Annotated in this window: 57 protein-coding genes (1 of these 57 running past the window's edge); 27 read left to right on the forward strand and 30 right to left on the reverse strand. The window is 54.9% G+C overall.

What is annotated here, in order from left to right:
• Positions 1 to 67: 67 nt before the first annotated feature.
• Both rpmA and rplU read right to left on the reverse strand, forming a co-directional pair.
• Positions 68 to 325: a 50S ribosomal protein L27 gene (gene rpmA / locus LJA86_RS14510; protein WP_004385076.1), complete on the reverse strand. Its 258-nt coding sequence runs from the start codon at positions 323 to 325 to the stop codon at positions 68 to 70.
• A 19-nt stretch (positions 326 to 344) separates the two neighbouring features.
• Complete coding sequence (rplU, locus tag LJA86_RS14515; RefSeq protein WP_003025032.1) at positions 345 to 656, reverse strand: 50S ribosomal protein L21; 312 nt, start codon at positions 654 to 656, stop codon at positions 345 to 347.
• A gap of 257 nt (positions 657 to 913) precedes the next feature.
• Here rplU and ispB point away from each other — a divergent pair, with 257 nt between their 5' ends.
• Together ispB and sfsB are read left to right on the forward strand one after the other, a co-directional pair.
• Entirely contained in the window at positions 914 to 1885 is a 972-nt protein-coding gene (gene ispB / locus LJA86_RS14520) for an octaprenyl diphosphate synthase (RefSeq protein WP_229226346.1), read from the forward strand.
• 229 nt (positions 1886 to 2114) lie between these two features.
• Entirely contained in the window at positions 2115 to 2402 is a 288-nt protein-coding gene (gene sfsB / locus LJA86_RS14525) for a DNA-binding transcriptional regulator SfsB (RefSeq protein WP_048028843.1), read from the forward strand.
• Positions 2403 to 2463: 61 nt separating this feature from the next.
• Here the strand turns inward: sfsB and murA are convergent, their stop codons facing one another.
• The 7 genes from murA to mlaF all read right to left on the reverse strand — a co-directional run bounded on the left by murA (position 2464) and on the right by mlaF (position 7257).
• Complete coding sequence (gene murA / locus LJA86_RS14530; protein WP_045910105.1) at positions 2464 to 3723, reverse strand: UDP-N-acetylglucosamine 1-carboxyvinyltransferase; 1260 nt, start codon at positions 3721 to 3723, stop codon at positions 2464 to 2466.
• Positions 3724 to 3773: 50 nt separating this feature from the next.
• Positions 3774 to 4028, reverse strand: a complete 255-nt coding sequence (ibaG, locus tag LJA86_RS14535) for a BolA family iron metabolism protein IbaG (RefSeq protein ID WP_008501458.1) — start codon at positions 4026 to 4028, stop codon at positions 3774 to 3776.
• Between the two features lie 126 nt (positions 4029 to 4154).
• A complete protein-coding gene (mlaB, locus tag LJA86_RS14540; protein WP_048028841.1) occupies positions 4155 to 4448 on the reverse strand; it encodes a lipid asymmetry maintenance protein MlaB in 294 nt (97 codons plus the stop codon).
• The gene (gene mlaC, locus LJA86_RS14545; RefSeq protein ID WP_045910107.1) at positions 4448 to 5083 is read right to left on the reverse strand and encodes a phospholipid-binding protein MlaC; all 636 of its coding nucleotides are present in this window, start codon (positions 5081 to 5083) and stop codon (positions 4448 to 4450) included. The genes mlaB and mlaC overlap by 1 nt, the downstream gene beginning before the upstream one ends.
• Positions 5084 to 5101: 18 nt before the next feature.
• Positions 5102 to 5650 carry an outer membrane lipid asymmetry maintenance protein MlaD gene (gene mlaD / locus LJA86_RS14550; RefSeq protein ID WP_008501455.1) on the reverse strand — a complete coding sequence of 183 codons (549 nt, stop codon included), beginning with the start codon at positions 5648 to 5650 and terminating at the stop codon, positions 5102 to 5104.
• 4 nt (positions 5651 to 5654) lie between these two features.
• Positions 5655 to 6437, reverse strand: coding sequence for a lipid asymmetry maintenance ABC transporter permease subunit MlaE (gene mlaE / locus LJA86_RS14555; protein ID WP_010436044.1), 783 nt, complete (start codon positions 6435 to 6437; stop codon positions 5655 to 5657).
• Between the two features lie 7 nt (positions 6438 to 6444).
• Complete coding sequence (gene mlaF, locus LJA86_RS14560; protein WP_008501452.1) at positions 6445 to 7257, reverse strand: phospholipid ABC transporter ATP-binding protein MlaF; 813 nt, start codon at positions 7255 to 7257, stop codon at positions 6445 to 6447.
• 227 nt (positions 7258 to 7484) lie between these two features.
• Between mlaF and LJA86_RS14565 the strand changes: the two genes are divergently transcribed.
• The 11 genes from LJA86_RS14565 to npr all read left to right on the forward strand — a co-directional run bounded on the left by LJA86_RS14565 (position 7485) and on the right by npr (position 15404).
• Positions 7485 to 8462: a calcium/sodium antiporter gene (locus LJA86_RS14565; RefSeq protein ID WP_045334591.1), complete on the forward strand. Its 978-nt coding sequence runs from the start codon at positions 7485 to 7487 to the stop codon at positions 8460 to 8462.
• A gap of 13 nt (positions 8463 to 8475) precedes the next feature.
• Positions 8476 to 9462, forward strand: coding sequence for an arabinose-5-phosphate isomerase KdsD (kdsD, locus tag LJA86_RS14570; RefSeq protein WP_008501450.1), 987 nt, complete (start codon positions 8476 to 8478; stop codon positions 9460 to 9462).
• Between the two features lie 14 nt (positions 9463 to 9476).
• Complete coding sequence (gene kdsC, locus LJA86_RS14575; RefSeq protein ID WP_008501449.1) at positions 9477 to 10043, forward strand: 3-deoxy-manno-octulosonate-8-phosphatase KdsC; 567 nt, start codon at positions 9477 to 9479, stop codon at positions 10041 to 10043.
• Positions 10040 to 10615 (forward strand): LPS export ABC transporter periplasmic protein LptC, encoded by a 576-nt coding sequence (gene lptC / locus LJA86_RS14580; protein ID WP_024906353.1) that lies wholly within the window; start codon positions 10040 to 10042, stop codon positions 10613 to 10615. The genes kdsC and lptC overlap by 4 nt, the downstream gene beginning before the upstream one ends.
• Positions 10584 to 11138, forward strand: a complete 555-nt coding sequence (gene lptA, locus LJA86_RS14585; protein ID WP_020883526.1) for a lipopolysaccharide ABC transporter substrate-binding protein LptA — start codon at positions 10584 to 10586, stop codon at positions 11136 to 11138. Before lptC ends, lptA begins: the two co-directional genes overlap by 32 nt.
• A gap of 6 nt (positions 11139 to 11144) precedes the next feature.
• On the forward strand, positions 11145 to 11870 hold the full coding sequence (lptB, locus tag LJA86_RS14590) for an LPS export ABC transporter ATP-binding protein (protein WP_008501446.1): 726 nt from the start codon (positions 11145 to 11147) through the stop codon (positions 11868 to 11870).
• 47 nt (positions 11871 to 11917) lie between these two features.
• Positions 11918 to 13351 (forward strand): RNA polymerase factor sigma-54, encoded by a 1434-nt coding sequence (gene rpoN, locus LJA86_RS14595; protein ID WP_048225120.1) that lies wholly within the window; start codon positions 11918 to 11920, stop codon positions 13349 to 13351.
• 22 nt (positions 13352 to 13373) lie between these two features.
• Complete coding sequence (hpf, locus tag LJA86_RS14600) at positions 13374 to 13661, forward strand: ribosome hibernation promoting factor (protein WP_013098943.1); 288 nt, start codon at positions 13374 to 13376, stop codon at positions 13659 to 13661.
• 82 nt (positions 13662 to 13743) lie between these two features.
• Positions 13744 to 14235, forward strand: coding sequence for a PTS IIA-like nitrogen regulatory protein PtsN (gene ptsN, locus LJA86_RS14605; protein ID WP_008501443.1), 492 nt, complete (start codon positions 13744 to 13746; stop codon positions 14233 to 14235).
• Positions 14236 to 14280: 45 nt separating this feature from the next.
• The gene (rapZ, locus tag LJA86_RS14610) at positions 14281 to 15135 is read left to right on the forward strand and encodes an RNase adapter RapZ (protein WP_045910110.1); all 855 of its coding nucleotides are present in this window, start codon (positions 14281 to 14283) and stop codon (positions 15133 to 15135) included.
• Positions 15132 to 15404 carry a PTS phosphocarrier protein NPr gene (npr, locus tag LJA86_RS14615; RefSeq protein ID WP_003861872.1) on the forward strand — a complete coding sequence of 91 codons (273 nt, stop codon included), beginning with the start codon at positions 15132 to 15134 and terminating at the stop codon, positions 15402 to 15404. Before rapZ ends, npr begins: the two co-directional genes overlap by 4 nt.
• Before the next feature lie 41 nt (positions 15405 to 15445).
• On the opposite strand, the gene mtgA is transcribed toward npr, so the two are convergent.
• The 5 genes from mtgA to lptF form a co-directional block, all read right to left on the reverse strand.
• Complete coding sequence (gene mtgA / locus LJA86_RS14620; RefSeq protein WP_063622540.1) at positions 15446 to 16171, reverse strand: monofunctional biosynthetic peptidoglycan transglycosylase; 726 nt, start codon at positions 16169 to 16171, stop codon at positions 15446 to 15448.
• A complete protein-coding gene (elbB, locus tag LJA86_RS14625) occupies positions 16168 to 16821 on the reverse strand; it encodes an isoprenoid biosynthesis glyoxalase ElbB (RefSeq protein WP_048029292.1) in 654 nt (217 codons plus the stop codon). The genes mtgA and elbB overlap by 4 nt, the downstream gene beginning before the upstream one ends.
• A gap of 232 nt (positions 16822 to 17053) precedes the next feature.
• The gene (gene arcB / locus LJA86_RS14630) at positions 17054 to 19387 is read right to left on the reverse strand and encodes an aerobic respiration two-component sensor histidine kinase ArcB (protein ID WP_229226347.1); all 2334 of its coding nucleotides are present in this window, start codon (positions 19385 to 19387) and stop codon (positions 17054 to 17056) included.
• A gap of 135 nt (positions 19388 to 19522) precedes the next feature.
• Positions 19523 to 20605, reverse strand: coding sequence for an LPS export ABC transporter permease LptG (gene lptG / locus LJA86_RS14635; RefSeq protein WP_045910114.1), 1083 nt, complete (start codon positions 20603 to 20605; stop codon positions 19523 to 19525).
• Positions 20605 to 21705: an LPS export ABC transporter permease LptF gene (gene lptF / locus LJA86_RS14640; protein ID WP_048028830.1), complete on the reverse strand. Its 1101-nt coding sequence runs from the start codon at positions 21703 to 21705 to the stop codon at positions 20605 to 20607. The genes lptG and lptF overlap by 1 nt, the downstream gene beginning before the upstream one ends.
• A gap of 266 nt (positions 21706 to 21971) precedes the next feature.
• On the opposite strand from lptF, the gene pepA reads away from it, so the two are divergent.
• The 5 genes from pepA to ahr all read left to right on the forward strand — a co-directional run bounded on the left by pepA (position 21972) and on the right by ahr (position 28631).
• Entirely contained in the window at positions 21972 to 23483 is a 1512-nt protein-coding gene (gene pepA, locus LJA86_RS14645) for a leucyl aminopeptidase (protein ID WP_024906344.1), read from the forward strand.
• A gap of 119 nt (positions 23484 to 23602) precedes the next feature.
• Entirely contained in the window at positions 23603 to 24046 is a 444-nt protein-coding gene (holC, locus tag LJA86_RS14650; protein WP_008502815.1) for a DNA polymerase III subunit chi, read from the forward strand.
• Positions 24046 to 26901: a valine--tRNA ligase gene (locus LJA86_RS14655; protein ID WP_045910116.1), complete on the forward strand. Its 2856-nt coding sequence runs from the start codon at positions 24046 to 24048 to the stop codon at positions 26899 to 26901. Before holC ends, LJA86_RS14655 begins: the two co-directional genes overlap by 1 nt.
• Positions 26902 to 27024: 123 nt before the next feature.
• Positions 27025 to 27528: a GNAT family N-acetyltransferase gene (locus tag LJA86_RS14660; protein WP_111967955.1), complete on the forward strand. Its 504-nt coding sequence runs from the start codon at positions 27025 to 27027 to the stop codon at positions 27526 to 27528.
• 83 nt (positions 27529 to 27611) lie between these two features.
• Entirely contained in the window at positions 27612 to 28631 is a 1020-nt protein-coding gene (gene ahr, locus LJA86_RS14665; RefSeq protein ID WP_229226348.1) for an NADPH-dependent aldehyde reductase Ahr, read from the forward strand.
• Between the two features lie 43 nt (positions 28632 to 28674).
• On the opposite strand, the gene LJA86_RS14670 is transcribed toward ahr, so the two are convergent.
• A complete protein-coding gene (locus LJA86_RS14670) occupies positions 28675 to 30315 on the reverse strand; it encodes a dihydroxyacetone kinase subunit DhaK (protein WP_229226349.1) in 1641 nt (546 codons plus the stop codon).
• 137 nt (positions 30316 to 30452) lie between these two features.
• On the opposite strand from LJA86_RS14670, the gene LJA86_RS14675 reads away from it, so the two are divergent.
• Entirely contained in the window at positions 30453 to 31955 is a 1503-nt protein-coding gene (locus LJA86_RS14675) for a helicase HerA-like C-terminal domain-containing protein (protein ID WP_008502820.1), read from the forward strand.
• On the opposite strand, the gene LJA86_RS14680 is transcribed toward LJA86_RS14675, so the two are convergent.
• A complete protein-coding gene (locus LJA86_RS14680) occupies positions 31935 to 32876 on the reverse strand; it encodes a TIGR01212 family radical SAM protein (RefSeq protein WP_229226361.1) in 942 nt (313 codons plus the stop codon). The two genes, LJA86_RS14675 and LJA86_RS14680, sit on opposite strands and share 21 nt — an antisense overlap.
• Before the next feature lie 687 nt (positions 32877 to 33563).
• Here LJA86_RS14680 and gltB point away from each other — a divergent pair.
• Positions 33564 to 38024 (forward strand): glutamate synthase large subunit, encoded by a 4461-nt coding sequence (gene gltB / locus LJA86_RS14685; RefSeq protein WP_048225139.1) that lies wholly within the window; start codon positions 33564 to 33566, stop codon positions 38022 to 38024.
• A 9-nt stretch (positions 38025 to 38033) separates the two neighbouring features.
• A complete protein-coding gene (gene gltD / locus LJA86_RS14690; protein ID WP_014833470.1) occupies positions 38034 to 39452 on the forward strand; it encodes a glutamate synthase subunit GltD in 1419 nt (472 codons plus the stop codon).
• Between the two features lie 65 nt (positions 39453 to 39517).
• Here gltD and LJA86_RS14695 read toward each other — a convergent pair whose 3' ends face one another.
• From LJA86_RS14695 to zapE, 10 genes are all read right to left on the reverse strand, one after another.
• On the reverse strand, positions 39518 to 40192 hold the full coding sequence (locus LJA86_RS14695; RefSeq protein WP_229226350.1) for a DUF1120 domain-containing protein: 675 nt from the start codon (positions 40190 to 40192) through the stop codon (positions 39518 to 39520).
• A 185-nt stretch (positions 40193 to 40377) separates the two neighbouring features.
• Complete coding sequence (locus LJA86_RS14700; protein WP_048028813.1) at positions 40378 to 40938, reverse strand: hypothetical protein; 561 nt, start codon at positions 40936 to 40938, stop codon at positions 40378 to 40380.
• Positions 40935 to 43349, reverse strand: coding sequence for a fimbrial biogenesis outer membrane usher protein (locus LJA86_RS14705; RefSeq protein WP_229226351.1), 2415 nt, complete (start codon positions 43347 to 43349; stop codon positions 40935 to 40937). The genes LJA86_RS14700 and LJA86_RS14705 overlap by 4 nt, the downstream gene beginning before the upstream one ends.
• A 15-nt stretch (positions 43350 to 43364) precedes the next feature.
• Positions 43365 to 44069: a fimbria/pilus chaperone family protein gene (locus LJA86_RS14710; protein WP_045910125.1), complete on the reverse strand. Its 705-nt coding sequence runs from the start codon at positions 44067 to 44069 to the stop codon at positions 43365 to 43367.
• A 120-nt stretch (positions 44070 to 44189) separates the two neighbouring features.
• Positions 44190 to 44870: a DUF1120 domain-containing protein gene (locus LJA86_RS14715; protein ID WP_045910126.1), complete on the reverse strand. Its 681-nt coding sequence runs from the start codon at positions 44868 to 44870 to the stop codon at positions 44190 to 44192.
• Between the two features lie 447 nt (positions 44871 to 45317).
• Positions 45318 to 45815 carry a ClpXP protease specificity-enhancing factor gene (gene sspB, locus LJA86_RS14720; protein ID WP_045355426.1) on the reverse strand — a complete coding sequence of 166 codons (498 nt, stop codon included), beginning with the start codon at positions 45813 to 45815 and terminating at the stop codon, positions 45318 to 45320.
• Between the two features lie 5 nt (positions 45816 to 45820).
• Positions 45821 to 46459, reverse strand: a complete 639-nt coding sequence (gene sspA, locus LJA86_RS14725; RefSeq protein ID WP_025756674.1) for a stringent starvation protein SspA — start codon at positions 46457 to 46459, stop codon at positions 45821 to 45823.
• 308 nt (positions 46460 to 46767) lie between these two features.
• Entirely contained in the window at positions 46768 to 47160 is a 393-nt protein-coding gene (gene rpsI / locus LJA86_RS14730) for a 30S ribosomal protein S9 (RefSeq protein WP_003860436.1), read from the reverse strand.
• 15 nt (positions 47161 to 47175) lie between these two features.
• Complete coding sequence (gene rplM, locus LJA86_RS14735; protein ID WP_003860434.1) at positions 47176 to 47604, reverse strand: 50S ribosomal protein L13; 429 nt, start codon at positions 47602 to 47604, stop codon at positions 47176 to 47178.
• A gap of 302 nt (positions 47605 to 47906) precedes the next feature.
• Complete coding sequence (zapE, locus tag LJA86_RS14740) at positions 47907 to 49031, reverse strand: cell division protein ZapE (RefSeq protein WP_229226352.1); 1125 nt, start codon at positions 49029 to 49031, stop codon at positions 47907 to 47909.
• A 189-nt stretch (positions 49032 to 49220) separates the two neighbouring features.
• Here zapE and zapG point away from each other — a divergent pair, with 189 nt between their 5' ends.
• From zapG to degS, 3 genes are all read left to right on the forward strand, one after another.
• Entirely contained in the window at positions 49221 to 49619 is a 399-nt protein-coding gene (gene zapG / locus LJA86_RS14745) for a Z-ring associated protein ZapG (protein ID WP_008502832.1), read from the forward strand.
• 171 nt (positions 49620 to 49790) lie between these two features.
• Positions 49791 to 51158 carry a serine endoprotease DegQ gene (gene degQ, locus LJA86_RS14750; RefSeq protein ID WP_045910128.1) on the forward strand — a complete coding sequence of 456 codons (1368 nt, stop codon included), beginning with the start codon at positions 49791 to 49793 and terminating at the stop codon, positions 51156 to 51158.
• Between the two features lie 91 nt (positions 51159 to 51249).
• Positions 51250 to 52317 (forward strand): outer membrane-stress sensor serine endopeptidase DegS, encoded by a 1068-nt coding sequence (gene degS, locus LJA86_RS14755; RefSeq protein WP_008502834.1) that lies wholly within the window; start codon positions 51250 to 51252, stop codon positions 52315 to 52317.
• A gap of 56 nt (positions 52318 to 52373) precedes the next feature.
• Here the strand turns inward: degS and mdh are convergent, their stop codons facing one another.
• Positions 52374 to 53312, reverse strand: coding sequence for a malate dehydrogenase (gene mdh / locus LJA86_RS14760; protein ID WP_045910129.1), 939 nt, complete (start codon positions 53310 to 53312; stop codon positions 52374 to 52376).
• Positions 53313 to 53709: 397 nt separating this feature from the next.
• Between mdh and argR the strand changes: the two genes are divergently transcribed.
• From argR to yhcN (LJA86_RS14775), 3 genes are all read left to right on the forward strand, one after another.
• On the forward strand, positions 53710 to 54180 hold the full coding sequence (argR, locus tag LJA86_RS14765) for a transcriptional regulator ArgR (RefSeq protein WP_008502836.1): 471 nt from the start codon (positions 53710 to 53712) through the stop codon (positions 54178 to 54180).
• 375 nt (positions 54181 to 54555) lie between these two features.
• Positions 54556 to 54819, forward strand: a complete 264-nt coding sequence (gene yhcN, locus LJA86_RS14770; RefSeq protein WP_045910130.1) for a peroxide/acid stress response protein YhcN — start codon at positions 54556 to 54558, stop codon at positions 54817 to 54819.
• 110 nt (positions 54820 to 54929) lie between these two features.
• Positions 54930 to 55196, forward strand: coding sequence for a peroxide/acid stress response protein YhcN (gene yhcN / locus LJA86_RS14775; protein WP_008502838.1), 267 nt, complete (start codon positions 54930 to 54932; stop codon positions 55194 to 55196).
• Between the two features lie 61 nt (positions 55197 to 55257).
• On the opposite strand, the gene LJA86_RS14780 is transcribed toward yhcN (LJA86_RS14775), so the two are convergent.
• The 3 genes from LJA86_RS14780 to aaeB form a co-directional block, all read right to left on the reverse strand.
• Positions 55258 to 55530: a barstar family protein gene (locus tag LJA86_RS14780; RefSeq protein WP_008502839.1), complete on the reverse strand. Its 273-nt coding sequence runs from the start codon at positions 55528 to 55530 to the stop codon at positions 55258 to 55260.
• 45 nt (positions 55531 to 55575) lie between these two features.
• A complete protein-coding gene (locus LJA86_RS14785; RefSeq protein ID WP_090392898.1) occupies positions 55576 to 57030 on the reverse strand; it encodes an NAD-dependent succinate-semialdehyde dehydrogenase in 1455 nt (484 codons plus the stop codon).
• 90 nt (positions 57031 to 57120) lie between these two features.
• Positions 57121 to 57318, reverse strand: partial view of a p-hydroxybenzoic acid efflux pump subunit AaeB gene (aaeB, locus tag LJA86_RS14790; RefSeq protein WP_229226353.1) — the 3' portion only. The gene runs 1770 nt beyond the window's last position; the window shows 198 of its 1968 coding nt (coding positions 1771-1968); its start codon lies off the right edge, out of view; its stop codon occupies positions 57121 to 57123.

Consider the following 57318-nt stretch of genomic DNA (forward strand, 5'->3'; position numbering starts at 1 on the left):
GGTTTCCAATGTAAAAAGCCCCGCAACAGGGTGCGGGGCTTTAATCCGTTACCGGACCGAGAAAACCTTACTCAGCAACGATGCTGATGTATTTACGGTTGTTCGGGCCTTTAACTTCAAATTTCACTTTACCGTCTGCTTTAGCAAACAGAGTGTGGTCACGACCGCAACCTACGTTGTTGCCAGCGTGGAATTTGGTGCCACGTTGACGAACGATGATGCTACCCGCCAGAACGGATTCGCCACCGAAACGCTTAACGCCCAGGCGTTTAGCTTCTGAATCGCGACCGTTACGTGTGGAGCCGCCAGCCTTTTTATGTGCCATTTAAATCTCTCCTCAGGTCTTAGGCGCTGATGCCAGTAATTTTCACATCAGTGAACCACTGACGGTGGCCCTGCTGCTTACGGTAGTGCTTACGACGACGAAACTTAACGATTTTAACTTTCTCGCCACGACCGTGTGCAACAACTTCAGCTTTGATAACGCCGCCATCAACGAAAGGAACGCCGATTTTGACTTCTTCACCGTTTGCGATCATCAGAACTTCTGCGAACTCAACAGATTCGCCAGTTGCGATGTCCAGCTTTTCCAGGCGAACGGTCTGACCTTCGCTTACTCGGTGTTGTTTACCACCACTTTGGAAAACCGCGTACATATAAACTCCGCTTCCGCGCACGTCCTCGTATGAATCAGAGTGCGCTATAAATATTCACAATAGGGCGCGAATATTACGCAAAACGCGAGCCTTTGACAAGTGCTACCGTCAATACATGAAGAAAAAAAACACAACACGTACGGTAACGTTTATCTGAGCCGTTTTTTCAGTACAATCAGCACTACTATTGATAAACCGAAACCCTTCGTTACCCCATTGAAGATGGGATCAACAGGATAAAAAGCCCGGCTTTTGCGATGAATTTAGAAAAAATCAACGAGTTAACCGCGCAAGATATGGCGGGTGTGAATGCAGCAATCCTGGAGCAACTCAACTCTGACGTTCAGCTGATCAATCAGTTGGGCTATTACATTGTCAGCGGCGGCGGTAAACGCATTCGTCCGATGATTGCCATTCTGGCTGCCAGAGCCGTTGGTTATCAGGGAAATGCTCACATCACTATCGCAGCGCTCATCGAATTTATCCACACGGCGACGCTTCTGCACGACGATGTGGTGGATGAATCGGATATGCGTCGTGGCAAAGCCACGGCTAACGCCGCGTTCGGGAACGCCGCCAGCGTCCTGGTGGGGGATTTTATCTATACCCGCGCCTTCCAGATGATGACCAGCCTGGGTTCCCTGAAAGTGCTGGAGGTGATGTCCGAAGCCGTAAACGTCATTGCTGAAGGCGAAGTGCTGCAGCTGATGAACGTCAACGACCCGGACATCACCGAAGAAAACTACATGCGCGTCATCTACAGCAAAACCGCGCGTCTGTTTGAAGCGGCGGCCCAGTGTTCCGGCATTTTGGCTGGCTGTACCGAAGCACAGGAAAAAGGCCTGCAGGACTATGGCCGCTATCTGGGTACAGCCTTCCAGCTGATTGACGATCTGCTGGACTACAGTGCGGACGGCGAAACGCTCGGCAAAAACGTTGGCGATGACCTGAACGAAGGTAAACCGACCCTGCCGTTGCTCCACGCCATGCGTAACGGAACGGCCGATCAGGCGAAAATGATCCGTGAAGCGATTGAGCAGGGAAATGGCCGCCATCTTCTGGAACCTGTGCTGGAAACCATGGCGATCTGCGGCTCGCTGGAATGGACGCGTCAGCGTGCGGAAGAAGAAGCCGACAAAGCCATCGAAGCACTCCTGGTCATTCCCGACAGCCCATGGCGCGAGGCACTGATTGGTCTTGCCCACATCGCCGTTCAGCGCGACCGTTAATTTTGCTTTCTCTCCCCGCGTTCCTGGCGGGGAGATTCCAGTACACACCCGTAAATTCCGCATTCACGTAAATTCATCAGTTTAGAGACCGCATGAATAAAGCCGTGTCTTATTCTGAATATTCCTTCAAGTAACGCGAACTTTTTAGAACAAGAGTTCGAAATGGGTATAGTAAACCCGTCGTTTCAGAAGAAACGGCGTAGGTGAATCCGAACTTAAGGACGGCGTTATGGATACGAAATTTATCGACTGGCACACGGCTGATATTATTGCCGCACTGCGCAAAAGAGGCACTTCACTGGCAGCAGAGTCCCGCCGCCATGGACTGAGTTCTTCAACTCTGGCAAACGCCCTCACCCGCCCCTGGCCAAAAGGAGAATTAATTATCGCGACGGCGCTGGATACGCATCCGTGGGTGATTTGGCCTTCGCGCTACCACGATCCCGTTACCCATGAATTTATCGACAGATCGCGCATGATTCGCCAGAGAAAAGTAAAAAAAGAACCGCAGGAATAACGCGTTTTTTGACAGGAACAGCAACCCCCCGGTCATGTCTGGCAGGGGGCTGCCGGAACGATTACTCGCCCTTCACACGCTCGATATTGGCACCCAGCGCGCGCAGTTTATCTTCGATACGCTCATAGCCACGATCGATGTGATAAATACGATCCACGATCGTTGTACCTTCCGCGATACAACCCGCCAACACCAGGCTGGCAGACGCACGCAGATCGGTTGCCATCACCTGAGCGCCGGACAGTGTCTCAACGCCATGGCAAATCACGGTATTACTTTCGATCTCAGCACGTGCACCCATACGGATCAGCTCCGGTACGTGCATAAAGCGGTTCTCGAAAATGGTTTCAGTGATGAAGCCAGTCCCTTCGGCGACCAGGTTCAACAAGGTGAACTGCGCCTGCATGTCCGTTGGGAACGCCGGGTGTGGCGCCGTACGCACATTGACCGCTTTTGGACGCTGTCCATGCATATCGAGGCTGATCCAGTCTTCACCGATTTCGATATCCGCGCCGGCATCACGCAGTTTCGCCAGCACCGCATCCAGCGTATCAGGCTGTGCGTTGCGACAAACAATCTTCCCGCCAGAGATCGCGGCAGCGACCAGGAAGGTACCGGTTTCGATACGGTCCGGCAGTACGCGATAGACACCCCCGCCCAGACGCTCAACGCCTTCGATGGTGATACGGTCGGTACCCTGACCGGAGATCTTCGCGCCCAGTGCCACGAGGAAGTTAGCGGTATCCACAATTTCCGGTTCACGCGCGGCGTTTTCGATGATAGTGGTCCCTTCTGCCAGCGTTGCCGCAGACATAATGGTTACCGTTGCGCCTACGCTCACTTTGTCCATAACAATGTGCGCGCCTTTCAGACGACCATTGACGGACGCTTTAACGTAGCCTTCTTCCAGCTTGATCTCTGCGCCCAGTTTTTCCAGACCAAAGATGTGCAGGTCAACCGGACGCGCACCGATGGCGCAGCCACCTGGCAGCGAAACCTGACCCTGACCGAAACGCGCCACCAGTGGGCCAAGCGCCCAGATGGAAGCACGCATGGTTTTCACCAGATCGTAAGGCGCAGAGAAGTTGTTCACCTTGCTGGCATCGATCCAGACGGAACCGTTACGCTCGACTTTCGTGCCCAACTGGGTGAGCAGCTTCATGGTGGTGTCGATATCTTTCAGCTTCGGTACGTTCTGAATCTCTACCGGCTCTTCCGCGAGCAGCGCAGCAAAGAGGATGGGCAGCGCGGCGTTTTTCGCGCCAGAAATTGTGACTTCGCCCTGGAGACGCGTTGGCCCCTGTACACGAAATTTATCCATTGTGTGCTCTCTTATAAATTCAACCGTGCTGCGGGCCTGTCGCCCTCAGCTCAAAAACCGTTTAGTTTGCGATCGCGTGCCCACTCTTGCGGGGTGAACGCTTTAATCGACAGGGCGTGGATGCGGTTATCCGCAATATATTCCATCAGCGGCGCGTACACAGCCTGCTGTTTCTTCACACGGCTCATACCGTCGAACATCTCACCCACAGCAATAACCTGGAAGTGACTGCCATCGCCAGTGACGTGGGCTTCCTGAAGGGAGAGTGCATTCATCAGCACTGTCTGGATTTCATGATTTTCCATGGGTTCTTAATCATCTGATAGTGAAAACAAGCCCAACATCTTAGAGCAAAGTGGCGTCGTCTTAAACAAGCAAAAAGCCCCGACGATGAAACTGTCAGGGCTTTCGGAAGTAACGCACTGAAAATATTAACGAGGCAATACGTCCTGAGGGAGATTGTAGAGCTGCGCAAGGGTCACGACATTCTCGCTCGCGCCGCGAAGCGTGACGCTCGCCCCCTGCTTTTTCCCTACCGCAACCAGATGGGCAAGCAGCGCAACGCCTGCCGTATCCACCCGCGTGACGTCAGTTAAGTCAATGAGCGTCACGCCCTGCATGGCCTCATGGCGTTTATCCCATAAGGGGTTCAGCAGATCCTGATCCAGCTCACCGGACAGCTTTAATGTCTCGCCTTCACGCGACCAGCTGAGTTGCTGTGACATTACTTCTTCTCGTCCAGCGTGATTTTCTGACGAGCAATGGACTGCAGCTGCGCGGTCAGGCCATCAATCCCCTTGGTGCGCAGCAGGTCGCTCCACTCGTTCTGTTTGGTGGTGATCATGCTTACGCCTTCGGCGATCATGTCATACGCCTGCCAGTGGCCGGTCTGGCTGTTTTTACGCCACTGGAAATCCAGACGCACCGGCGGACGGCCGTTAGGATCGTTGATCGTTACGCGAATAGGGACGATGGTCGCATCACCCAGCGGCTGCTCCGGGGCGATCTGATAGGTCTGACCGTGGTACATTGCCAGCGCCTGACCATAAGCCTGCTTCAGATATTCACGGAAAGCAGCAAAATAGGCTTCACGCTGCGCCGGGGTCGCGTCTTTGTAATAGCGGCCCAGCACCAGCGCTCCTGCATATTTGATCTGCACATACGGCAGCAGCTCCTGGTCAACCACGTCACGCAGGTAATCAGGATTAGCACGAATCTTAGGCTGCTCGTTTTTAAGACGATCGAAGGTTTTCTTCGCGGCCTCGTCCATCAGTTTGTACGGGTTACTCTGATCCGCCGCGTGCACCGCGGTGAGAGGGGCGATGACCAGCATGGCAACCATTAACAGTCGTTTAAACATGAATGACTTCTCCTGATATTAATTCGCAGCACCTGGGGTCGGCGCAGCGTTGGTATGGTCTTCACTCTGCGCAGGGGCATTGTCAGACTTTTTATCATCCCCTTTACTGTTGTAAAGGAACTGACCAATCATATCTTCCAGCACCATGGCGGACTTGGTGTCCTGGATCACGCTCCCGTCCTTAAGGATAGTCGTTCCCAGCTCGGGGTCTTCAAAACCGACGTTAAGCGCCAGATATTGTTCGCCCAGCAGACCGGAAGTCCGGATAGACAGGGAGCTGGTGTCCGGAATGTGGTTGTAACGCTCTTCGATATCCATCGCGACGCGCGGCAGATAGGTCTTCTCATCCAGCGTAATGTCAGATACGCGGCCGATCACCACGCCGCCAATACGGACCGGTGAACGCGCCTTCAGCCCGCCGATGTTATCGAAGGTGGCATAGATGCGATACGTCGGCTCGGTGCGTACAGACGTGATATCTGCCGCTCTCAGGCAGATAAACAACGCGGCCAGCAGCGCCAGCAGCAGGAATACACCGACCCAAATTTCATTTTTTCTCGTTTGCATGAACTCAATTCCCAAACATCAGTGCGGTGAGCACAAAATCCAGACCCAGTACGGCCAGCGACGAATGAACGACTGTACGTGTAGTAGCGCGGCTAATGCCCGCCGACGTCGGAATCGCATCGTAACCATTAAACAATGCAATCCAGGTAACCGTAATGGCAAATACCACGCTCTTAATCAGGCAGTTAACCAGATCCATTCGCAGGTCAATGGCGTCCTGCATGGCAGACCAGAAGAAACCGGCGTCAATGCCTTTCCAGTGCACGCCAACCAGCGAACCGCCCCAGATACCCACGGCGACAAACAGTATCGTCAGCAGCGGTAAAGAGATAACCCCCGCCCAGAAACGCGGCGAGATCACGCGACGCAGCGGATCGACCGCCATCATCTCCATGCTGGAGAGCTGCTCAGTCGCGCGCATCAGGCCAATTTCAGCGGTTAAGGCTGACCCCGCGCGCCCGGCGAACAACAGCGCCGCCACAACGGGCCCCAGTTCACGCAGCAGCGAGAGCGCCACCAGCATCCCGAGGCTGGTTTCCGCACTGTAGGTAGTCAGCACCAGGTAGCCCTGCAGACCCAGCACCATCCCGATAAACAGACCGGAGACAATGATGATGAGCATCGACAGCACGCCGACATTATAAAGCTGCCGCACCAATAGCGGCGCGTGCTTACGGAATTCCGGTTTGCCGACCAGCGCGTTGAATAACATCAATCCGGCACGCCCGAACGTCCTGATGGTTTTTATGCCACGGTGTCCGAGAGCGGCCAACGCATTTAACAGCATGAGTGGCTTAACTCCCTATTCCCAGTAAATCGTCACGATAGTCGCCCGCCGGGTAGCGGAACGGCACAGGGCCATCGGCAATACCGTCAAGGAACTGCCGCACGCGTGGATCGCAATTTTCCTGCAGCGCCTGGGCGCTACCGTGTGCGACGATCTTTTTGTCCGCTACGATGTAGGCGTAATCGGCAATGCTCAGCACTTCAGGTACATCGTGAGACACCACAATGCAGGTGACGCCAAGCGCGCTATTCAGTTCAGAGATGAGCTTCACCAGCACGCCCATCGTGATGGGATCCTGCCCGACAAACGGTTCGTCGAACATGATTAAATCAGGTTCTAGTGCGATGGCGCGCGCCAGCGCGGCACGACGCGCCATCCCGCCGGACAACTCCGAAGGCATCAGTTTCGCGGCGCCCCGCAGCCCGACGGCTTCAAGCTTCATCATCACCGTGCTTTTCAGCAGCGCAGGCGGCAGGCTGGTATGCTCGCGCAGCGGATAGGCCACGTTATCAAAGACGTTCATGTCGGTGAACAAGGCCCCCGACTGAAAGAGCATGCTCATGCGTTTGCGAACAGTATACAGGCGCGAGCGTGACATCTCCGGGATGTTTTCGCCATCAAAGAGGATCTCACCGCTATCCGGTGGGATCTGCCCGCCAATAAGGCGAAGCAGGGTCGTTTTACCGATCCCGGACGGCCCCATGATGGCAGTGATCTTGCCACGCGGCACGGTCAACGAAATATCATCAAATATCAATCTGTTGGCGCGAGAAAAACTCACCCCGCGGACATCGACTAAATTCGCCATGGTTTGGCTCATTTATGGTTCCTTTCTTATCCTGCTCACGTTAAGGCATGTAGCCTGAATCAGCCCTAAACTCAGCATTTTTACAGAATAATAACCGTAGAGGTTAGCGAAAGCTGGCATTTGTTTTACTTTTCCGGCGCATAAAGTCAAAATTAGGAATTCGTTACGCCTCAGACTGTATGCAGTCCAGCCATTCCCGAGCAATGGACCGACGAGTATACCTGAAGAAAGGACTTTTGATGCTTTTAGCAACAGCACTGTTAATAATTGGTTTACTGTTGGTGGTCTACAGTGCTGACCGTTTAGTGTTTGCTGCATCTATCCTGTGTCGCCTGAGTGGCGTACCGCCTGTCGTCATCGGGATGACCGTGGTCAGCGTAGGAACGTCACTTCCTGAAATCATCGTCTCTGTCTCGGCATCGCTGCATGGCCAGGTAGACCTGGCAGTCGGCACCGCGATTGGCTCTAACATCGTCAATATTTTATTGATTTTGGGCCTGGCCGCGCTGCTCCATCCATTTCGCGTGCATTCTGATGTTCTGCGCCGCGAATTGCCGCTAATGTTACTCGTAAGCCTGCTGGCAGGGTGCGTATTTTACGATGGCGTACTGAGCTACAGCGACGGCATTTTCTTGCTGGCGCTGGCCGTTATTTGGCTGCTGTATAGTGTTAAAATCGCCCGTCAGGCTGAAAAGCAGGGTCAGGATAGCCTCACGCGTGAGCAGGTCGCCGAGCTTCCACGAGAAGGCACGCTGCCTGTTGCCCTGCTCTGGCTGGGCGTCGCGCTGATCATCATGCCGATGGCAACGCGCATGGTCGTGGATAACGCGACGGTGCTGGCGAACTATTTTGCCATCAGCGAGCTGACCATTGGCCTGACGGTGATTGCCATCGGCACCAGCCTGCCGGAGCTGGCCACCGCCATTGCGGGGGCCCGTAAAGGTGAGGATGACATTGCCATTGGTAATATCATCGGCTCTAACATTTTTAATATCGCCATTGTGATGGGCCTGCCGGCCCTGATTTCGCCAGGGCCCTTTAATCCCCTGGCGTTCTCACGTGATTACGGCGTGATGTTGCTGGTCAGCGTGATTTTTGCCCTGCTCTGCTGGCGGCGGCAACGACAGATCGGTAAAGGCGCAGGCGCGCTGCTGACGGGTGGATTTATCGTATGGATGGCGATGCTGTACTGGCTCTCGCCTCTTCTCTCTGGGTAAACGGAAACGCATTATGTCGCAAATAGAATTGCAGCCGGGTTTTGACTTTCAGAAAGCAGGCAAAGACGTTCTGGAGATTGAACGTGAAGGTCTGGCGCAGTTAGATCAGTACATAAATCAGGATTTTAGTCTGGCATGTGAGAAGATATTCTACTGTGCCGGCAAAGTCGTGGTGATGGGGATGGGCAAGTCCGGCCACATTGGACGCAAAATGGCGGCAACCTTTGCCAGTACCGGCACCTCGTCCTTCTTTGTCCACCCGGGGGAAGCCGCGCACGGGGACCTGGGTATGGTCACGCCGCAGGATATCGTCATCGCGCTCTCCAACTCCGGTGAGTCCAATGAAATCCTGGCGCTGATCCCGGTACTGAAGCGACTGCAGGTGCCGCTGATTTGCATGACCAGCCGTCCGGAAAGCAGCATGGCGCGCGCCGCCGATATTCACCTGTGCGTGAAGGTTCCCAAGGAGGCCTGTCCACTCGGCCTGGCGCCGACCTCCAGCACCACCGCGGCACTGGTTATGGGCGATGCCCTTGCCGTTGCGCTGCTGGAAGCCCGTGGCTTTACGCCGGAAGATTTCGCGCTGTCCCACCCGGGCGGCGCGCTGGGGCGCAAGCTCCTGCTGCGGGTAAACGATATTATGCACACCGGGGATGAGATCCCTCACGTCAGTAAAGAAGCCTCCCTGCGTGATGCGCTGCTGGAAATCACCCGCAAGAATCTGGGGATGACGGTCGTGTGCGACGATCTGATGAAAATTCAGGGGATCTTCACCGATGGCGACCTGCGTCGCGTGTTCGATATGGGTGTCGATGTCCGCACGCTCGGTATTGCCGATGTGATGACGCCCGGCGGCATCCGCGTCCGTCCGGGTACGCTGGCCGTGGACGTGCTGAACCTGATGCAGTCCCGCCATATCACCTCCGTTATGGTTGCCGATGGCGACCAGTTGCTGGGTGTGGTACATATGCATGATCTGCTGCGCGCAGGCGTAGTGTAATGAAGGATAAGACAATGAGTAATGCGGGTGCATCCCTTGCAACCTGTTATGGGCCGGTCAGTACACAGATGATGGCAAAGGCGGAAAACATTCGTCTGCTGATCCTGGATGTGGATGGGGTCCTCTCCGACGGCCTGATTTACATGGGCAATAATGGTGAAGAGCTGAAGGCGTTTAACGTTCGCGATGGCTACGGTATCCGCTGTGCGCTCACCTCGGGGATTGAGGTGGCGATCATCACCGGGCGAAACGCTAAACTGGTAGAAGACCGCTGTGAAACCTTAGGTATTACCCATCTGTATCAGGGCCAGTCCGATAAGATGGCAGCGTTCAATGATTTACTGGGTAAACTGGCTATCGCGCCGGAAAACGTGGCCTACGTCGGGGACGACCTGATTGACTGGCCCGTGATGGCTGAAGTTGGGCTGAGCATCGCCGTTGCCGATGCGCATCCGCTGCTGATCCCGCGCGCCGACTACGTTACCCACATCAACGGTGGCCGCGGCGCTGTCCGTGAAGTCTGCGATCTGCTTCTGCTGGCGCAGGGCAAGCTTGATGAGGCCAAAGGGCAATCGATATGAGTAAAACAAGACGTTGGATTATCATTTTGCTTTCGCTTGTCGCACTGGTATTGATTGGCGTGAACCTTGCCGATCGCGACGATACGCAAACGGAAGTGATCAACAATAACGATCCAACCTATAAAAGCGATCACAGCGACACCGTGGTCTACAGCCCGGAAGGCGCGCTGAACTATCGCCTGATTGCCCAGCATGTTGAATATTTTTCAGATGACGGTATTTCGTGGTTTACCCAGCCTGTCATGACCACCTTTGATAAGGACAAAGTGCCGACGTGGTCAATTAAATCAGATCGGGCAAAACTGACAAATGACCGTATGCTTTATCTGTATGGTCACGTTGAAGTCAACGCCCTGACCGCCGACTCGCAACTGCGAAAAATTACGACGGATAATGCCCAGATCAACCTGGTAACCCAGGACGTGACGTCGCAGGATCTGGTCACACTGTATGGCACAACATTTAATTCCAGCGGTTTGAGAATGCGCGGGAACTTACGCAGCAAGAACGCCGAGCTGATTGAAAAGGTTAGAACCTCCTATGAAATTCAAAACAAACAAACTCAGCCTTAAAGTAATTATCGCCAGCGCGATGCTGGCGACCAGTCTCCCCGCGCTTGCTGTAACGGGCGATACCGACCAGCCGATCCATATCGAGTCCGACACCCAGTCTCTCGATATGCAGGGTAACGTCGTCACCTTCACGGGTAACGTCGTCATGACCCAGGGCACCATCAAAATCAACGCCGACAAAGTGGTCGTGACCCGTCCGGGTGGCGAGCAGGGCAAAGAGATTATCGATGGCTATGGTAATCCGGCGACCTTCTACCAGATGCAGGACAACGGCAAGCCCGTGAAAGGCCGCGCCACGCACATGCACTATGAGCTGGCGAAGGACCTGGTCATCCTGACCGGCAATGCCTATCTGGAACAGCTGGACAGCAACATTACCGGCGACCAGATTACCTATCTGGTTAAAGAGCAAAAAATGCAGGCCTCCAGCGAGAAAGGCAAACGCGTCACCACCGTTCTGGTTCCGTCGCAGCTGCAGGATAAAGGCAAGGGCCAGGCCCCGGCACAGAAGAAGAGTAACTAATTCGTTATGGCAACATTAACTGCAAAAAATCTCGCGAAGGCCTATAAGGGCCGCCGTGTCGTAGAAGATGTCAGTCTGACCGTTAACTCCGGCGAAATCGTGGGGCTGCTTGGCCCGAACGGTGCAGGTAAAACGACAACCTTCTACATGGTCGTGGGTATTGTGCCGCGCGATGCCGGCAACATTATCATTGACGATGAAGACATCAGCCTTCTGCCGCTCCACGCGCGCGCGCGTCGCGGGATCGGCTATCTGCCGCAGGAAGCCTCCATTTTCCGTCGTCTCAGCGTTTACGACAACCTGATGGCGGTCCTGCAAATTCGTAACGATCTGACCAACGAACAGCGTCAGGATCGTGCCAACGAGCTGATGGAAGAGTTCCACATCGAGCATCTGCGCGACAGCCTCGGTCAGGCACTCTCCGGGGGCGAACGCCGTCGTGTTGAGATTGCGCGTGCGCTGGCCGCAAACCCGAAATTTATCCTGCTGGATGAACCGTTTGCGGGCGTTGACCCGATCTCCGTTATCGACATCAAACGTATCATTGAACACCTGCGCGACAGCGGGCTTGGCGTACTGATCACCGACCACAACGTGCGTGAAACGCTGGCCGTGTGTGAACGCGCCTATATTGTGAGCCAGGGCAATCTGATCGCCCACGGTACGCCGCAGCAGATCCTCGAAGACGATCATGTTAAGCGCGTCTATCTTGGGGAAGACTTCAGACTCTGATAGGGTAGAGGTAACGTAACGCCGAACCGGAGAAAAATGCTCTGAACATGAAGCAAGGTTTGCAATTAAGGCTCAGCCAACAACTGGCGATGACGCCGCAGCTACAGCAGGCAATTCGCCTGTTGCAACTGTCCACGTTAGAACTTCAGCAGGAGCTCCAGCAGGCGCTGGACAGCAACCCCCTGCTGGAACAAACCGATCTTCATGACGAGGTAGATACCCAGCAATCGCAGGATACAGAAGCGCTCGATACCGCGGATGCACTCGAACAAAAAGAGATGCCCGACGAGCTTCCGCTGGATGCCAGCTGGGATGAAATCTACACCGCCGGAACCCCTTCCGGTACGCGTGCAGACTACCAGGACGATGAGCTACCGGTCTATCAGGGAGAAACCACCCAGTCGCTGCAGGATTACCTGATGTGGCAGGTGGAACTCACCCCCTTCTCCGATACCGACCGCGCGATTGCCACGTCAATTGTCGATGCCGTTGACGACACTGGCTATTTGACCGTCACGCTGGACGATATTCTGGAAAGCATGGGCGACGACGAGATTGAGCTTGAGGAAGTTGAAGCTGTTCTGAAGCGCATCCAGCGTTTCGATCCGGTAGGCGTAGCCGCAAAAGATCTGCGCGACTGCCTGCTGATCCAGCTTTCTCAGTTCAGCAAAGAGACGCCATGGCTCGACGAGGCGCGCCTAATCATCAGCGATCACCTGGATCTGCTGGCGAACCACGATTTCCGCACCCTGATGCGCGTCACACGCCTGAAAGAAGAGGTGCTGAAAGAAGCGGTGAATCTGATCCAGTCGCTCGATCCGCGCCCCGGTCAGTCGATCCAGACCAGCGAACCCGAGTACGTGATCCCGGATGTGCTGGTCAGAAAAAATAACGGCCGCTGGGTCGTTGAACTGAACTCTGACAGTATCCCTCGCCTGCAAATCAACCAGCAGTATGCCTCCATGTGCACCAGCGTGCGTAACGACTCCGACAATCAATATATTCGTAGCAATTTGCAGGAAGCGCGATGGCTGATCAAAAGTCTGGAGAGCCGAAATGATACGCTGCTACGCGTCAGCCGCTGCATTGTGGAACAGCAGCAGGCGTTCTTTGAGCAGGGTGAAGAGTATATGAAACCGATGGTGCTGGCGGATATCGCCCAGGCCGTCGAGATGCATGAATCAACCATTTCCCGTGTCACCACGCAGAAGTATCTGCACAGTCCACGCGGTATTTTTGAGCTTAAGTATTTCTTCTCCAGCCATGTGAATACCGAGGGCGGCGGCGAAGCGTCGTCCACGGCCATCCGTGCCCTGGTGAAGAAATTGATCGCCGCGGAGAACCCCGCGAAGCCGCTAAGCGACAGTAAGTTAACCACCATGCTGTCCGATCAGGGTATTATGGTGGCACGTCGTACTGTTGCGAAGTATCGAGAGTCTTTATCCATTCCGCCGTCCAACCAGCGTAAACAGCTGGTCTGACACAACCGATAAGGAAGACACTATGCAGCTCAACATCACTGGACAAAACGTCGAAATTACTGAGGCTTTACGCGACTTTGTGAACACGAAGTTTGCAAAACTCGAGCAGTATTTCGAAAGGATCAATCAGGTCTATATTGTGTTGAAAGTGGAGAAAGTGACTCATATCTCGGATGCCACCCTGCATGTTAACGGGGGTGAACTGCATGCCAGTGCGGAAGGGCAAGACATGTACGCTGCTATCGACGGCTTGATTGATAAGCTTGCGCGACAGCTCAATAAACATAAAGATAAACTGAAACAACACTAATTGTCCGGGCAGTTAACGGGTGCAGGACGGCCTGTTGTGAAACACAACAGGCCATTTGTACAGTTAGCGCTTAGGTGAAATTATGATGAACAACGATTCCGCTCTTCAACTGAGCAATGTCCTTAACCAGGAATGTACCCGCAGTGCGGTTCACTGCCAGAGCAAAAAACGTGCGCTGGAGATCATCAGTGAACTGGCCGCAAAACAGCTGGGCCTGCCGCCGCAGGTGGTGTTCGAAGCGATTCTGACCCGTGAAAAGATGGGCAGTACCGGTATCGGCAACGGCATCGCGATCCCGCATGGCAAACTGGAAGAGGATACCCTGCGTGCCGTCGGTGTGTTTGTGCAGCTTGAAACACCGATCGCCTTCGATGCCATTGATAACCAGCCCGTCGATCTCCTCTTCGCGCTGCTGGTGCCTGCTGACCAGACGAAAACCCATCTGCATACGCTGTCGCTGGTCGCCAAGCGTCTGGCTGACAAAACCATTTGCCGTCGACTGCGCTCGGCTCAAAGTGATGAAGAGCTCTATCAAATTATCACTGAAGCAGAAGGCAATCAGGATGATGCATAACCAGGAGATGGCCTTCACATCTGTTGTCCTGAGGAGAAACGGAACATGGTGCTGATGATTGTCAGTGGCCGTTCAGGGTCGGGGAAATCCGTTGCTCTGCGCGCGCTGGAAGACATGGGTTTTTACTGCGTCGATAACCTGCCGGTCGTGTTGTTGCCCGAACTGGCCCGTACGCTGGCGGAGAGACAAACCTCGGCCGCCGTCAGTATCGACGTTCGTAACATGCCTGAATCGCCAGAGATCTTCGAACAGGCCATGAGTAACCTGCCCGACGCATTCTCGCCGCAGCTGCTGTTCCTTGATGCAGACCGTAATACCCTGATCCGCCGCTACAGCGATACCCGTCGTTTGCACCCGCTTTCCAGTAAGAACCTCTCTCTGGAGAGTGCTATCGATGAAGAGAGCGATCTGCTGGAGCCGCTGCGTTCTCGTGCCGACCTGATTGTCGACACCTCTGAGATGTCCGTTCACGAGCTGGCAGAAATGCTGCGTACCCGGTTGTTGGGTAAACGCGAGCGCGAACTGACGATGGTGTTCGAATCCTTTGGCTTCAAGCACGGTATCCCGATCGATGCGGATTATGTTTTCGACGTGCGCTTCCTGCCGAACCCGCACTGGGATCCGAAACTGCGTCCCATGACCGGTCTGGATAAACCCGTTGCGGCCTTCCTCGACAGGCACACAGAAGTTCACAATTTTATCTACCAGACGCGAAGCTACCTTGAGCTATGGTTACCTATGCTGGAGACAAACAATCGTAGCTATCTGACGGTAGCGATTGGCTGTACCGGCGGTAAACATCGTTCGGTTTATATCGCCGAACAGCTGGCCGACTATTTCCGCTCGCGCGGGAAGAACGTTCAGTCCCGTCATCGCACGCTGGAAAAACGTAAAACATGACCGTAAAACAGACCGTTGAGATCACCAATAAGCTGGGCATGCATGCGCGCCCGGCGATGAAGCTGTTTGAGCTGATGCAGGGTTTCGATGCAGAAGTTCTGCTGCGGAATGACGAAGGTACCGAAGCGGAAGCGAACAGCGTGATCGCGCTGCTGATGCTGGATTCCGCCAAAGGGCGTCAGATTGAAGTCGAAGCCACCGGCCCTCAGGAAGAGGAAGCGCTGGCGGCGGTGATTGCGCTGTTTAACGCGGGGTTCGACGAAGATTAAGGTCTCTCCCCTTCAGGCGGGTGGCGCTGCGCTTACCCGCCCTACATAAGTTTGTTGCTCTCCATAAACCCTTCTCCTCCCAACTGACGCATCTGGCGCATAATCCACGCCTGACGGCTTCGCACGTACCCTGATGGGGCACTGGCTTTAAAACGGATGGGATTAGGCAGAACAGCCGCGAGCAGCGCCGCCTCCGACATGCTCAGCTTGCTGGCGGGTTTATTAAAATAGCGTTGTGATGCAGCTTCGACACCAAATACCCCGTCGCCAAACTCGGCAACGTTGAGATACACGGTCAGAATGCGCTTTTTGCTCCAGACCGTTTCCATGCCCAGGGTTAATCCCGCTTCCAGCCCCTTTCGCACCCAGCTGCGGCCGTCCCACAGAAACAGATTTTTGGCCGTCTGCTGCGACAACGTTGACGCGCCACGCACGCGGTTTTCATGACGTTCGTTATGCGCCAGCGCCTTCTCAATCGCGGCCACATCGAATCCCCAGTGCTCGGGGAATTTCTGATCCTCCGCCGCGATGACCGCCAGCCCCATGAACGGCGAGATCTCGTCCATGCTTACCCAGTCAGAATGGGCGACATAGCCGAAATCACCGCTGAGCCACGCACCGAGCTGACGCTCAACCATCACGGCGGAGAACGGAACCGGCATAATGCTGAACAGGGCGAGTCCACCGCCCCAAAACACCGCCAGCACCAGAACGATGCGCAATAAAGTACGTTTTACCCACGCACCTGCGCCGGATTGACGACTCATTCAGCCAGCACCAGCACGCGGGCGACCAGCTTTTCGATTCCCGTGGCCGCTTCTGCAATATTCTGCGCCAGCATATAGGCCGGCGTGGTGACAATTTTATTATCTTCATCAACCACAATGTCATCCACCGGGCACGGAACGTGTTCGCCCCCCATTTCCTCGACGATCTCCGCGGTATCAATATCCGTCCCGATGGTCAGGCGCAGCGGGAAATCAAAAATCTTAGGCAACATCGCCGGTGCGATACAGATAAAGCCCAGCGGTTTCCCTGCCGCATGCATGGCCTGCGACAGCGCTTTGAGATGAGGATCGATCTGACACTCCGCGCCCTGCGCGGCAAAGGTACTGAGATTTTTGGCCGCGCCAAATCCACCCGGCACAATGAGCGCATCAAGCTCTGCGGCGTCTGCCTGAATAAGAGGATGGATGTCACCTCGCGCAATACGTGCGGCTTCAATCAGCACGTTACGGGTTTCCGCCATTGGTTCACCGGTCAGATGGTTAATCACATCCGCCTGATTTTTGTCTGGCGCAAAACAAATCACCTCTGCTCCCTGCTTAGCCAGGGCCAGCAGCGTAATGACGGCTTCGTGTATCTCAGAACCATCGTAAACACCACATCCGCTGAGCACGACACCAATCTTTTTCATCATGACAATCCTTTTCTGCAACTGGCTGAAGCACATTAATAATTTTGATTAAAACGCTATGCTTCACACATTTCACTGATTCATGTAACAAACCATTTAAGATTTGCTATCTTATCTGCGTGCGGCCTAAATTTTTCAGGCAGCGCCCTTTCAAAAATAACGTTTAAAAACAGGCGCAGCCACGATTTCCCTGGTGTTGGCGCAGTATTCGCGCACCCCGGTTAATCCGGGGTCATTTTTTTCTGGCGTCAACCCAGGCTTTAAGCACCGCAACATCGTTTTGCCACTCTTGCTTCATCTCTTCAACCCAATCACCCACGTTATCTTCCCATGCAGGTAAATCAGGCGACTGAATCTGTTGTCCCAGCTGCTGCAGGTGGCGTAAACCAACCGAGCCGGCTGCACCTTTGATTTTATGTCCTTCTTCCACGATCCCCTTCTGGTCACGGGCCGTCAGGTTGGATTCCAGCACGCTCAGATAGCCCGGCATCATTTTTTCGAACACGGCCAGACCGTCGGTAATCAGTTTCGGCCCCACCAGATCGATATACTGCTCCAGCATCGCGGTATCGAGTATCGTTTGGGCTTTTGCGCTATCAACAGACGTCATGGTGCTCTCCTCTTCATCATGGGTATCCCAGAACTTTTTGATCATAGCGGTCAGAGCAGGAACCGCCAGCGGCTTGTTGAGTACATCGTCCATACCGGCATCGAGATACTCTTTTTTATCTTTCAGCACGTTCGCCGTCAGGGCAACCAGCGGCGGCAGTTCGTCGGCCGCGTACTGACGCGTCAGCTCGCGCGAGATATCCAGCCCGGTCATATCCGGTAATTGAATATCCAGCAGAACAAGATCGTATTCGCCGGGTTTAAACATCTCCAGCGCGGCTTTGCCGGTCATCGCGACATCCACGCTGTTGCCCAGTTTTTCCAGCACCGAGCGCGCCACGATCACGTTCAGCTCAATGTCTTCCACCAGCAGGACGTGCAGGGCAGGTAGCGGCATATCGTCATTTTCAAAGGTATCTTCTACCTCTTCCGCCACCGCTGGCGCATGGACCGTCAGCGTGAAGGTTGACCCTTTCCCCGGCTGGCTGGCTACGGTGATATCACCGCCCATGCTCTTCGCCAGACGTTTAGAGACCGCCAGGCCAATGCCTGTTCCGGTCGCCGGTTTCCCGCCGTTGCTGTCTTTCACCTGGTAGTACATGGCAAAGATCTTGTCCTGCTCTTCCTGCGGAATACCAATTCCGGAGTCCTCTACCTCGAAGTGCAGCATGTCGCCTTCGTCATAGCGGATACGCACCGCCACCTGCCCCTTCTGGGTGAATTTCACCGCGTTGCTGATCAGGTTCCACAGGATCTGGCGCAGTCGCGTGCCGTCAGTCACCACCTTATGCGGCAGCGGCAGGGTGGGCTCCATAACAAAGCTCAGGCCCTTCTGCTGCGCCTGCAGGCCGGACAGGTTTTCCAGATCGGCAAGGAAGCTGGTGAAATCAACCGGCTGGTTATCAAGCTGAACTTTACGGCGCTCCATCTTATCCATATCAATAATATCATTGAAGATATTACCCAGCGTGACCGCTGAGACATGGATAGTCTTGAGGTATTTTTCCTGCTCTGCGGTCAGGTCGGTATCCAGCAGAATACGGCTCAACCCGACGATGCCGTTAAGCGGCGTACGCAGCTCGTGGCTGATGGTGGAGATAAAGGTGGTCTTGTCGCGGCTGGCGCGCTCCAGGGCATCCTGATAGCGCTTACGCTCGGTGATGTCGCGGCCAAAGCCCATCAGGCCGTGGCGTTTGCCCACGCGGTCATAGTAGGGCACCTTACGGATCTCAAAGCAGGCTTTGCGTCCGTCCGGGTAGTCCAGCCACTGTTCATAGGTCAGCGAGACGTTATGACGGAAGACTTTTTCGTCGGTCTCCATGACCTTGGCCGCCGCCTCTTCAGAGTAAACGTCCTGCGGCTTCAGGTGAATCAGCTGCTTCTCGCTTTTCCCGGTAAGCAACTCCATCGCCCGGTTACAGCCGGAAAATTCTTTATCTTCATTACGGTAGAACACCAGATCCGGCGACGCATCCAGGAACGACCGCAGGAAGGAGGATTGCTGCTCAAGCTGGATCTGCGTGACCTCGCGCTCTTTCATTTCGATTTTCAGCTGCTCCAGGGTGGCCTGACGCTCGGCCTCCGCCTTCTCACGATCTGAAATCTCCTGATTCAGCTGCGCAATGTTGTCTTTGAGCTGGACGTTGAGCTTCAGGTCGCGCTCGCGCATCTCTTCCAGTTTATCCACCAGCTTAGACAGACGCTGACGGGACTCTTCCAGCTGTTCAACCACTACGGAAAGGAAATAGACCGCCCAAGGCGTAATGAGCAAGCCAAAGAAGATGGAGCGGATGACGTCGATACTCTCGACCTGACCATGCAGAACCATGGTAACCGCCATTTGCACGACAATGGCCAGAACGACCAGCGCCAGCGCAAGCAGCATGGAAAAACGCACCAGCCCAAGCTTCATCATCAGGTCGACGTAATACTGGGCAAGCATTCGAATTTGCTTCATAGAGGATCCCTTCACGACGTTATCGCTCAATAATACTCAAATTCGCGGCGGGACGTTGAAGGTTGTGAGAAAAAGTGCGGGGTGAAACAGGAGATTAGCCTCGCTCCCGGGCAACCGGAAGCGAGGAGAGGTCAATCAGGAGCGTTTCAACAGCAGCCAGAGACTGATCAGGAGGAAGCTGGCGCTTGGCAGCAGCGCACCGATAATCGGCGGAATGCCATAAACCAGAGTCAGCGGACCGAAGATCTGATCGAGCACGTAGAACACAAAGCCGAAGCTGATGCCGGTCACGACGCGAACCCCCATCGGCACGCTGCGCAACGGGCCGAAGATAAACGACAGCGCCATCAGCATCATTACCGCCACGGACATCGGCTGGAAGATTTTGCTCCACATGTTGAGCTGATAGCGTCCCGCATCCTGTCCGCTCGACTTCAGGTATTTCACATAGTTATGCAAACCGCTGATGGAGAGCGCGTCAGGATCCAGCGCCACGACGCCGAGCTTATCGGGCGTCAGGTTGGTTTTCCACGTACCGGTTACCGTCTGAGAACCCGTAATCTGTTTCGGATCGGTCAGGTTAGATTCATCAACCTGGGACAACCGCCACTGCTTATGTTCGGCGTCAAACTTCGCCGAAGAGGCGTGGCGAACGGACTGCAGACGGCGCTGGTCATCGAAAGCGTAGATGCTCACTCCGCCCAGTTCATCATTCCCCTTCACCCGTTCGATGTAGACGAAGTTTTTTCCGTCTTTGGCCCATAAACCTTGCTGAGTCGAGAGCAGTGAGCCGCCGTACATCGCCTGAGCACGATAGTTACGCGCCATCTGTTCGCCCTGCGGCGCGACCCACTCGCCAATCGCCATGGTCAACAGCACCAGTGGGATGGCGGTTTTCATTACCGACAGCGCGACCTGCATGCGGGTAAAACCCGAGGCCTGCATAACGACCAGCTCGCTGCGCTGCGCCAGCATACCCAGCCCCAGCAGTGCCCCCAGCAGGGCCGCCATCGGGAAGAAGATCTGCACATCTTTCGGCACGCTGAGTAGGGTATACATCCCCGCGCCCAGCGCGTCATAGCTCCCTTGCCCGGCTTTTTTCAGCTGATCGACAAATTTGATAATGCCGGAGAGCGACACCAGCATGAACAACGTCATCATGATGGTGGTAAAAATGGTTTTACCGATATAGCGATCAAGAACGCCAAACGCCTGCATTAGATGGCTCCTTTACGCGAGAATCGGGCACGTATGCGGCGCACAGGCACCGTATCCCACAGGTTTAACCCCAGCGCCAGTAAGATGTACAGGCTGTTGACGAACCACGTCCAGATCATGGGATCCAGCTTGCCCTTCGCGCCGTTGGAGCGAATCGAGGTTTGCAGCAGGAAATAGATCAGGTAAAGCAGCATCGCCGGCAGCATAGAGAGCACGCGTCCCTGACGCGGGTTCACCACGCTCAGCGGAACGACAATCAGCGCCATCATAAACACGGTGAAGACGAGCGTAATACGCCAGTGGAACTCTGCACGCGCTCGGTTGGTATCGGTATTCCAGAGGGTACGCATGTCCATTTGCTCGGTATCCGTTGGATCGAGCGACACCGTCTGATGGCCGATAATGGCCTGATAGTTCTGGAAATCCGTAATGCGGAAGTCACGCAGCATCGCGGTGCCTTCGAAACGGGTGCCTTTGTTCAGCGTCACGACCTGAGAACCATCTTTGCGCTGAGCCAGCTGACCGGAATCTGCCACCACCACGGAAGGACGCGCGTTACCTTTAGGTCGCAGCTGCGCCAGGAAGACATCGTTGAATTTACTGCCGTCAACGCTCTCAATAAACAGCACGGAGTTTCCATCGGTTGCCTGCTGGAACTGCCCCTGGGCTAGCGCCGCCATGCCGGGGTTGGCTTTCGCTTCGGCCAGCACTTCATCCTGATGGCGGGAAGACATGGGGCCCGCCCACATCACATTCACCGCCGCAACGATCCCCGTGAACAGCGCCAGTATCATGGCGGCTTTCACCAGGACCGCTTTGCTCAGGCCACAGGCATGCATCACCGTGATTTCACTCTCGGTATAGAGTTTCCCAAGCGTCATGAGCAGGCCAAGGAAAAGACTTAGCGGCAGGATAAGCTGCGCCATTTCCGGGATCCCTAAACCAAGCAGGGAAAGCACCAGATTTGTTGGAATTTCGCCGTCAACGGCCGCACCGAGGATCTTAACCAGCTTCTGACAGAAAAAAATCAGCAGCAGGATGAAGAGGATCGCCAGTTGGCTTTTGAGCGTCTCCCGCACCAGATATCTTATGATTATCACTTTAAATACGCCCGTAAAAACCCGTCTCTTTGCTGGAAAATCGCTTGTTTCATGGCTTAAACGTCATTTATTCTCTTGAGTCGTCGAAATCATCGCTAAGATTAAAACATCCGGCGGATTCACGCTTCAGGACTTTTTCTGACGTGTCGAAACCGTAGTAACGTAAGATTAACACGAAGTCACCACAACAGCGGACATGAGTTACGAAAGGTTTCAATTCTATCCGTAGCAGCCGCCGTTGTCTTTAAGATTCAGGAGCGTAGTGCATGGAGTTCAGTGTAAAAAGCGGTAGCCCGGAGAAACAGCGGAGTGCCTGCATCGTTGTGGGCGTCTTTGAACCACGCCGACTCTCCCCGATCGCCGAGCAACTCGATAAAATCAGTGACGGCTATATTAGCGCCCTGCTGCGCCGTGGCGAACTGGAAGGCAAACCTGGGCAGACGCTGTTACTGCACCATGTTCCGAACGTACTCTCAGAGCGCATTCTGCTGATTGGCTGTGGCAAAGAACGCGAGCTGGATGAACGTCAGTATAAGCAGGTGATTCAGAAAACAATCAATACGCTGAATGATACCGGTTCAATGGAAGCCGTCTGCTTCCTGACCGAGCTGCACGTTAAAGGGCGTAACACCTACTGGAAAGTGCGTCAGGCGGTCGAAACGGCAAAAGAGAGCCTGTACAGCTTCGATCAGCTGAAGACCAATAAAAGCGAGCCGCGTCGTCCGCTGCGTAAAATGGTCTTCAACGTGCCAACCCGTCGCGAACTGACCAGCGGCGAACGCGCGATCCAGCACGGTCTGGCGATTGCTGCCGGCATTAAAGCGGCTAAAGATCTCGGCAACATGCCACCCAACATCTGTAACGCGGCCTACCTGGCCTCTCAGGCACGTCAGTTGGCCGACGCCTACAGTAAAAACGTCATTACCCGCGTCATCGGCGAACAGCAGATGAAAGAGCTGGGAATGCATTCTTACCTGGCAGTCGGTAACGGTTCGCAGAACGAATCCCTGATGTCCGTCATCGAGTACAAGGGCAACCCGGCCGAAGACGCACGCCCTGTCGTGCTGGTCGGTAAAGGCCTGACCTTCGATTCCGGCGGTATCTCCATCAAGCCTGCCGAAGGCATGGACGAGATGAAGTATGACATGTGCGGCGCGGCGGCGGTTTACGGCGTCATGCGCATGGTCGCGGAACTTCAGTTGCCCATCAACGTGATCGGCGTTCTGGCGGGCTGCGAAAACATGCCTGGCGGTCGCGCTTATCGTCCGGGTGACGTCCTGACCACCATGTCCGGCCAGACCGTTGAAGTACTGAACACCGACGCCGAAGGCCGTCTGGTACTCTGCGATGTGCTGACCTACGTTGAGCGCTTCGAACCTGAAGCGGTCATTGACGTCGCCACGCTCACCGGCGCCTGTGTGATTGCGCTGGGCCACCACATTACCGGCCTGATGTCGAACCACAACCCGCTGGCGCACGAGCTGATTGGTGCCTCGGAGCAGGCCGGTGACCGCGCATGGCGTCTGCCGCTGGGTGACGAATATCAGGAGCAACTGGAGTCTAACTTCGCGGATATGGCGAACATCGGCGGACGTCCTGGCGGGGCGATCACCGCGGGCTGCTTCCTGGCGCGTTTCACCCGTAAGTACAACTGGGCGCACCTGGATATCGCGGGTACCGCATGGCGCTCCGGCAAGGCCAAAGGCGCAACCGGTCGTCCGGTAGCGCTGCTGTCGCAGTTCCTGCTCAATCGTGCGGGTTTTAACGGCGACGAATGATATAAAATGCCGGGTGGCGGCTTCGCCTTACCCGGCCTACAACGTCATTCAACCGTAGGCCGGGTAAGCGTAGCGCCACCCGGCTTTGCATTTGAATCCAAAACTAAGAAGCCCCATATATGAAGAATGCAACGTTCTACCTTCTGGACAACGACACCCATCAGGATGGCCTCAGCGCCGTCGAACAGCTGGTGTGTGAAATTGCCGCAGAACGTTGGCGCGCAGGCAAACGCGTGTTGATCGCCTGTGAAGACGAGCAGCAGGCCATTCGTCTCGATGAAGCGCTGTGGGCTCGCCCGCCGGAGAGTTTTGTTCCGCATAATCTGTCAGGCGAAGGGCCACGCGGCGGGGCACCGGTTGAAATTGCCTGGCCGCAAAAGCGCAACAGCAGCGCGCGCGACATTCTGATTAGCCTACGGATAGATTTTGCAGATTTTGCCACCGCTTTCACAGAAGTGGTAGACTTTGTCCCTTACGAAGAATCTTTGAAACAACTGGCGCGCGAACGCTATAAAGCGTACCGCCTGGCTGGTTTTAACCTGAATACGGCAACCTGGAAATAATGGAAAAGACATATAACCCACGCGATATCGAACAGCCGCTTTACGAGCACTGGGAACAGCAGGGCTATTTCAAGCCTAACGGCGACGAAAGCAAAGAGTCCTTCTGCATCATGATCCCGCCGCCGAACGTCACCGGCAGTTTGCATATGGGTCATGCTTTCCAGCAGACCATCATGGACACCATGATCCGCTACCAGCGCATGCAGGGTAAAAACACCCTGTGGCAGGCGGGGACTGACCACGCGGGTATCGCGACCCAGATGGTGGTTGAGCGTAAAATTGCCGCTGAAGAAGGGAAAACCCGCCACGACTACGGTCGCGACGCGTTCATCGACAAAATCTGGCAGTGGAAAGCGGAATCCGGCGGCACGATTACCCGTCAGATGCGCCGCCTCGGCAACTCCGTGGACTGGGAGCGCGAGCGCTTCACCATGGACGAAGGCCTCTCCAACGCCGTGAAAGAAGTCTTCGTCCGTCTGTACAAAGAAGACCTGATTTACCGTGGCAAACGCCTGGTCAACTGGGATCCGAAACTGCGCACCGCAATTTCTGATCTGGAAGTGGAAAACCGCGAGTCCAAGGGCTCCATGTGGCATATCCGCTATCCGCTGGCCGACGGCGCAAAAACCGCCGACGGTAAAGATTACCTGGTGGTCGCGACCACCCGTCCGGAAACCCTGCTGGGCGATACCGGCGTGGCCGTTAACCCGGAAGATCCGCGTTATAAAGATCTGATTGGCAAATTCGTGGTGCTGCCGCTGGTAAACCGCCGTATTCCGATTGTGGGCGACGAACACGCCGACATGGAAAAAGGCACCGGCTGCGTGAAAATCACCCCGGCGCACGACTTCAACGACTATGAAGTGGGTCGTCGTCACGCCCTGCCGATGATCAACATTCTGACCTTCGACGGCGATATCCGCGAAAGCGCAGAAGTGTACGACACCAAAGGCAACGAATCCGACGTTTATTCCAGCGACATCCCGGCCGAGTTCCAGAAGCTGGAACGCTTTGCCGCGCGTAAAGCGATTGTGGCTGCCGTTGACGCACTGGGCCTGCTGGAAGAGATCAAACCTCACGACCTGACCGTGCCGTACGGCGACCGTGGTGGCGTGGTTATCGAGCCAATGCTGACCGACCAGTGGTACGTGCGTGCCGACGTGCTGGCGAAACCGGCTGTGGAAGCGGTTGAAAACGGCAGCATTCAGTTCGTACCGAAGCAGTACGAAAACATGTACTTCTCCTGGATGCGCGATATTCAGGACTGGTGTATCTCCCGTCAGCTGTGGTGGGGTCACCGTATCCCGGCATGGTACGACAACGACGGCAATGTTTACGTTGGTCGCAGCGAAGATGAAGTGCGTCAGGAAAACAACCTGAGCGCAGACGTTGCCCTGCGTCAGGACGAAGACGTGCTGGATACCTGGTTCTCCTCCGCGCTGTGGACCTTCTCCACCCTCGGCTGGCCGGAAAACACCGACGCGCTGCGTCAGTTCCACCCTACCAGCGTGATGGTGTCCGGCTTCGACATTATCTTCTTCTGGATTGCCCGCATGATCATGATGACCATGCACTTCATCAAAGATGAAGACGGCAAGCCGCAGGTTCCGTTCCATACCGTCTACATGACCGGTCTGATCCGCGACGACGAAGGCCAGAAGATGTCCAAATCCAAGGGTAACGTCATCGACCCGCTGGATATGGTTGATGGTATCTCTCTGGAAGAGCTGCTGGAAAAACGCACCGGCAACATGATGCAGCCGCAGCTGGCGGAGAAAATCCGCAAGCGCACCGAGAAGCAGTTCCCGAACGGGATTGAGGCTCACGGTACCGACGCCCTGCGTTTCACCCTGGCGGCGCTGGCCTCGACCGGTCGTGACATCAACTGGGATATGAAGCGTCTGGAAGGTTACCGTAACTTCTGTAACAAGCTGTGGAACGCCAGCCGCTTCGTGCTGATGAACACCGAAGATCAGGATTGCGGCTTCAATGGCGGCGAGATGACTCTCTCCCTGGCTGACCGCTGGATCCTGGCGGAATTCAACCAGACGGTGAAAGCGTTCCGCGAGGCGCTGGACAGCTACCGCTTCGACATCGCGGCGGGCATTCTGTATGAATTCACCTGGAACCAGTTCTGTGACTGGTATCTGGAGCTGGCGAAGCCGGTCATGAACGGCGGCACTGAGGCAGAGCTGCGCGGCACGCGCAACACGCTGATTACCGTTCTGGAAGGCCTGCTGCGCCTGGCGCACCCGGTTATTCCATTCATCACCGAGACCATCTGGCAGCGCGTGAAGGTGATTGCAGGCATCAACGCCGACACCATCATGCTGCAGCCGTTCCCGGCATTCGATGCGGCGAAAGTCGATGAAGCGGCGTCTGCGGATACCGAGTGGCTGAAGCAGGCGATCGTGGCAGTACGTAACATTCGTGCTGAAATGAACATCGCCCCGGGCAAACCGCTGGAGCTGCTGCTGCGCGGGTGCAGCGAAGCGGCTGTTCGTCGCGTCACCGAGAACAACACCTTCCTGAAAACCATGGCGCGTCTGGAAAGCATCACCGTGCTGCCTGCGGATGATAAAGGTCCGGTTTCCGTGACCAAAATCATCGACGGTGCCGAGCTGCTGATCCCAATGGCAGGTCTGATCGACAAAGACGCTGAGCTGGCTCGTCTGGCGAAAGAAGTGGCGAAAGTCGACGTGGAAATTGGCAAAATCGAAAGCAAACTGGCGAACGAAGGCTTTGTTGCCCGCGCGCCGGAAGCGGTCATCGCGAAAGAGCGTGAGCGTCTGGTTGCCTTCGCCGATGCGAAGACCAAGCTGATTGAGCAGCAGGCGGTTATCGCTGCCCTGTAATGCTTTTACCCCTTACGCTTCAGGGCGTAAGGGGTAACCTTCCTGAAAACTCCTCGCTTGCACTCCCCTTTCTGCGGTGCTATTAACAGCAGTTATGTGTCAATTTTTGTAATGAGTAATGCTATGAGCGTGATTACCCCCGTCGCGACGACGATGCGTCGGATCACTGAGCAGGATAATCCGGCTATCGCCGCCGTTATTCGCACCGTTTCTGCCGAATATGGCCTGACGGCTGACAAAGGCTACACGGTTGCCGACCCGAATCTGGACGCGCTTTTTCAGCTTTACAGCCAGCCAGGACATGCCTACTGGGTAATCGAGCAGAACGGCCAGGTTGTGGGCGGCGGCGGCGTGGCGCCCCTCAGTTGCAGCGAGCCGGATATCTGCGAACTGCAAAAAATGTATTTCCTGCCAACGGCACGCGGACAAGGACTGGCCAAAAAGCTGGCGCTGATGGCGCTGGACCACGCGCGCAAGCAGGGCTTTACCCGCTGCTACCTGGAAACGACCGCCTTCCTAAAAGAGGCCATCGGCCTGTATGAACATCTGGGCTTTGAGCATATCGATGCGCCGCTGGGCTGTACCGGCCACGTTGATTGCGAAGTCAGGATGCTGAAAAGTCTGTAACTTTCGTTCCTGCCCTCTTCTGTTAAGCGGCTGTAAACTGAATGCTCTACACTCTCAGTTCACACCACAACGGGGGAAACACGATGTCGAAGATAAAAAGCTACGCCGCACCGCAGGCGGGTGCAGAACTTGAGCTGTACGAGTACGATGCGGGCGAACTAAAAGCAGAAGACGTCGAAGTACAGGTTGATTACTGCGGGATCTGCCACTCGGATCTCTCGATGATCGATAACGAATGGGGCTTCTCCAGCTATCCGCTGGTTGCCGGACACGAAGTCATTGGCCGCGTCGTGGCGCTCGGTAGCGCCGCGCAGGACAAAGGGTTGAAAGTGGGCCAGCGCGTAGGCATTGGCTGGACAGCACGCAGCTGTGGTCACTGCGATGCCTGTATCAGCGGCAATCAGATCAACTGCCTCGAAGGCGCCGTTCCCACCATTCTGAACAAAGGCGGTTTTGCCGATAAACTGCGCGCCGACTGGCAATGGGTTATCCCGCTGCCGGAAAGCATTGATATCGAATCCGCCGGTCCGCTGCTGTGTGGTGGTATCACCGTCTTCAAACCGCTGCTGATGCACCATATCACCGCCACCAGCCGCGTCGGCGTCATCGGTATCGGCGGGCTGGGGCATATTGCCATTAAGCTGTTGCACGCGATGGGCTGTGAAGTCACGGCGTTCAGCTCGAACCCGGCGAAAGAGAAAGAAGTGCTGGCGATGGGGGCGGATAAAGTGGTGAACAGCCGCGATCCGCAAGTGCTGAACGCGCTGGCGGGCCAGTTTGACCTGATCATCAACACCGTTAACGTCGATCTCGACTGGCAGCCGTACTTTGAAGCGTTGGCCTACGGCGGTAACTTCCACACCGTGGGTGCGGTGATGAAGCCGCTGCCGGTACCGGCGTTTACCCTGATCGGCGGGGATCGCAGCATCTCCGGTTCTGCAACCGGTACGCCGTACGAGTTGCGCAAACTGATGAAATTCGCCGGACGCACCAAAGTGGCGCCGACCACCGAACTGTATCCGATGTCGAAAATCAACGAAGCGATCCAGCACGTGCGCGACGGCAAAGCCCGTTACCGCGTGGTGTTGAAAGCAGATTTCTGATGTGACAGTGCCGGGTAATGGCTTCGCCTTACCCGGCCTACTTTCACTGCTGCGCCAATACGTTAAATACTTCCGCTACCGCGACCGCTCCCGGATCCATCACCCCATCCAGGTTCTCTTTATTGACGTACGACGAGCGTCCCGCGCCGGCTTTCGCCATTTTCGACGTTGCTTCTGCGCCCTGCTGCGCGGCCTGCGCTGCCGCCTGAATATTGCCTTTCTGTAACGCCTCCAGCGCCGGTTGCAGCGCATCGATCAGCGTGCGATCGCCAAGATCCGCTCCGCCGTACTGCTTCATCTGCGCAAGTCCGCTGAGCAAGGCCTCCGGGAGCGTCTGACCATCGTGAAGCTTTTGCCCGGCCGCGGTGAAGAAGATCGACATCAGCACCCCGCTCGACCCGCCCATCACCGTAGCCAGCCGCTCGCCAACCAGCAGTAGCAGCTTAGACACGTCATTAAGCGGGAGCGTGTTCTCTTCCAGGCGCTGCGCAATATCCCGCGCCCCTTGCGCAAAGGTAGAGCCGGTATCGCCATCCCCCACCCTGGCATCCAGCGCGTTCAGGCGGTTTTCCAGCTGGATCAGCGTTGTCGACACGGAGGAGACAAACGCACGCACCTGCGGATTGTCAGAGGGGGTATACTCCACACGGTCATGAATGGCGCTATGCGCCACGGTGCGCAGTGGCGCAAACGCGACGGGCTTCTGCCAGCCGAGCGTCTCGACGTCGGCGTGAATCGCCTTTTCGAAGAAATCGTTGAGCTTCAGCAGCGTCAGAGAAAAGCCTTTCATATCCAGCGCGCTGACCAGCGGCGCAGGGCCAATCAGGTACGCGATACTCTCTTTCAGCGCCGAATGCGCCAGCTCTTTGGTCAGCAACGCCATCTCCAGCGCCGATACGCCGCCAAGATTGTTAATCAGCACCGCAAAACGCCCCTCACCCGCCTGCGCGCTTAACGGCTTCACCAGGGTGTCGATAATGGCTTTGCTGTTTTGCGTATCCACCACGGAAGCCCCGGGCTCGCCGTGAATGCCCAGGCCCAGCTCGACATGGCCTTGTTTAATGCGCCCCTCTTCATCGTCGCTGCCCGGCAGGTTGCAGGTTTGCATCGCCACGCCCAGGCTCCAGAGGTTATCGCAGGCCTGTTGCGCAATATCCCGCACCTCGCTCAGCGATTTCCCCTGCTCCGCCGCATAGCCCGCAATCTTGTGCACCAGTGCCGTACCGGCAATACCGCGCGGCTGCTTGTTATCCGGCAACGCGATATCGTCTGCCACAATCACCATCTCCACCTTCAGGCCGTAGCGTTTGGCCTTTTCGGCCGCCAGGCCAAAGTTCAGGCGGTCGCCGGTGTAGTTTTTGACGATCAGCAGACAGCCGCGATCGCCCGTGACCGCGACAATGGCATTCAGCACCGCATCTACGCTCGGCGAGGCAAATAGATCGCCGCACACTGCCGCCGTCAGCATCCCTTTGCCGACAAACCCGGCGTGTGCGGGTTCGTGGCCTGAGCCGCCGCCGGAGATCACCGCCACGCGGCTTTTGTCCCAGTCGCCGCGTGCGACGATCCTGATGGCCGGATCGATATCAAGCTTGACGAGATTGGCATGTGGCGCAGAAAGCAGTATGCCTTCAATGGCATCGTTGACCAGCTGTTTGCGATCGTTAAAGAAGAATCTGGACATAGTTTCCCACTATTTTGTGAACCGTATGCAAAAGCATAGTCCGCGCTGGATAATGCGCCGCAAAGTCAGGAATTTACTCAACCAAATTGCTATCAGGTTGCCTATACTCCACCCAGGACTAAGAGAGGAAGCGCATCATGAGTACACCATTGTTAATTGCCCGGACGCTGGAAAAAGAGCTCTATTTACTGCCCGCGATGGCGAACCGCCACGGTCTGATCACCGGCGCGACCGGGACGGGGAAAACCGTCACCCTGCAAAAGCTGGCGGAGTCGCTTTCGGAGATTGGCGTACCGGTCTTTATGGCTGACGTAAAAGGCGATTTAACCGGTGTGGCTCAGGAAGGGACGGCCTCTGAAAAACTGCTCGAACGGCTGAAGAATATTGGCATCACGGACTGGACGCCCCACGGTAACCCGGTGGTGGTGTGGGACATCTTCGGTGAAAAAGGCCACCCGGTACGCGCCACCGTCTCCGATCTTGGCCCGCTGCTGCTGGCCCGTCTGCTTAACCTCAACGACGTGCAGTCCGGCGTGCTGAATATTATCTTCCGCATTGCCGATGACCAGGGGCTACTGCTGCTTGATTTCAAAGATCTGCGCGCCATTACGCAGTACATCGGCGATAACGCCAAATCCTTCCAGAACCAGTACGGCAACATCAGCAGCGCCTCGGTGGGCGCTATTCAGCGCGGGCTACTGACGCTTGAGCAACAGGGCGCTGAACATTTCTTTGGTGAACCCATGCTGGATATCAAAGACTGGATGCGCACCGACAGCAGTGGCAAAGGCATTATCAACATCCTGAGCTCAGAGAAGCTCTACCAGATGCCGAAACTCTACGCCGCCAGCCTGCTGTGGATGCTCTCCGAACTCTATGAACAATTACCGGAAGCAGGCGATCTGGAAAAACCGAAGCTGGTGTTCTTCTTTGACGAAGCGCATCTGTTGTTTAACGATGCACCTCAGGTCCTGCTGGATAAAATTGAACAGGTTATTCGCCTGATCCGCTCCAAAGGCGTCGGCGTCTGGTTTGTCTCGCAAAACCCGTCGGATATCCCCGACAACGTGCTCGGGCAGCTCGGCAACCGCGTGCAGCATGCCCTGCGCGCCTTTACGCCGAAAGATCAGAAAGCGGTGAAAGCCGCCGCGCAAACCATGCGCGCCAACCCTGCCTTTGATACCGAAGCGGCGATTCAGGCGTTAGGCACCGGTGAAGCGTTGATCTCGTTCCTCGATGCGAAGGGCAGCCCGTCCGTGGTGGAACGCGCCATGGTCATTGCACCTTGCTCGCGCATGGGGCCGGTGACCGACGATGAGCGCAACGGCCTGATTAACCACTCTCCGGTTTACGGGAAATACGAAGACGAGGTGGATCGCGAGTCCGCGTTCGAGATGCTGCAAAAAGGGGTCCAGGCGACAACGGAATCGCAGGATGCACCTGCCGCTAAAGGGCAATCAGTCGCCGTTGATGACGGCATTCTCGGTGGGCTCAAAGACATTCTGTTCGGCAGCACCGGGCCGCGCGGCGGCAAACGCGACGGCGTAGTGCAGACCATGGCGAAAAGCGCAGCCCGACAGGTCACCAATCAGATCGTGCGCGGCATGCTGGGGAGTTTGTTAGGCGGCCGTCGCAGGTAAATGGGGAACCCACGGGCGGCCCAGCGCCGAACCCTGTACGCCGTTCTCCTGCAGGTAGCGGTCTATTTCCACCATCCCCGTCCAGCGGTTCTCACACCACAGCGGTGCCAGAAGCGTTGGACGGCGGGCGCTGGCCGAGATGCGGTGGTAGACAATCTCCGGTGGCGTGTGGCGAATCATCTCCCCCGCCGTCACCGTATAGTCCTCAAGCTCGATACCGCTTAACCGCCCGGCCTCCCAGGCTTTCGCCATAATGCTGCCCTTCACGATATGCAGCGGATGCAGCTTGATGCCGTCCACGCCGGTTTCAACGACCCTTTCCAGCGTTTCAAGGCCATGCAGTTGACCTTCGCCGGGTAACCCAACAATCAGGTGCGAACAGACCTTCAGCCCGCGCTCGCGGGCCAGCCGCGTGGTGCGTTGGTAGCAGGCAAAATCATGCCCACGGTTAATACGGTGCAGCGTTTTGTCATGTGCCGTTTGCAAGCCCAGCTCCAGCCAGATCTCGTAGCCTTGTTCTTTGTACTCGCTGAGCAGGTCCAGCACCGCGTCCGGAACGCAGTCCGGACGCGTTCCCACGCACAGCCCAACGATACTGGCCTGGCTGACGGCCTGCTGATACATCGAACGCAGTACCTGCACCTCCGCCCACGTGCTGGTATAAGCCTGAAAATAGGCCAGATACTGCTTCGCGCGGTTCACCAGGCTGGCCTGGTGGGCAAGCTGCTCAGCGATAGAATGGTGCTGCTGCGCCTCATCGGCAAACGACGCGACGTTACAGAAGGTGCAGCCGCCGCGCCCGATGGTGCCGTCGCGATTCGGGCAGCTAAACCCGCCGTGCAGCGTCAGCTTATGAACCTTTTGCCCGTACCGCTGCAAAAGATCCCCACCAAACATATTGACTAATTTCTGTAACTGCATAATCTGATAGACCGTCCCGGAGAAAGGGGACAAGCCTGCCATTTTTAGCCTCTGTCGGCGATGACCTGGATCAATCGCCCTGGACGGCCTTTATCTATATGAATAAATACTCAGAATTACTGCAATTTCATTCACGCCGTGCGTGATTACTTTTCCTTATGTTCTGATTGTTTTTTTCATTTATAGCGCCAGCACTGAAAAACAGTGTGTTTATGCGGGTTTGCAGACAATGCCAGATTATTGTTCTGCTATAAAAGCGCTATTCAGCACGCTACATTGATAATACCGCTTTCATATAGTGAGTCAGATCACACTCCGCTGCGCTCTTTCAGGGCATTCAATCAATGTAAAATTAGTTAAATAACCTTTAAATACAAACAGATAATCTCTCTTTAGCACATTTTTGTATAAATAAGATTGCCATTTGACCTGTGTACCAATTCCCGATAAGTTGGAAATCCGCTGGAAGCTTTCTGGATGAGCGGCCTGCTCATCATATTTATGCAGTAATTGAGACTCCCTCTGAAGCAAGTCCTCAAACTTGTTTACCTGCGCGAAAGGATGAAAAAGAGGGCGAATGCGAGGTCCGCGTATGAAACGCAAGCCCCGTCGCCATGCTCTTTCTGTGCCTGTGCGCCACGGTAAAGTTCAGTGGGAAGCCCGACGAGCCTGGGGAGGTTCACTGATATGTTGTACGATAAATCCCTTGAGAAGGATAACTGTGGTTTCGGCCTGATCGCCCACATAGAAGGCGAACCTAGCCACAAGGTAGTGCGTACTGCTATTCACGCACTGGCCCGTATGCAGCACCGTGGCGCCATCCTTGCCGATGGTAAAACCGGCGACGGTTGCGGCCTGCTGCTGCAAAAACCGGATCGTTTCTTCCGCATCGTGGCGGAAGAGCGCGGCTGGCGTTTAGCCAAAAACTACGCTGTCGGCATGCTGTTCCTGAATCAGGATCCTGAAAAGGCTGCCGCCTCACGCCGCATCGTCGAAGAAGAACTTCAGCGTGAAACCCTGTCGATTGTCGGCTGGCGCGATGTGCCAACCAACGAAGGGGTGCTCGGTGAAATCGCCCTCTCCTCGCTGCCTCGTATTGAACAGATTTTCGTCAACGCGCCTGCGGGCTGGCGTCCGCGTGATATGGAACGCCGTCTGTTTATTGCCCGTCGCCGCATTGAAAAACGTCTCCAGGACGATAAAGAGTTCTACGTCTGTAGCCTCTCTAACCTGGTGAACATCTATAAAGGTCTGTGTATGCCGGCTGACCTGCCGCGCTTCTACCTGGACCTGGCGGACCTGCGTCTGGAATCGGCCATTTGCCTGTTCCACCAGCGCTTCTCCACCAACACCGTACCACGCTGGCCGCTGGCGCAGCCGTTCCGCTACCTGGCGCACAACGGCGAGATCAACACCATCACCGGTAACCGCCAGTGGGCCCGCGCCCGTACCTATAAATTCCAGACGCCGCTGATCCCCGATCTGCACGATGCTGCGCCGTTCGTGAACGAAACCGGCTCGGACTCCAGCTCGATGGATAACATGCTGGAACTGCTGCTGGCGGGCGGGATGGATATCGTGCGTGCAATGCGTCTGCTCGTGCCGCCGGCCTGGCAGAACAACCCGGATATGGATCCTGAGCTGCGCGCGTTCTTCGACTTTAACTCCATGCACATGGAGCCGTGGGATGGTCCGGCGGGCATCGTCATGTCCGACGGTCGTTTTGCCGCCTGTAACCTGGACCGTAACGGCCTGCGTCCGGCGCGCTACGTCATCACCAAAGACAAGCTCATCACCTGTGCCTCTGAAGTCGGCATCTGGGATTACCAGCCAGACGAAGTGGTCGAGAAAGGCCGTGTCGGTCCGGGCGAGCTGATGGTGATCGACACCCGCGGTGGGCGCATCCTGCACTCCGCCGAAACCGACAATGATCTGAAGAGCCGCCACCCGTACAAAGAGTGGATGGAGAAAAACGTGCGTCGTCTGGTGCCGTTTGAAGATCTGTCGGACGAAGAAGTGGGCAGCCGCGAGCTGGACGATGACACCCTCGCCAGCTACCAGAAACAATTTAACTACAGCGCGGAAGAGCTGGACTCCGTCATCCGCGTGCTCGGTGAAAACGGCCAGGAAGCGGTCGGCTCGATGGGTGACGATACCCCGTTTGCCGTGCTCTCCAGCCAACCGCGCATCATCTATGACTACTTCCGTCAGCAGTTCGCACAGGTGACTAACCCGCCAATCGATCCGCTGCGTGAAGCACACGTGATGTCGCTGGCCACCAGCATCGGTCGCGAGATGAACGTCTTCTGCGAGGCCGAAGGCCAGGCGCACCGTCTGACCTTTAAATCGCCGATCCTGCTGTACTCCGATTTCAAACAGCTCACCACCATGAAAGAGGAGCACTACCGCGCCGACACGCTCGACATTACCTTCGACGTGAACGAAGCGAGCCTCGAAGAGACGGTGAATGCGCTGTGTGACAAAGCCGAACAGATGGTGCGTAACGGTACCGTGCTGCTGGTATTGTCCGACCGCAACATCGCGAAAAACCGTCTGCCGGTACCGGCCCCGATGGCAGTGGGCGCTATCCAGACGCGTCTGGTCGATAAGAGCCTGCGCTGCGACGCCAACATCATTGTTGAAACCGCAAGCGCGCGCGATCCGCACCACTTTGCCGTGCTGTTAGGCTTTGGCGCGACGGCGATCTATCCGTACCTGGCCTACGAAACGCTGGCCCGTCTGGTGGATACCCGCGCGATCGACAAAGATTACCGCGCGGTGATGCTGAACTACCGTAACGGCATCAACAAAGGTCTGTACAAGATCATGTCCAAAATGGGCATCTCGACCATTGCCTCCTACCGCTGCTCGAAGCTGTTTGAAGCGGTCGGCCTGCATGACGAGGTCGCCAACCTCTGCTTCCAGGGCGTGGTCAGCCGCATCGGCGGCGCCGGTTTTGCTGACTTCCAGCAGGATCTGGTGAACCTGTCCAAACGCGCCTGGCTGGCACGTAAGCCGCTGGATCAGGGCGGTCTGCTGAAATACGTTCACGGCGGCGAATACCACGCCTACAACCCGGACGTGGTGCGCACGCTGCAGCAGGCGGTTCAGAGCGGCGAATACCGTGATTATCAGCAGTACGCTGAGCTGGTGAACAACCGTCCGGCGGCAACGCTGCGCGACCTCATTGCCCTGAATCCGGGTGATGAAGCGGTCAGCATTGACGACGTTGAGCCGGCATCCGAACTGTTTAAACGCTTCGATACCGCGGCGATGTCCATCGGCGCCCTGAGCCCGGAAGCCCACGAAGCGCTGGCGGAAGCCATGAACAGCATCGGCGGTAACTCTAACTCCGGCGAAGGCGGTGAAGATCCGGCCCGTTACGGCACCAACAAGGTGTCCCGTATCAAGCAGGTGGCATCCGGCCGCTTTGGCGTGACGCCAGCGTACCTGGTCAACGCCGACGTGATTCAGATTAAGGTCGCTCAGGGTGCGAAACCGGGCGAAGGCGGTCAGTTACCGGGTGATAAAGTCACGCCGTACATCGCCAAACTGCGCTACTCGGTACCGGGCGTGACGCTGATCTCCCCGCCGCCGCACCACGATATCTACTCTATCGAGGACCTGGCGCAGCTGATTTTCGACCTGAAGCAGGTCAACCCGAAGGCGATGATCTCCGTGAAGCTGGTTTCCGAACCGGGCGTCGGCACCATCGCGACCGGCGTGGCGAAGGCCTATGCGGACCTTATCACCATCGCCGGTTATGACGGCGGTACCGGTGCAAGCCCGCTCTCCTCCGTGAAATATGCGGGCTGTCCGTGGGAGCTTGGCCTGGTGGAAACCCAGCAGGCGCTGGTGGCTAACGGTCTGCGTCATAAGATCCGTCTGCAGGTGGATGGCGGTCTGAAAACCGGCCTCGACATCATCAAGGCGGCGATCCTCGGTGCGGAAAGCTTCGGTTTCGGTACCGGTCCAATGGTCGCGCTGGGCTGTAAATACCTGCGTATTTGCCATCTAAACAACTGCGCAACCGGCGTTGCAACCCAGGACGAGAAGCTGCGTAAGAACCACTATCACGGCCTGCCGTTCAAAGTGACCAACTACTTTGAGTTCATCGCACGCGAAACCCGCGAGCTGATGGCGCAGCTGGGCGTGAAGCGTCTGGTAGACCTGATTGGCCGCACCGACCTGCTGAAAGAGCTGGAAGGCTTCACCGCCAAGCAGCAGAAGCTGGAGTTGAGCAAGCTGCTGGAAACCGCGCAGCCGCATCCTGGCAAAGCGGTCTACTGCACCGAGAACAACCCGCCGTTCGATAACGGCGTGCTGAACGCGCAGCTGTTGCAGCAGGCGAAGCCGTATGTGGACGACAAGCAGAGCAAAACGTTCTGGTTTGATATCCGCAACACCGACCGTTCCGTGGGTGCCTCCCTCTCCGGTTACATCGCGCAAACGCACGGTGACCAGGGGCTGGCGGCCGATCCGATTACCGCGCACTTCAGCGGTACCGCGGGTCAGAGCTTCGGCGTGTGGAACGCAGGCGGTGTTGAGCTGTACCTGACCGGCGATGCCAACGACTACGTCGGCAAAGGCATGGCGGGTGGTCTGCTGGCGGTGCGTCCTCCTGTCGGCTCAGCCTTCCGCAGCCATGAAGCCAGCATTATCGGTAACACCTGCCTGTACGGCGCGACCGGCGGTCGTCTGTTCGCAGCAGGTCGTGCGGGCGAGCGTTTTGCGGTGCGTAACTCCGGTGCCATCACCGTGGTGGAAGGCATTGGCGATAACGGTTGTGAATACATGACGGGCGGGATTGTTTGCGTTCTGGGTAAAACCGGCGTGAACTTCGGCGCAGGCATGACGGGTGGTTTTGCCTACGTCCTGGATGAAGACGGTGAGTTCCGCAAACGCGTGAACCCGGAGCTGGTGGAAGTGCTGGACGTTGACACGCTGGCTATCCACGAAGAACACCTGCGCGGTTTGATTACCGAACACGTGCAGCATACCGGTTCTTCGCGCGGCGAAGAGATCCTGGCGAACTGGCCAGCGTTCTCTGCGAAATTCGCGCTGGTTAAGCCGAAGTCCAGCGATGTTAAAGCCCTGTTGGGTCACCGTAGTCGTAGCGCAGCAGAGCTGCGCGTGCAGGCGCAGTAAGGAATTCAGATGAGCCAGAACGTATACCAGTTTATCGACCTGCAGCGTGTTGATCCGCCAAAGAAACCGCTGAAGATCCGTAAAATTGAATTTGTTGAAATCTACGAGCCGTTTTCAGAAGGCCAGGCCAAAGCACAGGCAGACCGCTGCCTGTCCTGCGGTAACCCTTACTGCGAATGGAAATGTCCGGTACACAACTACATCCCGAACTGGCTGAAGCTGGCCAACGAAGGACGTATTTTCGAAGCCGCCGAGCTCTCTCACCAGACCAACACCCTACCGGAAGTGTGCGGCCGCGTGTGTCCTCAGGACCGTCTGTGCGAAGGTTCCTGTACGCTGAACGACGAGTTCGGCGCGGTGACCATCGGCAACATCGAGCGCTACATCAATGATAAAGCGTTTGAGATGGGCTGGCGTCCGGACATGACCGGCGTGAAGCAAACCGACAAGCGCGTGGCGATTATCGGTGCGGGCCCGGCGGGCCTGGCCTGTGCGGACGTGCTGACCCGCAACGGCGTGAAGGCGGTGGTCTTTGACCGTCATCCGGAGATCGGCGGCCTGCTGACCTTCGGTATCCCGGCCTTCAAGCTGGAAAAAGAGGTCATGACCCGTCGCCGCGAAATCTTCACCGGCATGGGCATTGAGTTCAAACTGAACGTGGAAGTGGGCCGCGACGTGCAGCTCGACGACCTGCTGAAGGATTACGACGCCGTGTTCCTGGGCGTGGGCACCTATCAGTCCATGCGCGGCGGTCTGGAGAACGAAGACGCGCCGGGCGTGTACGACGCGCTGCCGTTCCTGATTGCCAACACCAAGCAGATCATGGGCTACGGCGAAACCGCCGATGAGCCTTTCGTCAGCATGGAAGGCAAACGCGTGGTGGTGCTGGGCGGCGGTGATACCGCGATGGACTGCGTGCGTACCTCGATTCGTCAGAATGCGGCACACGTGATCTGCGCCTACCGTCGTGACGAAGAGAACATGCCGGGCTCTAAGCGCGAAGTGAAAAACGCACGTGAAGAGGGCGTGGAGTTCCAGTTCAACATCCAGCCTCTGGGTATTGAAGTGAATGCCAACGGTAAAGTGAGCGGCGTAAAGATGGCGCGTACCGAGATGGGCGCACCGGATGCGAAAGGCCGTCGTCGCGCCGAGATCGTGGCCGGTTCTGAACACGTGATCCCGGCCGACGCCGTGGTGATGGCGTTCGGTTTCCGTCCTCACAGCATGGAATGGCTGGCGAAGCATAGCGTTGAGCTGGATTCACAGGGCCGTATTATTGCGCCAGAAGGTAGCGATAACGCGTTCCAGACCAGCAACCCGAAAATCTTCGCCGGTGGCGATATCGTTCGCGGTTCCGACCTGGTGGTGACGGCGATTGCCGAAGGCCGCAAGGCGGCTGACGGGATACTGAATTACCTGGAAGTGTAAGAAAAAAAGGGAATAAACCTTCCGGTTTATTCCCTTTGCTAAATAAAGCGTAATTAAAATATAAATTACAGATATTTCAGCGTAAAAGTTGCCTGCCCATCAATGCTGGTATCATCGGTAATTGCCAGCGTCGTGGTGTCCTGAATCGCAAGCGAAATAGCCATTGGTACAACGGCCTGAGTAAAGGCCAGTGGTGCCGTTTCTCCGGTGGTTGCAACAGTCACAATTTCACTGGCGTTATTCTGCATCAGCGAACCCACGTTAGACCAGGACGTTCCATTATCAGAGCTATAGGTCGCCCCGACTGCGTTACCATCCGCCGTTATGCTGTCGGTTTTAACAAACATGCTGTAGTTACCAATCTTCACGTTGCCTGCCGTGGTATTCACGCCAAACAGGTTTACCGGCTGGAGGACGTCAACACCGGCTACGGTACCGTTTTTAACGACCACATTCGCCGCCGTGCCGCTACGGTCATCATTCACGCTAAAGCCCACTTTGACAGGCGCCTGGCAGTTAATCGTCAGGGAGAAGTCTTTTTGTCCCAGTTGGTTAACTGCGGTGGCGCTCAGCGAGCCCAGATTGACGGTGCCGTAGTCAATGGTGCCACCGCCGCTCAGCGTTGGGATACAGGACGAGTTAGTTAACGTACCTTTTAACTTCAAAACGGCGCTCGGGTCAGCTGCAAATGCAGAAGAGACACAAAGAGACAGAACAGTTGCAAGCCATACTTTTTTCATTCGTTAATCCTTAACGTTTAATCTATTTATAACAAACCAATTACGGCATTCATGCCGTTAAATGAATATATATCTTTCCTCACAACGCATTCACTTATCAGAAAGGATAAAAATATTCATTTCATCGACGATAAAAATAATGAAGCTTATTTTCTCTTCATGATTTTTATTTATTACCCGAACCGCTACTTCGTCAGCAGGGTCCAGGTTAAATCACTTTCCAGTGCGGTTTGATCGGTGATGCGGCTAAACGCATTGTCATCCAGCACGGGTGATAGCGTCACCCGGAAATTCATCTGCTGGCCTGAAGGCACCTGATTATTATCAACCGCAATAACCGCTTCATTATTACGCACATAAAATGGCGAAGGCGTGCCGCTTTGCGGAGTAAAATTGAGCTGGTCGACCGTTTTACCGACGGTATAATTTTTACCATCGACGGTCATCTCATCGATTTTCACCGCCATTCCGCCAGACTGGCCGAATGTGAAGCGCCCTTTATCGCCTGCCGTCCCCTGCAGCAACACCGCCATTTGCTGCGGCTGCGGACAGTAAACGTTAACGTTGAGGGTACGGTCCGCCATTTTGTGCCAGTTCTGCTGGGTTTTATCGATATTATCTCGACGCATTTCATGGTAATCCACCACTGGCTGCGAGAGCGTTATTTGGCAATCTTCCGCATGTGCAGTCGCCGCGAAGAAAAGTATCCCCAGCGCGGTTAATCCAACTGTTTGTTGATAATTCATCGGCATACTCCGTTTACTTCTTCATAGAAGGCATCTTCATCGCGTTTCTCTGGAAGAGAGAAATCGAGTTTGCACAGACGATTGTTGTTGGCATCCATGGCGTAGAGCGCCGATAGCTGATCCGCATCGTTGATAAAGACATGACCATCATCAACGACCGTAACAATGTAGTTGCCCTTCTCATCCACGACCGTCAGCCCTTTTTTCAGCGGCTGACCATCGGCTTGCTTCATACGCAGCATCACACGACGGCTGTTTAGCACCCTGAAGTCAAGCTCGCTGACTGAAGCGTGACCTGCGGCGATATATCGGGTGCCGTTTGCCAGCGTCATATTCTGCGGCAGCTTGTTGGCATCCACTTCAATACGCGAATTGCGCCACTCGTTTAGCGAAGGTACGACCGCCTGTCCCCAGGCATCGGTCCAGACCGTACCCTGTGGCGTGGCGATTTCTACCCCGCTTTTCTTCTCGCTCAGTCTGGCAATGGCAAAGGTATCGCGAATCGCATACGGCGAGAACGTCACGCCATTTTTGTGCATAGCGATGCCGCCCGCCAGGGTGGCGTTATAGTTACGCTGATTATCACCGCTGGTGCCGCCACCCACGCTCAGCTGGGTATAGTGCAGGTTGGTGTTGATGTTACCGTTGAAGCTATTATCACTGGAGGACTGGTCACGATCCGCGGCGATATAGTAGTGCGTGTTGTCGCCCAGTGAGCCGCTGTTGGCGACACCGTAAGTGGTATTGTCGCCCTGCTTGCGCATGTAGGTGCTCACAGATTGCCCTGGACTCAATGGAATGCTGACGTTGATGTACAGCATTTCATCATCCTGGTCGTCATCGACGTTGCCCACGGCGCTTTGCCAGTTGGCAGTCACGCTGGCATATTTGAACGTCTTACCCCACGACAGAAGCAGATAGCGGGAATCTTCATAGTCCCCGCTGCTCTGGTTGTAATTGAAGCCTGCTGAGAAAACGCCTGCCAGATCGGATGAAAAATGTACGCTGCCGGAATAGGCGTTATCGTATCCCTGGTAATCGTCGTCCATTGCTTCTGCCATCTCACGATAGCCGCCGCTGTAGTGCGTCGCGCTGGTGGAAAGCGAGACATGGGAGGAAAGCGTAAGGTCGCTTCCCAGCTCGGTTTTAAGGCCACTGTTGCTGTCACCAAACGATTCCTGGCTTGCCGCAACCGTCGTGGAGACAGACCAGAGGTCGTTGATCAGAAAATCGGTGCGACCGCCAGCCGCCTGGTAATCCTGAGCGGCAGTACCGGAGGCCAGAAGGTTCATCCACGGGAAAATGCGCCAGCCGTCGGACACGTTCATCACCAGCGGATCGCTGTAGTCGCTGTCGATGCTGCGCACCTGACCCGCTGACACGGTAAGCCCCTGCGGGCGTGAAAGGTTGCGCTGCTTCACGGCGGCTGCAGGAACAATAAAGTGATTCGTTGAGCCGTCAGACTCCACGACGGAAACGTCCAGATCGACGTTGTTACGCGCAATCGGGACGTCATCCAGCGTAAATGGCCCCGCGGGCACGAGCGTACTGAAAATCAGCTGATTATTCTGGCGAATCTCCACGCGAGCCTGGGAAGAACGGGCAATGCCGGACACGCTGACGCCGCTACCGTCTCTTGTCAGCCCGTTGGTCGGCATAAGCTGGATGCCGGTAATGGGTATGCCGCTCAACACATTAGACAGGGCGTTAATTTCACCGACCTGCATGGTTAACTTCTGCGGGACAAAAACATGCTCCGCATAGGTGTAAATGCTGTCGGCATTTTTCTTGCCATTGTCATCCGTCAGGATGTAATTACTGCGAAGCGACCAGTCAAAAGCGTTGAAACCCGCTTCCAGATTGGCCTGCGAGTAGCGGGAATTGTCGCTACCGCCATATTCGTTACGGGTGCTGAATAGCGAATAGTTGAGCATCCCGGCGGCACCGCCGTGCTGGAAGTTTCGGATATCCGACGACAGGCTGTTTACCGCTTCAGGCGGCAGGTATAACTCAACGGCTTCCTGGTTTGGCAACGCGTTGATCACCGCTTTCGGGTAATCGTCACGGATGTCATGGCACGCCTCGCCTGCCTTCAGCGGAACCGGCATAAGACCGGCGAAATCAAGCAGATCGTTATCAAAACACAGCACGCCGTCCTTATCGAAACGGACGGCGGCCATGCCGCGATCTTCACCATTCACTTTGACGTTCACGGAATGGGTTCCGGGCAGAAAACGCGGTGCTTCAGCGAAGTAATGGTTCAAATCGCTCGTTAACCCCAGCGTTTTCATTACTCCCGTATCAAACGTCACTTCCCTTGCGAGTACGGAAGCGGAGTCAAACATCATCAGAGGCAAGGTGCCGCAGAGAACTGCGCGGACACAAAGTGCAATACGGCTTTTTTTATTCACCGTTTTATCCCTATTTTATTTATTTAATTCAGAGGTAAAGCTCGGCACTTCAACGCCATAGCGGCTGGCCGGGAAAAATTTAACGTGGCTGTCACCACTGGTTGTTTTATTCAACGCAGCCGTCATCGTCTCACCTGGCAGAAGGTAAGTTTTGGAAAGCGTGGCGTTTGCGCCTGAAGGCTGTAATACGACTTTTTGTGCCAGACGGACAACGTACTTACTTGGATTGGTGACTTTTACAGACGACCCGACGGTTGACCATTTGAGGTATTTCCATGCGTCCGTCACAACCCCCAGCGTAGCCGGGCGTATTAGCACTGGAATATCCTGGCGGATGTTAATACCAATTTTAATTTTTTTATCGTCATTTTTTGGCGGAATGCCGTCAAACGTTACGCGTTTGAAATGCTCAACGTCCAGCGGTTGCTTGCTTTGCAAAATAAAACGAAGTTGCTGCGTTTGACCGGGTTCAAGGCGAACGACAGGCTGCGTGACGATCAGCTTAAGCCCCTGATCATCCGGCAGGTCAACCACGTTCGTATATAAAAGGGATGGGTGTGAATCCGTATTTTTTACGTTGATGGTACCGCTGTGCGTGGCTTCATCAATAATCAGCAGGCTGGTTTCCGGCACCATACCTTCTGCATGTACTGCAAAATGGGTAGAAAATAAAGCGAGGGTGAAAAGTGTTTTAAATATATTCGATTTTACGCATTGCATAATATTATCTCCTTGATAGCCCAACAGAACATTCCATGTTTATCGCGCTGTTAAAAAGAGAGTAAATGCAGAACATTCACTCTCTGGATTATTTTAAAATTACTTTTACTCAATAAAGTCTTACAGATAACGCAGGCTGATGGTCAACTGACCGTCAAGCTGAGTATCATCGGTAATCGCCAGAGTTGCGGTGTTCTGAACAGCCAGTGAGGTCACCAGTGGGAAGGTCGCAGTCTGGAAAGCCAGCGGGTCCAGAGTACCCGTAGACGCGACGGTGAAGTCACGAATATGGCTGCCCTGAGTAGAACCATTGGTGGTTTTGGTCCAGTTACCCGTTGCGTTCTGCTGATAGATTGGATCTGCCGCAGCACCATCAGCCGTTACGCTGTCTGCTTTAACAAACATAGCGTAAGTACCGATGTTAACGCCACCTTCGGTTTTGCCCACACCGTAAGTTTGGCCAGTGCCGCTACCTTGAGAGCCACCACCAAACTGACCGTTTGTTACCGTCAGGTTCGCGTTAGAATCCACGCGGTCGTCTACCATATTCCAGGACACTTTTGTTGCCGCGGTGCAGTTAATGGTCAGGTCGATATTTTTCTGGCCCAACTGGTTGGTTGCAGTCGCACTCAGATCGCCCAGGTTAATTGTACCGTAGTCAACAGTACCGCCGTTGCTCAGAACGGGTGTACATGCTGCATTGGTCAGCGTACCTTTAACCTTCAGTACCGCTGAAGGGTCTGCAGCAAATGCTGATGTCACACACAGAGAAAGCGCAGTTGCGAGTAAAACTTTTTTCACTTGTTAATCCTTAACATATGAGTAATTGCAATATTTAATCCAGTAATGATAAATACCTTTACCAGTTACTGATTGTCGTCATGCTTGTCAGCATGTGCACATAGTATTGTTTTTATAAATACATGCAATTTAGCAAAATTAACGATTCTATTAAGGATAACGAAAAACTGATCTTTTCCTTAATTTATTAAGGAATTACCCATTTAAAAAAGAGATTAACATCAAAAAAAGAATACTACTCTGAATTTAACTTTACTTTTCTCAGCGCTTTGATATTACTTTACACCTCATTGATTCACACCATTTATAAATCTAGTTAATTATTAACCAGACAATAAAGAAATAAGAGATATAAACAATGCTTATTTAAAAATGTTGCAGCGGTTGATGGATATAAAGAAAAAAGCCAGTGAATCACTGGCTTTTATAAACGGACGACAAAGGGATTTATTTGACGACGCGTAGCGCCGGGCGACCACCGCGCGGAGGCGGATCGTCATCAGGGTCATTGTCGTCGTGATGATCGGGTTTGTCGCCATCGATAAGTGACATCACCGTGTCGCTTTCGCGCTCATCAGATGCATTGTCATCATTCAGGCTGGCAACCTCTTCATCATACGCCGCTTCCGGCTCAAACATAGTACCCGCCCCGTTTTCACGGGCGTAGATAGCCAGCACAGCGGCCAGCGGCACGGAAACCTGACGCGGTACGCCGCCGAAACGCGCGTTGAAGCGCACTTCATCGTTCGCCAGTTCCAGGTTACCCACCGCGCGCGGGGCGATGTTCAGTACGATCTGTCCGTCACGTGCGTATTCCATTGGAACCAGCACGCCCGGCAACGTCACATCCACAACCAGGTGCGGCGTGAGCTGGTTATCCAGCAGCCATTCATAGAAGGCGCGCAGCAGATACGGACGGCGTGGGGTAAGTTGTGACATTTCCACAGTCATTAGCCTCGGCCGAGACGCATTTCACGTTCCGGTTCAGTTAAAGATGCCAGGAAAGAGTCGCGTTCGAATACGCGAGTCATGTAGCCTTTCAGCTCTTTCGCGCCAGGACCGCTGAATTCTACGCCCAGGGTTGGCAGACGCCACAGCAGCGGTGCCAGGTAGCAGTCTACCAGGCTGAACTCATCGCTCAGGAAGAACGGCTTCTGACCAAACACCGGGGCGATTGCCAGCAGCTCTTCACGCAGTTGCTTACGCGCAGCGTCGGCTTCGGCAGCGGATCCGCTGGTAATCACGTTCATCAGCGAATACCAGTCTTTCTCGATACGCTGCATGTACAGGCGGCTTTCACCACGCGCAACAGGGTAAACAGGCATCAGCGGCGGATGTGGGAAACGCTCATCCAGATATTCCATAATGATACGGGATTCCCACAGGGTCAGCTCGCGATCCACCAGCGTCGGTACGCTTTGGCTCGGGTTGAGATCGATCAGATCCTGAGGCGGGTTATCCTTTTCCACATGCTCGATCTCAAAACTGACACCCTTCTCGGCCAGCACGATACGAACCTGATGGCTATAAATGTCAGTAGGACCAGAAAACAGCGTCATTACCGAACGTTTGTTGGCAGCGACAGCCATGAAAACCTCCAGGTATATTCAGAATTTTTACTGCTACCAGCCCAACAGGGGCCAGCCAGATGTTGTATCGCCCATCCCAGAGAAGACACATTGTTCAAGAATCGAACAAAAATCGAGTATTCACCGATATTTGGGCAGAAAATTGGATGATAGTTTACCAGATTTTGATGGCTTTGTGGTGAGGGGATTCTGGAAATGTGGAAAAAGAGAAGATATATGCATGGATATTGTGGATAACCTGCGCATTATCCATAAAAAAACCCGCCGAAGCGGGTTTTTCGCCAATCGTTCTGCGTAAGCAGAATGGATTAACGTTTGGAGAACTGTGGACGACGACGTGCTTTACGCAGACCCACTTTCTTACGTTCAACCTGACGCGCGTCACGAGTAACGAAGCCAGCTTTACGCAGTTCAGAACGCAGGGATTCGTCGTACTCCATCAGAGCGCGGGTGATACCGTGACGGATCGCACCTGCCTGACCGGAGATACCACCACCTTTAACGGTGATGTACAGATCCAGTTTTTCTACCATATCAACCAGTTCCAGCGGCTGGCGAACTACCATGCGGGCAGTTTCGCGACCGAAGTACTGTTCCAGAGAACGCTGGTTGATTACGATTTTACCACTGCCCGGTTTGATGAAAACGCGAGCTGCGGAACTTTTGCGGCGACCAGTGCCGTAGTATTGATTTTCAGCCATTGCCTATAATCCCGATTAGATGTCAAGAACTTGCGGTTGCTGTGCCGCGTGGTTGTGCTCGTTGCCTGCGTAAACTTTCAGTTTACGGAACATAGCACGACCCAGCGGGCCTTTTGGCAGCATGCCTTTAACCGCGATTTCAATCACACGCTCAGGACGGCGAGCAATCATCTCTTCAAAGGTCGCTTCTTTGATACCACCGATGTGGCCGGTGTGGTGGTAGTACATTTTGTCAGTACGCTTGTTGCCGGTTACAGCAACTTTATCAGCGTTCAGAACGATGATGTAATCACCGGTATCAACGTGCGGAGTGTATTCCGCTTTGTGCTTACCGCGCAGGCGACGAGCCAGTTCAGTAGCCAGACGGCCCAGAGTTTTACCGGTCGCGTCAACAACATACCAGTCGCGCTGTACGGTTTCTGGTTTAGCTGTAAAAGTTTTCATTAAAAGCTTACCCAAATAATAAGTTACACGTTGGTGAACACCCAAACGTTTAGTCAGTTGAGGTTCACACGACAAAGTCCGGCAAACCTACCCCTTCGAATAGCTCATGCCGACACATAGAAAGTTTCGGGAAAAAAACCTTCTCGTAACGTGGGGTCGCAAGATTATAGAGAAGTTGAGGTCAAAGATCGACCCTTAAATGTGATTTGGAATGGGTTTTTCGAGGGGGCTGAAAATGCCGGGTGGCGGCTGCGCCTTACCCGGCCTACAAGGCTCCCTTCTCAGGGAGAGGGTGGCATTTGTTACGGCATATGCTCCAGCTTCAGGTATTCCTCGCTCTGCATCTCCTGCAGACGAGACAGGCAGCGCTGGAACTCAAACTTCAGCCGCTCGCCCTGGTAGATCTCATATAAAGGAACCTCGGCGCTGACCACCAGCTTGACGTGGCGCTCATAAAACTCGTCCACCAGCGCAATGAAGCGTCGCGCCTCGCTCTCCATCAGCCGCGTCATCACCGGTACATCCAGCACCATCACGGTGTGGAACAGACGCGAAAGCGCAATGTAGTCGTGCTGGCTACGAGCATCAACACAGAGCGTCGTAAAGGAGACCGCCAGCGTTTGGTTTTCAACGCCGAGCGTAGGCAACGGACGATGGTTAATCTCAAGTTCCGGGGCGTGCTCGCGTTTTGCTCCCGCCAGCGCCAGCCAGAGTGTATCCATCTCGCGGGTGGTCTCTGCATTTAACGGCGAGAGCCACAGGTGCGCCTGGGTTAACGTGCGCAGACGATAATCGACACCGGCATCAACATTCATAATGTCGCAGTGCTGCTTAATGGCGTCGATGGCGGGCAGGAAGCGTGCCCGCTGCAGGCCGTTGCGGTACAGCTCGTCCGGCGGGATATTCGACGTGGCCACCAGCGTAATCCCGCGGGCAAATAACGCCTTCATCAGGCCGCCTAACAGCATGGCATCGGTGATGTCAGACACAAAAAATTCATCGAAGCAGAGCACGTCCGTTTCCGCCTTGAACCGGTCGGCCACAATCTCCAGCGGATCGCTTTTACCCTGCAGCGCAGTCAGCTCTTCATGCACCCGCAGCATAAAGCGGTGGAAGTGCAGACGCTGTTTACGCGCCCCCGGCAGGCTCTGGTAGAACATGTCCATCAGCCAGGTTTTTCCGCGACCGACCCCGCCCCACATATATAAACCGCGCACCGGCGCGTGAGCCTGTGGCGTTTTTTTTCCGAGCAACCGCCCAAATGCCGCCTTTAGCCCGCCATTCTGTTCGGTTTCAGCGGGTTTGGCCGTGAGTTCCTGATAAATCATCTCCAGACGGCTTACCGCCTCACGTTGAACGTCATCCGGCTGATGGGTACCCTCGTTAAGGGCCAGTTGATATCGCGATGCAGGGGACAGGTTTTGCATAATCTTATTGTTATTCCTTCAATTAACGCTCACCAGCAGACGTGACTGATGAAAAAAAGGCCGTTCTACACTACGCGATGATACGTCAGGATTCCACTTCTACGGAAATAGCGGTTATAGTGGCATTATCAGGCACAGGCAGGAGCCGAGCCAACACCCTACGGAACAACAAGACAACGGGAGAAGTTCATGACCTGGGAATATGCGCTAATCGGTTTAGTCGTCGGCATCGTCATTGGTGCTGTGGCCATGCGTTTCGGTAATCGCAAATTGCGTCAGCAGCAGTCACTGCAGTACGAACTGGAAAAGAACAAAGCCGAGCTGGAAGAGTATCGTGAAGAGCTGGTCAGCCATTTTGCCCGTAGCGCCGAGCTGCTGGACAACATGGCGACCGACTATCGTCAGCTGTATCAGCATATGGCAAAAAGCTCCAGCAGCCTGCTGCCGGAAATGACGGCGGAAACCAACCCATTCCGCAACCGTCTGGCAGACTCTGAGGCCGGTAACGATCAGGCGCCCGTTCAGATGCCTCGCGACTATTCAGACGGCGCGTCCGGCCTGCTGCGCGGCGGTGTAAAACGCGATTAATCGCACAACCTGAATTTATTTTACGGGCGCAGCGATTGCGCCCGTCCTTTCTTCATGACCCCAGCTATCATTTAGTTAAACACCTCATTGTTCAGCGGTTTAAAATTCAATAACATCAACGTGTTTTTGGGGCCGTTTTTCCTTTATTCCAGGTTACGAGAGTCAACATCGATGAAGAAAAAAAACCAGCTGTTGAGCGCTATCGCGTTAAGTGTCGGGTTATCTCTCTCGGCGTCCGTTCCTGTATTTGCCGCCATTCCCTCCCAGGTGCCTGGCCAGGCGGCCATTCCAAGTCTTGCACCCATGCTGGAAAAAGTGTTGCCTGCGGTCGTCAGCGTTCAGGTTGAAGGCACGGCGGTACAAAGCCAACGCGTCCCTGAAGAACTGAAGAAGTATTTTGGTGATGAGTCTCCCGACCAGCAGGCCCAGCCTTTTGAAGGCCTGGGGTCTGGCGTCATTATCGATGCGGCAAAAGGCTATATTCTGACTAACAATCATGTCATCAGCCAGGCCGATAAAATCAGCGTCCAGCTAAACGATGGCCGCGAATTTGATGCCAAACTGATTGGCGGCGATGACCAGAGCGACATCGCGCTGCTGCAGGTGCAAAACCCGAGCAACCTGACCCAGATTGCCATCGCGGATTCCGACAAACTGCGCGTCGGCGACTTTGCCGTCGCCGTAGGCAACCCCTTTGGCTTAGGGCAAACCGCCACCTCCGGGATCGTCTCCGCGCTGGGACGCAGCGGCCTTAATCTGGAAGGGCTGGAAAACTTTATCCAGACCGATGCCTCAATCAACCGCGGGAACTCCGGCGGGGCGTTGCTCAACCTTAACGGTGAGCTGATTGGGATCAACACGGCGATTCTGGCCCCGGGCGGCGGCAGCATTGGGATCGGTTTTGCGATTCCCAGCAACATGGCCAAAACGCTGGCACAGCAGCTCATTCAGTTCGGTGAAATCAAACGCGGGCTGCTGGGTATTAAAGGTATGGAGATGAGCGCGGATATCGCAAAAGCGTTCAACATCAACGTTCAGCGCGGGGCGTTTGTCAGTGAAGTGCTGCCAAACTCCGGCTCGGCAAAAGCAGGTATCAAATCGGGCGATGTGATCGTCAGCCTCAACGACAAGCCGCTGAGCAGCTTTGCCGAGTTGCGCTCGCGGATAGCCACCACCGAACCCGGCGCCAAAGTGAAGCTGGGTCTGATCCGTGACGGTAAACCGCTGAACGTTGAAGTGACGCTGGATAAGAGCACCTCCTCCTCTGCCAGTGCGGAGCTGATCGCCCCGGCGCTGCAGGGTGCGACGCTGAGCGATGGACAGCTGAAGGACGGTACGAAAGGCATTCGCATCGACACCGTTGAAAAGAGCAGCCCTGCCGCTCAGGCCGGGTTGCATCAGGAAGATGTGATCATTGGTGTAAACCGCAATCGCGTGCAGTCCATTGCCGAACTGCGCAAGGTGCTGGAGAGTAAACCGGCGGTTATTGCCCTGCAGGTCATGCGCGGCAATGAGTCTATCTATATTCTGTTGCGCTAAGCATTTGCGACCCGGACATCACCGCTGCGTGTGATGTCCGGATAACTCATGTTATGCTGCAAATCGTTCCTTTTTTAACGACACGCGCATCATGCTTTTAAAGCTCTTACGTTCTATTGTCATCGGTTTGATTGTCGCTGGCCTGCTGCTGCTGGCGCTGCCGTCTTTACGTCAGTTCAATAAACTGTCGGCTCCCCAGTTCGATAGCACGGATGAAACACCGGCCACCTATAATCAGGCCGTCCGCCGAGCCGCACCTGCCGTGGTTAACGTCTATAACCGTGGTCTGAATACCTCAGCCCACAACCAGCTGGAGATCCGCACCCTCGGCTCCGGCGTGATCATGGACGAGCGCGGCTACATTATTACCAACAAGCACGTGATAAACGATGCCGACCAGATCATCGTCGCCCTGCAGGATGGCCGCGTGTTTGAGGCATTACTCGTTGGCTCTGACAGCCTGACCGACCTCGCCGTCCTGAAGATTAACGCCACGGGCGGTTTGCCGGTCATCCCGATCAACCGTAAACGTACCCCGCATATAGGCGACGTCGTCCTGGCGATTGGTAACCCTTACAACCTGGGCCAGACCATCACTCAGGGGATCATCAGCGCGACCGGCCGTATTGGTCTGAACCCCTCCGGGCGGCAGAACTTCCTGCAAACCGATGCCTCCATCAACCACGGTAACTCCGGCGGTGCGCTGGTCAACTCGCTGGGCGAACTGATGGGGATCAACACCCTGTCGTTCGATAAGAGTAACGACGGTGAGACGCCGGAAGGGATCGGCTTTGCCATTCCGTTCCAGCTGGCGACCAAAATTATGGATAAGCTGATCCGCGACGGACGCGTGATCCGCGGCTATATCGGTATCGGTGGCCGCGAAATTGCGCCGATGCATACCCAGGGTGGCGGTATCGATCAGATCCAGGGCATCGTGGTGAACGAGGTGGCGCCAGGGGGGCCGGCGGCCAACGCGGGGATTCAGGTCAATGACGTCATTGTGTCGGTCAACGGCACGCCAGCGGTTTCTGCGCTGGAGACGATGGACCAGGTGGCAGAAATTCGCCCGGGCTCTATCATCCCAGTTGAAGTCATGCGCAACGATAAGAAACTGACGCTGCAAGTCACCATTCAGGAATACCCGGCAACAAACTGACAGGCATAAAAAAACGGAGCGATAAGCTCCGTTTTTTTGCCGGGGGACGGTTCGTATTACTTGTTAACGAACTCTTCACCCAGGGTGATATCTTTCTTCAGCGTATCCAGCATGCCTTCCATCGCGTGTTGCTCAAACGCGCTCAGCTTGCCAATGGATTTACGCTCTTCGATACCATTTTTACCCAGCAGCAGCGGCTGAGAGAAGAAGCGAGCGTGTTCGCCATCGCCTTCAACGTAAGCGCATTCAACAACGCCTTTCTCGCCCTGCAGCGCGCGAACCAGTGACAGACCGAAACGTGCAGCCGCCTGGCCCATAGACAGAGTTGCAGAACCGCCACCCGCCTTCGCTTCCACCACTTCGGTGCCCGCGTTCTGGATGCGTTTGGTCAGGTCAGCCACTTCCTGCTCGGTGAAGCTTACGCCTGGGATCTGCGACAGCAGAGGCAGAATGGTAACGCCAGAGTGACCGCCGATGACCGGCACTTCCACTTCTGTTGGCTGTTTGCCCTTCAGCTCAGCAACGAAGGTATTGGAGCGGATGATATCCAGCGTGGTCACGCCGAACAGTTTGTTTTTGTCGTAAACGCCCGCTTTCTTCAACACTTCTGCCGCGATAGCAACGGTGGTGTTCACCGGGTTAGTGATGATACCGATGCATGCTTTCGGGCAGATTTCTGCAATCTGCTGCACCAGGTTTTTCACGATGCCCGCGTTGACGTTGAACAGGTCTGAACGATCCATGCCTGGCTTACGCGCCACGCCTGCAGAAATCAGCACCACGTCGGCACCCTGCAGTGCAGGACGCGCATCTTCACCGGAGAAGCCTTTGATTTTTACAGCAGTTGGGATGTGGCTCAGGTCAACCGCCACACCTGGGGTTACCGGAGCAATATCGTACAGGGAGAGTTCTGAGCCTGAAGGCAGTTGGGTTTTCAGTAGTAGGGCAAGCGCCTGGCCGATACCACCAGCAGCGCCGAGGACTGCGACTTTCATCCTAAACTCCTTATTATGGTTAACTTAAGTATCTGTAAATCCGTTGCGGCGACCATAATTCAGCAAGTAAATAATTACAATTTTCGTAGCTAAAGAATTTGAGGTCACGCGACTTTATCTCTCTTCAGAAGACGCTCTGACGACAGACGGCGACGAATTAAGAGGTGGTTACAATACACCCTGCCCCGCCACCAAAACAACATCATTTTGATAACATTTAATTTACTTTTAAGCTTATTTGCGCGGCGTGACCCAGGCATGTTTTCTGATAACGAATTCTGATAAAATCACTCCCTTTCATAACATTATTTCAGCCTGGCGCTGAGTAGATAATTTGCATAAAAATTCATCCACATGCATAATAATGTTGTTTCTATCGTCATATTCCGGGTGACTTATGCGAAGCTCGTCTAAGCAAGAAGAATTAGTCAAGGCGTTTAAAGCGCTACTTAAAGAAGAGAAATTCAGTTCTCAGGGAGAAATTGTTCAGGCGCTGCAGGAACAAGGCTTCGATAACATCAATCAGTCGAAAGTCTCCCGCATGTTAACGAAATTTGGCGCGGTGCGTACTCGTAACGCCAAGATGGAGATGGTCTATTGCCTGCCGGCTGAACTTGGCGTGCCGACCACCTCCAGCCCGCTGAAGAATCTGGTTCTGGATATCGACTACAACGACGCCGTTGTGGTGATCCACACAAGCCCTGGAGCCGCACAGCTGATTGCCCGCATGCTGGACTCGTTGGGTAAAACAGAAGGCATCCTCGGGACTATCGCCGGCGATGACACCATCTTTACCACGCCGGCTAGTGGTTTCTCCGTTAAAGATCTCCACGAAGCGATTCTGGTTCTGTTCGAACAGGAACTCTAATCCCCTTTCCCCGCAGCGCCGCTGCGGGGATCGTTCTGCCCCCACGCCGTTTCCCCCTCTTTTCCACTGCCCCTGACTTTGACAAATAGTGCTTTTTACCGCCCATTAACATTCATCTGGTGAATGCTAAATCAAAAAATCGCACAAAAAATCAAAAGCTGATATCCATATGATTTTATTAGATATAACCAACATAAATGCGCAAAAAATGCCCAATATTATGCAATTTGGTTATAAAAAACTGAGTGGTTAACACGTAATAACAATAGAAACCATTAGTCTGGTATTAATTTTTACCGTTATTAGTGTATACTTGATTTTGTGATGAGGGTCACGAAACAAGACCCCACTAAAAAATTCGACGAGGTAAAAATCATGAAAATCAAATCAACTGTAGCGGCGCTGAGCGTCCTGTCTGTCCTGTCATTCGGTGCTTTCGCGGCTGACGCTATCAATGCTGATCAGGCGCAATCACGCGAGACCATCGGTACGGTTTCTGTCGGCGCGGTCGGCACATCGCCAATGGACATGCGTGAGATGCTGAACAAAAAAGCGGAAGAAAAGGGTGCGTCATCCTACCGCATCATCGAAGCGCGTTCTGGTGCCCACTGGCACGCCACCGCTGAGCTGTACAAATAAGTTTGAGCAATAACTGAAAACGTAAATCTCCACTCAACGGCACCAGGCATAAAAATAGCGGTTCAACCCTTCTCGCCGTTGAGCAAAAACCCTATTCAGGAGTAAAGACTATGAAAACCAAATTGATCATCGCAACCCTCGGTCTGGCATCTGTTCTCTCTTTCGGCGCAAGCGCAGCCGTGCAGCAGGTGAATGCCGACCAGGCACAAAATCTGCAGCCTATGGGCAGCATCTCCGTGACGTCTGTTACCGGCTCTCCGATGGATATCCGTCACGAACTGGCTGCCAAAGCTGAAAAAGCAGGTGCCAGCAGCTATCGCGTCACCGAACTGAATCAGGGTGACCACTGGCATGCAACTGCAGAACTGTATAAATAAACCCTCGTCGTATCTCATCATACGACTTGCCCCTGGCCTCATAGTCAGGGGCTTTTTTCATTCAGTGCCGCGCGTTAAAACGCAGCTGCCCTTCCAGCTCTTCTTCCGCTTCATCGAACAGTAATATCAGTGCGCCAAAGCGTCTGCGCAGCTTATCGGGCAAATGAATGAACTCAATTTCCAGCGGTAGCGGCAGCAGACTCCCGGTCACCACGTCCCACAGCGTATCCAGATTCGTCACGCTTTCCCGTTCAAGATCAAACACCCGGATAAATTCACGGTAGAAGTCTTCCTGACTGTCGATCTCGTCAAAATCAAAAGTATAGGTTTTCATTGCCAGCCACCCAGTCCAGGCGAGCGGCAGATGCCGCCCTGTCTATTATAATCCCCCGATGTGAAGGGTTTTCACTTCCAGGTACTCTTCCAGGCCCAGCACGGAGCCCTCACGACCCAGGCCTGACTCTTTTACGCCGCCAAAGGGCCCCAGTTCCGTGGAGACGGCACATTCGTTAATGCCGATCATCCCACTCTCGATCGCCTGGGAAACGCGGAAAACACGTGAGAGATTCTGGGTGTAGAAGTAAGCCGCCAGCCCATAGGGCGTATTGTTGGCGCGCTGGATAACTTCATCTTCCGAGGTGAAACGGAAACATGCCGCAACCGGGCCAAACGTCTCTTCTTCTGCCAGCTTCATGCCTTCATGGCAGTCGCCCAGCACGGTTGGCATCCAGAAATTCCCGCCAAGCGGATGGGGCTTACCCCCTGCCAGTACGGTTGCCCCCCGAGAGACGGCATCGTCGACATGCTCACGCACCTTGTCGACCGCAGCAGATTCAATCAGCGGCCCGACGACAACGCCCTCGTCAAGGCCATTCCCCACCTTGAGCGCTTTCACGGCATCGGCCAGTTTATTCACAAACTTGTCGTAGACGGTTTCCTGAATATAAAAACGGTTCACGCTGACGCAGACCTGCCCGGCATTGCGGAACTTGTTGGCAATCGCCCCCTTCACCGCCGCGTCGATGTCTGCATCCTCAAAAACGATATACGGGGCATTTCCCCCCAGCTCCATCGAGACTTTCTTCATGGTTTCGGCAGCATTACGCACCAGCGTTTTGCCGACGGAGGTCGAGCCGGTAAAGGAGATTTTACGCACGTCTCGGCTTGCCATGATCGCATCGCTGATTTCATGCGTATTCCCGGCAACGGCGTTGAGCACGCCGTCGGGCACGCCAGCCTGTTTTGCCAGGGTAAGCAGCGCAAAGGCACTGAGCGGCGTGTTATTGGCCGGTTTGATCACCCCGGTACACCCTGCAGCCAGCGCCGGGCCTAACTTGCGGGTGAGCATGGCCATCGGGAAGTTCCACGGCGTTATCGCCGCGACCACACCAATGGGTTCACGGGTCGCCAGAATGCGCGAGCCGGGTTTGATCGGCGGAATAATTTCACCGTTCGCGCGCTTGGCCTCTTCGGCAAACCACTGGATAAAGCTGGCAGCGTACTCCACCTCGCCTTCGGCCTCTTTCAGCGGCTTACCCTGCTCGGTGGTCATTAACTGCCCGAGCCAGTTTTTATTCTCAATGATCAGTTCGTACCAGCGATAAAGAATCGCCGAGCGTTCTTTCGCGGTTTTGGCACGCCAGGCCGGGAAGGCTTTGGTGGCCGCTGCGATAGCGTCTTCGGTTTGTGCTTTACCCGCTTTGGCGACTTTCGCGATGACTTCCCCGGTTGCGGGGTTAAGCACATCGAAGGTCGTGTCCAGCGTTTTCCAGATTCCGTTGACCAGATAACCGGTCTGAAAAAGGATGTGATCCTGAAGCGCCTGGGTCGTCATGTGTCCTCCCTTCCTGAAATGTAAGAACGTGCTGGAATAAGTATAGCCACAAAAAAACCGACGCTTTTGGCGTCGGTTTTTTTACTTCGGTCAGCTATCCGTGAGGGCATTCTGGTAGCGATGCAGCATAAACACCAGCCGTCCTACCGGCTCGGTCACCTGAGGCGGCGCGTCCCAGGTTTTAAGCTTCTCCTGGTAGATATCCAGCTCTTCAAGCAGTTGCGTAAAGTAGCGACGTCGTTTGTCATCACTGCTGGCGGAAAGCACGTGGTCAGCGGTACGACGCAA

Origin of the sequence: Enterobacter sp. TCD1-1, assembly GCF_020567405.1 — a bacterium.
GTDB classification, from domain to species: domain Bacteria; phylum Pseudomonadota; class Gammaproteobacteria; order Enterobacterales; family Enterobacteriaceae; genus Enterobacter; species Enterobacter quasiroggenkampii.

Bases quoted from the DNA above. Each gene is read 5' to 3' on its own strand.
- rpmA (WP_004385076.1), bottom strand. From the start codon at position 325: ATGGCACATAAAAAGGCTGGCGGCTCCACACGTAACGGTCGCGATTCA.
- rplU (WP_003025032.1), bottom strand. From the start codon at position 656: ATGTACGCGGTTTTCCAAAGTGGTGGTAAACAACACCGAGTAAGCGAA.
- ispB (WP_229226346.1), top strand. From the start codon at position 914: ATGAATTTAGAAAAAATCAACGAGTTAACCGCGCAAGATATGGCGGGT.
- sfsB (WP_048028843.1), top strand. From the start codon at position 2,115: ATGGATACGAAATTTATCGACTGGCACACGGCTGATATTATTGCCGCA.
- murA (WP_045910105.1), bottom strand. From the start codon at position 3,723: ATGGATAAATTTCGTGTACAGGGGCCAACGCGTCTCCAGGGCGAAGTC.
- ibaG (WP_008501458.1), bottom strand. From the start codon at position 4,028: ATGGAAAATCATGAAATCCAGACAGTGCTGATGAATGCACTCTCCCTT.
- mlaB (WP_048028841.1), bottom strand. From the start codon at position 4,448: ATGTCACAGCAACTCAGCTGGTCGCGTGAAGGCGAGACATTAAAGCTG.
- mlaC (WP_045910107.1), bottom strand. From the start codon at position 5,083: ATGTTTAAACGACTGTTAATGGTTGCCATGCTGGTCATCGCCCCTCTC.
- mlaD (WP_008501455.1), bottom strand. From the start codon at position 5,650: ATGCAAACGAGAAAAAATGAAATTTGGGTCGGTGTATTCCTGCTGCTG.
- mlaE (WP_010436044.1), bottom strand. From the start codon at position 6,437: ATGCTGTTAAATGCGTTGGCCGCTCTCGGACACCGTGGCATAAAAACC.
- mlaF (WP_008501452.1), bottom strand. From the start codon at position 7,257: ATGAGCCAAACCATGGCGAATTTAGTCGATGTCCGCGGGGTGAGTTTT.
- LJA86_RS14565 (WP_045334591.1), top strand. From the start codon at position 7,485: ATGCTTTTAGCAACAGCACTGTTAATAATTGGTTTACTGTTGGTGGTC.
- kdsD (WP_008501450.1), top strand. From the start codon at position 8,476: ATGTCGCAAATAGAATTGCAGCCGGGTTTTGACTTTCAGAAAGCAGGC.
- kdsC (WP_008501449.1), top strand. From the start codon at position 9,477: ATGAGTAATGCGGGTGCATCCCTTGCAACCTGTTATGGGCCGGTCAGT.
- lptC (WP_024906353.1), top strand. From the start codon at position 10,040: ATGAGTAAAACAAGACGTTGGATTATCATTTTGCTTTCGCTTGTCGCA.
- lptA (WP_020883526.1), top strand. From the start codon at position 10,584: ATGAAATTCAAAACAAACAAACTCAGCCTTAAAGTAATTATCGCCAGC.
- lptB (WP_008501446.1), top strand. From the start codon at position 11,145: ATGGCAACATTAACTGCAAAAAATCTCGCGAAGGCCTATAAGGGCCGC.
- rpoN (WP_048225120.1), top strand. From the start codon at position 11,918: ATGAAGCAAGGTTTGCAATTAAGGCTCAGCCAACAACTGGCGATGACG.
- hpf (WP_013098943.1), top strand. From the start codon at position 13,374: ATGCAGCTCAACATCACTGGACAAAACGTCGAAATTACTGAGGCTTTA.
- ptsN (WP_008501443.1), top strand. From the start codon at position 13,744: ATGATGAACAACGATTCCGCTCTTCAACTGAGCAATGTCCTTAACCAG.
- rapZ (WP_045910110.1), top strand. From the start codon at position 14,281: ATGGTGCTGATGATTGTCAGTGGCCGTTCAGGGTCGGGGAAATCCGTT.
- npr (WP_003861872.1), top strand. From the start codon at position 15,132: ATGACCGTAAAACAGACCGTTGAGATCACCAATAAGCTGGGCATGCAT.
- mtgA (WP_063622540.1), bottom strand. From the start codon at position 16,171: ATGAGTCGTCAATCCGGCGCAGGTGCGTGGGTAAAACGTACTTTATTG.
- elbB (WP_048029292.1), bottom strand. From the start codon at position 16,821: ATGAAAAAGATTGGTGTCGTGCTCAGCGGATGTGGTGTTTACGATGGT.
- arcB (WP_229226347.1), bottom strand. From the start codon at position 19,387: ATGAAGCAAATTCGAATGCTTGCCCAGTATTACGTCGACCTGATGATG.
- lptG (WP_045910114.1), bottom strand. From the start codon at position 20,605: ATGCAGGCGTTTGGCGTTCTTGATCGCTATATCGGTAAAACCATTTTT.
- pepA (WP_024906344.1), top strand. From the start codon at position 21,972: ATGGAGTTCAGTGTAAAAAGCGGTAGCCCGGAGAAACAGCGGAGTGCC.
- holC (WP_008502815.1), top strand. From the start codon at position 23,603: ATGAAGAATGCAACGTTCTACCTTCTGGACAACGACACCCATCAGGAT.
- LJA86_RS14655 (WP_045910116.1), top strand. From the start codon at position 24,046: ATGGAAAAGACATATAACCCACGCGATATCGAACAGCCGCTTTACGAG.
- LJA86_RS14660 (WP_111967955.1), top strand. From the start codon at position 27,025: ATGAGCGTGATTACCCCCGTCGCGACGACGATGCGTCGGATCACTGAG.
- ahr (WP_229226348.1), top strand. From the start codon at position 27,612: ATGTCGAAGATAAAAAGCTACGCCGCACCGCAGGCGGGTGCAGAACTT.
- LJA86_RS14670 (WP_229226349.1), bottom strand. From the start codon at position 30,315: ATGTCCAGATTCTTCTTTAACGATCGCAAACAGCTGGTCAACGATGCC.
- LJA86_RS14675 (WP_008502820.1), top strand. From the start codon at position 30,453: ATGAGTACACCATTGTTAATTGCCCGGACGCTGGAAAAAGAGCTCTAT.
- LJA86_RS14680 (WP_229226361.1), bottom strand. From the start codon at position 32,876: ATGCAGTTACAGAAATTAGTCAATATGTTTGGTGGGGATCTTTTGCAG.
- gltB (WP_048225139.1), top strand. From the start codon at position 33,564: ATGTTGTACGATAAATCCCTTGAGAAGGATAACTGTGGTTTCGGCCTG.
- gltD (WP_014833470.1), top strand. From the start codon at position 38,034: ATGAGCCAGAACGTATACCAGTTTATCGACCTGCAGCGTGTTGATCCG.
- LJA86_RS14695 (WP_229226350.1), bottom strand. From the start codon at position 40,192: ATGAAAAAAGTATGGCTTGCAACTGTTCTGTCTCTTTGTGTCTCTTCT.
- LJA86_RS14700 (WP_048028813.1), bottom strand. From the start codon at position 40,938: ATGAATTATCAACAAACAGTTGGATTAACCGCGCTGGGGATACTTTTC.
- LJA86_RS14710 (WP_045910125.1), bottom strand. From the start codon at position 44,069: ATGCAATGCGTAAAATCGAATATATTTAAAACACTTTTCACCCTCGCT.
- sspA (WP_025756674.1), bottom strand. From the start codon at position 46,459: ATGGCTGTCGCTGCCAACAAACGTTCGGTAATGACGCTGTTTTCTGGT.
- rpsI (WP_003860436.1), bottom strand. From the start codon at position 47,160: ATGGCTGAAAATCAATACTACGGCACTGGTCGCCGCAAAAGTTCCGCA.
- rplM (WP_003860434.1), bottom strand. From the start codon at position 47,604: ATGAAAACTTTTACAGCTAAACCAGAAACCGTACAGCGCGACTGGTAT.
- zapE (WP_229226352.1), bottom strand. From the start codon at position 49,031: ATGCAAAACCTGTCCCCTGCATCGCGATATCAACTGGCCCTTAACGAG.
- zapG (WP_008502832.1), top strand. From the start codon at position 49,221: ATGACCTGGGAATATGCGCTAATCGGTTTAGTCGTCGGCATCGTCATT.
- degQ (WP_045910128.1), top strand. From the start codon at position 49,791: ATGAAGAAAAAAAACCAGCTGTTGAGCGCTATCGCGTTAAGTGTCGGG.
- degS (WP_008502834.1), top strand. From the start codon at position 51,250: ATGCTTTTAAAGCTCTTACGTTCTATTGTCATCGGTTTGATTGTCGCT.
- mdh (WP_045910129.1), bottom strand. From the start codon at position 53,312: ATGAAAGTCGCAGTCCTCGGCGCTGCTGGTGGTATCGGCCAGGCGCTT.
- argR (WP_008502836.1), top strand. From the start codon at position 53,710: ATGCGAAGCTCGTCTAAGCAAGAAGAATTAGTCAAGGCGTTTAAAGCG.
- yhcN (WP_045910130.1), top strand. From the start codon at position 54,556: ATGAAAATCAAATCAACTGTAGCGGCGCTGAGCGTCCTGTCTGTCCTG.
- yhcN (WP_008502838.1), top strand. From the start codon at position 54,930: ATGAAAACCAAATTGATCATCGCAACCCTCGGTCTGGCATCTGTTCTC.
- LJA86_RS14780 (WP_008502839.1), bottom strand. From the start codon at position 55,530: ATGAAAACCTATACTTTTGATTTTGACGAGATCGACAGTCAGGAAGAC.
- LJA86_RS14785 (WP_090392898.1), bottom strand. From the start codon at position 57,030: ATGACGACCCAGGCGCTTCAGGATCACATCCTTTTTCAGACCGGTTAT.